Annotated in this window: 51 protein-coding genes and 2 tRNA genes; 26 read left to right on the top strand and 27 right to left on the bottom strand. The window is 70.1% G+C overall.

The features are described from left to right. Positions 1–9 precede the first annotated feature (9 nt). The 6 genes from ACFYXF_RS42515 to pqqA are packed head-to-tail and all read right to left on the bottom strand — an operon-like array spanning position 10 to position 4,424. A complete protein-coding gene (locus ACFYXF_RS42515; protein WP_389357960.1) occupies positions 10–1,248 on the bottom strand; it encodes an amino acid ABC transporter substrate-binding protein in 1,239 nt (412 codons plus the stop codon). After that, entirely contained in the window at positions 1,245–2,387 is a 1,143-nt protein-coding gene (gene pqqE, locus ACFYXF_RS42510; RefSeq protein WP_389357958.1) for a pyrroloquinoline quinone biosynthesis protein PqqE, read from the bottom strand. The genes ACFYXF_RS42515 and pqqE overlap by 4 nt, the downstream gene beginning before the upstream one ends. Next, entirely contained in the window at positions 2,384–2,647 is a 264-nt protein-coding gene (gene pqqD, locus ACFYXF_RS42505; RefSeq protein WP_389357956.1) for a pyrroloquinoline quinone biosynthesis peptide chaperone PqqD, read from the bottom strand. Before pqqD ends, pqqE begins: the two co-directional genes overlap by 4 nt. Positions 2,648–2,667: 20 nt before the next feature. Further along, a complete protein-coding gene (pqqC, locus tag ACFYXF_RS42500; RefSeq protein ID WP_389357954.1) occupies positions 2,668–3,393 on the bottom strand; it encodes a pyrroloquinoline-quinone synthase PqqC in 726 nt (241 codons plus the stop codon). Then, a complete protein-coding gene (pqqB, locus tag ACFYXF_RS42495; protein WP_389357952.1) occupies positions 3,390–4,298 on the bottom strand; it encodes a pyrroloquinoline quinone biosynthesis protein PqqB in 909 nt (302 codons plus the stop codon). The genes pqqC and pqqB overlap by 4 nt, the downstream gene beginning before the upstream one ends. 9 nt (positions 4,299–4,307) lie before the next feature. Continuing rightward, positions 4,308–4,424 carry a pyrroloquinoline quinone precursor peptide PqqA gene (gene pqqA, locus ACFYXF_RS42490; RefSeq protein WP_389357950.1) on the bottom strand — a complete coding sequence of 39 codons (117 nt, stop codon included), beginning with the start codon at positions 4,422–4,424 and terminating at the stop codon, positions 4,308–4,310. Between the two features lie 293 nt (positions 4,425–4,717). On the opposite strand from pqqA, the gene ACFYXF_RS42485 reads away from it, so the two are divergent. The 5 genes from ACFYXF_RS42485 (at position 4,718) to ACFYXF_RS42465 (ending at position 9,632) form a co-directional block, all read left to right on the top strand. Beyond that, the gene (locus ACFYXF_RS42485; RefSeq protein ID WP_389357948.1) at positions 4,718–5,773 is read left to right on the top strand and encodes a PQQ-dependent sugar dehydrogenase; all 1,056 of its coding nucleotides are present in this window, start codon (positions 4,718–4,720) and stop codon (positions 5,771–5,773) included. 99 nt (positions 5,774–5,872) lie between these two features. After that, positions 5,873–7,510, top strand: coding sequence for a serine hydrolase (locus tag ACFYXF_RS42480; RefSeq protein WP_389357946.1), 1,638 nt, complete (start codon positions 5,873–5,875; stop codon positions 7,508–7,510). Between the two features lie 54 nt (positions 7,511–7,564). Then, positions 7,565–8,362, top strand: coding sequence for an SDR family NAD(P)-dependent oxidoreductase (locus ACFYXF_RS42475; protein ID WP_389357944.1), 798 nt, complete (start codon positions 7,565–7,567; stop codon positions 8,360–8,362). A 40-nt stretch (positions 8,363–8,402) separates the two neighbouring features. After that, positions 8,403–8,942 carry a GNAT family N-acetyltransferase gene (locus ACFYXF_RS42470; RefSeq protein WP_389357942.1) on the top strand — a complete coding sequence of 180 codons (540 nt, stop codon included), beginning with the start codon at positions 8,403–8,405 and terminating at the stop codon, positions 8,940–8,942. Positions 8,943–9,143: 201 nt separating this feature from the next. Beyond that, the gene (locus tag ACFYXF_RS42465; RefSeq protein WP_389357940.1) at positions 9,144–9,632 is read left to right on the top strand and encodes a hypothetical protein; all 489 of its coding nucleotides are present in this window, start codon (positions 9,144–9,146) and stop codon (positions 9,630–9,632) included. A 54-nt stretch (positions 9,633–9,686) separates the two neighbouring features. Here the strand turns inward: ACFYXF_RS42465 and ACFYXF_RS42460 are convergent, their stop codons facing one another. Continuing rightward, positions 9,687–10,700: a hypothetical protein gene (locus ACFYXF_RS42460; RefSeq protein ID WP_389357938.1), complete on the bottom strand. Its 1,014-nt coding sequence runs from the start codon at positions 10,698–10,700 to the stop codon at positions 9,687–9,689. 128 nt (positions 10,701–10,828) lie between these two features. Next, the gene (locus tag ACFYXF_RS42455) at positions 10,829–12,304 is read right to left on the bottom strand and encodes a beta-1,6-galactanase (RefSeq protein WP_389357936.1); all 1,476 of its coding nucleotides are present in this window, start codon (positions 12,302–12,304) and stop codon (positions 10,829–10,831) included. Positions 12,305–12,537: 233 nt separating this feature from the next. Here ACFYXF_RS42455 and ACFYXF_RS42450 point away from each other — a divergent pair, with 233 nt between their 5' ends. Continuing rightward, positions 12,538–13,299, top strand: coding sequence for a class E sortase (locus ACFYXF_RS42450; protein WP_389357934.1), 762 nt, complete (start codon positions 12,538–12,540; stop codon positions 13,297–13,299). 27 nt (positions 13,300–13,326) lie between these two features. On the opposite strand, the gene ACFYXF_RS42445 is transcribed toward ACFYXF_RS42450, so the two are convergent. Then, entirely contained in the window at positions 13,327–14,739 is a 1,413-nt protein-coding gene (locus tag ACFYXF_RS42445) for an MFS transporter (RefSeq protein WP_389357932.1), read from the bottom strand. A 69-nt stretch (positions 14,740–14,808) separates the two neighbouring features. Between ACFYXF_RS42445 and ACFYXF_RS42440 the strand changes: the two genes are divergently transcribed. The 4 genes from ACFYXF_RS42440 (at position 14,809) to ACFYXF_RS42425 (ending at position 17,515) form a co-directional block, all read left to right on the top strand. Continuing rightward, a complete protein-coding gene (locus ACFYXF_RS42440; RefSeq protein ID WP_389357930.1) occupies positions 14,809–15,336 on the top strand; it encodes a winged helix-turn-helix transcriptional regulator in 528 nt (175 codons plus the stop codon). Between the two features lie 54 nt (positions 15,337–15,390). After that, positions 15,391–15,708, top strand: coding sequence for a DUF6412 domain-containing protein (locus ACFYXF_RS42435; protein WP_389357928.1), 318 nt, complete (start codon positions 15,391–15,393; stop codon positions 15,706–15,708). Positions 15,709–15,821: 113 nt separating this feature from the next. Next, positions 15,822–16,577: a YidC/Oxa1 family membrane protein insertase gene (locus ACFYXF_RS42430; RefSeq protein ID WP_389358276.1), complete on the top strand. Its 756-nt coding sequence runs from the start codon at positions 15,822–15,824 to the stop codon at positions 16,575–16,577. An 80-nt stretch (positions 16,578–16,657) separates the two neighbouring features. Beyond that, entirely contained in the window at positions 16,658–17,515 is an 858-nt protein-coding gene (locus ACFYXF_RS42425; RefSeq protein ID WP_389357926.1) for a fumarylacetoacetate hydrolase family protein, read from the top strand. On the opposite strand, the gene ACFYXF_RS42420 is transcribed toward ACFYXF_RS42425, so the two are convergent. From ACFYXF_RS42420 to ACFYXF_RS42405, 4 genes are all read right to left on the bottom strand, one after another. Then, positions 17,502–19,001, bottom strand: coding sequence for a condensation domain-containing protein (locus tag ACFYXF_RS42420; RefSeq protein WP_389357924.1), 1,500 nt, complete (start codon positions 18,999–19,001; stop codon positions 17,502–17,504). The genes ACFYXF_RS42425 and ACFYXF_RS42420 overlap by 14 nt on opposite strands. 155 nt (positions 19,002–19,156) lie before the next feature. Then, positions 19,157–20,020 (bottom strand): LLM class F420-dependent oxidoreductase, encoded by an 864-nt coding sequence (locus tag ACFYXF_RS42415; RefSeq protein WP_389357922.1) that lies wholly within the window; start codon positions 20,018–20,020, stop codon positions 19,157–19,159. A 64-nt stretch (positions 20,021–20,084) separates the two neighbouring features. Continuing rightward, positions 20,085–20,630, bottom strand: a complete 546-nt coding sequence (locus ACFYXF_RS42410) for a heme-degrading domain-containing protein (protein ID WP_389357920.1) — start codon at positions 20,628–20,630, stop codon at positions 20,085–20,087. Next, positions 20,627–21,718, bottom strand: a complete 1,092-nt coding sequence (locus ACFYXF_RS42405) for a Gfo/Idh/MocA family oxidoreductase (protein ID WP_389357918.1) — start codon at positions 21,716–21,718, stop codon at positions 20,627–20,629. The genes ACFYXF_RS42410 and ACFYXF_RS42405 overlap by 4 nt, the downstream gene beginning before the upstream one ends. A gap of 48 nt (positions 21,719–21,766) precedes the next feature. Here ACFYXF_RS42405 and ACFYXF_RS42400 point away from each other — a divergent pair, with 48 nt between their 5' ends. The 6 genes from ACFYXF_RS42400 to ACFYXF_RS42375 all read left to right on the top strand — a co-directional run bounded on the left by ACFYXF_RS42400 (position 21,767) and on the right by ACFYXF_RS42375 (position 28,014). Continuing rightward, positions 21,767–22,912: an ROK family protein gene (locus ACFYXF_RS42400; protein WP_389357916.1), complete on the top strand. Its 1,146-nt coding sequence runs from the start codon at positions 21,767–21,769 to the stop codon at positions 22,910–22,912. 617 nt (positions 22,913–23,529) lie between these two features. Beyond that, complete coding sequence (locus tag ACFYXF_RS42395) at positions 23,530–24,267, top strand: hypothetical protein (RefSeq protein WP_389357914.1); 738 nt, start codon at positions 23,530–23,532, stop codon at positions 24,265–24,267. Between the two features lie 105 nt (positions 24,268–24,372). After that, complete coding sequence (locus tag ACFYXF_RS42390) at positions 24,373–25,152, top strand: HAD-IIA family hydrolase (RefSeq protein ID WP_389357912.1); 780 nt, start codon at positions 24,373–24,375, stop codon at positions 25,150–25,152. 114 nt (positions 25,153–25,266) lie between these two features. Further along, entirely contained in the window at positions 25,267–25,854 is a 588-nt protein-coding gene (locus tag ACFYXF_RS42385; RefSeq protein ID WP_389357910.1) for a hypothetical protein, read from the top strand. Between the two features lie 6 nt (positions 25,855–25,860). Next, positions 25,861–26,529 (top strand): class F sortase, encoded by a 669-nt coding sequence (locus ACFYXF_RS42380; protein WP_389357908.1) that lies wholly within the window; start codon positions 25,861–25,863, stop codon positions 26,527–26,529. Between the two features lie 453 nt (positions 26,530–26,982). Continuing rightward, positions 26,983–28,014 carry a glycoside hydrolase family 6 protein gene (locus tag ACFYXF_RS42375; RefSeq protein ID WP_389357906.1) on the top strand — a complete coding sequence of 344 codons (1,032 nt, stop codon included), beginning with the start codon at positions 26,983–26,985 and terminating at the stop codon, positions 28,012–28,014. 111 nt (positions 28,015–28,125) lie between these two features. Here ACFYXF_RS42375 and ACFYXF_RS42370 read toward each other — a convergent pair whose 3' ends face one another. The 3 genes from ACFYXF_RS42370 to ACFYXF_RS42360 form a co-directional block, all read right to left on the bottom strand. After that, positions 28,126–31,521, bottom strand: coding sequence for a S8 family serine peptidase (locus ACFYXF_RS42370; RefSeq protein ID WP_389357904.1), 3,396 nt, complete (start codon positions 31,519–31,521; stop codon positions 28,126–28,128). Between the two features lie 75 nt (positions 31,522–31,596). After that, a complete protein-coding gene (locus ACFYXF_RS42365) occupies positions 31,597–32,436 on the bottom strand; it encodes a L,D-transpeptidase family protein (protein WP_389358274.1) in 840 nt (279 codons plus the stop codon). Then, positions 32,433–33,677, bottom strand: coding sequence for an Ig-like domain-containing protein (locus tag ACFYXF_RS42360; protein WP_389357902.1), 1,245 nt, complete (start codon positions 33,675–33,677; stop codon positions 32,433–32,435). The genes ACFYXF_RS42365 and ACFYXF_RS42360 overlap by 4 nt, the downstream gene beginning before the upstream one ends. Positions 33,678–33,785: 108 nt before the next feature. On the opposite strand from ACFYXF_RS42360, the gene ACFYXF_RS42355 reads away from it, so the two are divergent. Both ACFYXF_RS42355 and ACFYXF_RS42350 read left to right on the top strand, forming a co-directional pair. Then, the gene (locus tag ACFYXF_RS42355) at positions 33,786–34,484 is read left to right on the top strand and encodes a response regulator (RefSeq protein WP_389357900.1); all 699 of its coding nucleotides are present in this window, start codon (positions 33,786–33,788) and stop codon (positions 34,482–34,484) included. Beyond that, a complete protein-coding gene (locus ACFYXF_RS42350) occupies positions 34,481–36,301 on the top strand; it encodes a sensor histidine kinase (RefSeq protein ID WP_389357898.1) in 1,821 nt (606 codons plus the stop codon). The genes ACFYXF_RS42355 and ACFYXF_RS42350 overlap by 4 nt, the downstream gene beginning before the upstream one ends. Positions 36,302–36,604: 303 nt before the next feature. On the opposite strand, the gene ACFYXF_RS42345 is transcribed toward ACFYXF_RS42350, so the two are convergent. The 3 genes from ACFYXF_RS42345 to ACFYXF_RS42335 form a co-directional block, all read right to left on the bottom strand. After that, positions 36,605–38,542 (bottom strand): galactose oxidase-like domain-containing protein, encoded by a 1,938-nt coding sequence (locus ACFYXF_RS42345; protein WP_389357896.1) that lies wholly within the window; start codon positions 38,540–38,542, stop codon positions 36,605–36,607. Then, positions 38,539–40,566 carry a glycosyltransferase family 2 protein gene (locus ACFYXF_RS42340; RefSeq protein WP_389357894.1) on the bottom strand — a complete coding sequence of 676 codons (2,028 nt, stop codon included), beginning with the start codon at positions 40,564–40,566 and terminating at the stop codon, positions 38,539–38,541. Before ACFYXF_RS42340 ends, ACFYXF_RS42345 begins: the two co-directional genes overlap by 4 nt. Positions 40,567–41,025: 459 nt before the next feature. Further along, positions 41,026–41,099, bottom strand: a tRNA-Lys gene (locus ACFYXF_RS42335). A gap of 172 nt (positions 41,100–41,271) precedes the next feature. Here ACFYXF_RS42335 and ACFYXF_RS42330 point away from each other — a divergent pair. The 5 genes from ACFYXF_RS42330 to ACFYXF_RS42310 all read left to right on the top strand — a co-directional run bounded on the left by ACFYXF_RS42330 (position 41,272) and on the right by ACFYXF_RS42310 (position 47,028). Beyond that, on the top strand, positions 41,272–42,780 hold the full coding sequence (locus tag ACFYXF_RS42330; protein WP_389357892.1) for a peptidoglycan-binding protein: 1,509 nt from the start codon (positions 41,272–41,274) through the stop codon (positions 42,778–42,780). A gap of 94 nt (positions 42,781–42,874) precedes the next feature. After that, the gene (locus tag ACFYXF_RS42325; RefSeq protein WP_389357890.1) at positions 42,875–44,011 is read left to right on the top strand and encodes an SPFH domain-containing protein; all 1,137 of its coding nucleotides are present in this window, start codon (positions 42,875–42,877) and stop codon (positions 44,009–44,011) included. Between the two features lie 98 nt (positions 44,012–44,109). Beyond that, the gene (locus tag ACFYXF_RS42320) at positions 44,110–44,733 is read left to right on the top strand and encodes a lytic polysaccharide monooxygenase (protein WP_389357888.1); all 624 of its coding nucleotides are present in this window, start codon (positions 44,110–44,112) and stop codon (positions 44,731–44,733) included. Between the two features lie 104 nt (positions 44,734–44,837). Beyond that, complete coding sequence (locus tag ACFYXF_RS42315) at positions 44,838–45,338, top strand: hypothetical protein (protein ID WP_389357886.1); 501 nt, start codon at positions 44,838–44,840, stop codon at positions 45,336–45,338. A 40-nt stretch (positions 45,339–45,378) separates the two neighbouring features. Beyond that, the gene (locus ACFYXF_RS42310) at positions 45,379–47,028 is read left to right on the top strand and encodes an AMP-binding protein (protein WP_389357884.1); all 1,650 of its coding nucleotides are present in this window, start codon (positions 45,379–45,381) and stop codon (positions 47,026–47,028) included. Between the two features lie 307 nt (positions 47,029–47,335). Here the strand turns inward: ACFYXF_RS42310 and ACFYXF_RS42305 are convergent. The 6 genes from ACFYXF_RS42305 to ehuB all read right to left on the bottom strand — a co-directional run bounded on the left by ACFYXF_RS42305 (position 47,336) and on the right by ehuB (position 51,439). After that, positions 47,336–47,409: transfer RNA gene (locus ACFYXF_RS42305), tRNA-Lys, on the bottom strand. Between the two features lie 97 nt (positions 47,410–47,506). Next, positions 47,507–48,265: an IclR family transcriptional regulator gene (locus tag ACFYXF_RS42300; protein WP_389357882.1), complete on the bottom strand. Its 759-nt coding sequence runs from the start codon at positions 48,263–48,265 to the stop codon at positions 47,507–47,509. Between the two features lie 181 nt (positions 48,266–48,446). Then, a complete protein-coding gene (gene ehuA / locus ACFYXF_RS42295; protein ID WP_389357880.1) occupies positions 48,447–49,226 on the bottom strand; it encodes an ectoine/hydroxyectoine ABC transporter ATP-binding protein EhuA in 780 nt (259 codons plus the stop codon). Next, positions 49,216–49,866 carry an ectoine/hydroxyectoine ABC transporter permease subunit EhuD gene (gene ehuD / locus ACFYXF_RS42290; protein ID WP_389357878.1) on the bottom strand — a complete coding sequence of 217 codons (651 nt, stop codon included), beginning with the start codon at positions 49,864–49,866 and terminating at the stop codon, positions 49,216–49,218. The genes ehuA and ehuD overlap by 11 nt, the downstream gene beginning before the upstream one ends. Continuing rightward, the gene (ehuC, locus tag ACFYXF_RS42285) at positions 49,863–50,531 is read right to left on the bottom strand and encodes an ectoine/hydroxyectoine ABC transporter permease subunit EhuC (protein WP_389357876.1); all 669 of its coding nucleotides are present in this window, start codon (positions 50,529–50,531) and stop codon (positions 49,863–49,865) included. The genes ehuD and ehuC overlap by 4 nt, the downstream gene beginning before the upstream one ends. Beyond that, the gene (ehuB, locus tag ACFYXF_RS42280) at positions 50,528–51,439 is read right to left on the bottom strand and encodes an ectoine/hydroxyectoine ABC transporter substrate-binding protein EhuB (protein WP_389357874.1); all 912 of its coding nucleotides are present in this window, start codon (positions 51,437–51,439) and stop codon (positions 50,528–50,530) included. The genes ehuC and ehuB overlap by 4 nt, the downstream gene beginning before the upstream one ends. Before the next feature lie 91 nt (positions 51,440–51,530). Here ehuB and ACFYXF_RS42275 point away from each other — a divergent pair, with 91 nt between their 5' ends. Beyond that, positions 51,531–52,043, top strand: coding sequence for a DUF3830 family protein (locus tag ACFYXF_RS42275; RefSeq protein ID WP_389357872.1), 513 nt, complete (start codon positions 51,531–51,533; stop codon positions 52,041–52,043). Here ACFYXF_RS42275 and ACFYXF_RS42270 read toward each other — a convergent pair. Then, positions 52,024–53,454, bottom strand: coding sequence for an amidase (locus ACFYXF_RS42270; protein WP_389357870.1), 1,431 nt, complete (start codon positions 53,452–53,454; stop codon positions 52,024–52,026). The two genes, ACFYXF_RS42275 and ACFYXF_RS42270, sit on opposite strands and share 20 nt — an antisense overlap. A gap of 25 nt (positions 53,455–53,479) precedes the next feature. Then, positions 53,480–54,430: a D-2-hydroxyacid dehydrogenase gene (locus ACFYXF_RS42265; protein WP_389357867.1), complete on the bottom strand. Its 951-nt coding sequence runs from the start codon at positions 54,428–54,430 to the stop codon at positions 53,480–53,482. A gap of 155 nt (positions 54,431–54,585) precedes the next feature. On the opposite strand from ACFYXF_RS42265, the gene ACFYXF_RS42260 reads away from it, so the two are divergent. Both ACFYXF_RS42260 and ACFYXF_RS42255 read left to right on the top strand, forming a co-directional pair. Next, positions 54,586–55,395: a decarboxylase gene (locus ACFYXF_RS42260; RefSeq protein ID WP_389357865.1), complete on the top strand. Its 810-nt coding sequence runs from the start codon at positions 54,586–54,588 to the stop codon at positions 55,393–55,395. After that, on the top strand, positions 55,392–56,123 hold the full coding sequence (locus tag ACFYXF_RS42255; protein WP_389357863.1) for a decarboxylase: 732 nt from the start codon (positions 55,392–55,394) through the stop codon (positions 56,121–56,123). Before ACFYXF_RS42260 ends, ACFYXF_RS42255 begins: the two co-directional genes overlap by 4 nt. The last annotated feature ends 101 nt before the right edge of the window (positions 56,124–56,224 follow it).

Raw genomic sequence — 56,224 nt, 5'->3', positions numbered from 1 at the left:
CCGGCCTCCTCACCACGCCGGTTTCGGATAGATCAGGTCGGCTTCCTTCTGTGCCTCGGGGAGCACGATCTGGATCTCGCCGCCGACCCACTGCTGGATCATGTGCGCGCTCTGCGGCCGGCCCTTGTCGTCCCACTTCAACGGGCCCACGACGGTGTCCACTTGATTGCCGCGGAGCCACTCCACCAGCTTGCTCTGGCAGTCCGGGTCCTGGGAGGCGCACTGGGCGGCCTCGACGGCGGCGGCCACCACCTGACCGGTCGTGTAGGCGTTGGCCTCGTCCTCCTCCGGCGCCTTGCCGAACTGCGCGGTGTACTTCTCGACGAACTCCTTGTTGGACGGGTAGGCGGCCTTCTGGGTGTAGCCGGTGGGCGCGAGGATGCCCTCGGTCCTGTCGCCGATGGCCTTGGCGAACTCCGGCTCGGTCGGCGCGGTGGAGAAGGCGGCCAGCTTCGGCTGGTAGTCGAGCTGTTGGAGGGCGACGATCAGGTTGACGCCGTCCTGGTACTGGCTGCCGCCCACCACGATGTCGGCCTTCGAGTCGGCGATCTGGGCGGCGATGCTGCCGAAATCGGTGGTGTTGGGCGGGTAGACCTCGTCGGCGACAGTCTTGACGCCGCCCTTCTCCAGCTTCTCCTTCAGCCCGTACGCGGTTCCCTGGGCGAAGGGGTCGTCCATGGCGGCGTACGCGGCTGTCTTCGGACGCTCGCTCTCCGGCATGGCCAGGATGTGGTCGGCCAGGAGGTTGTAGTGGTCGTCGGCGACGGCCGGAGCGGCGTAGAAGAGGTTCTTGAAGCCCTGCTCGAAGACCTCCGGGGCCGCGCCCGCCGGTTCGACGAAGAGCATCCCGTACTCCTCGGCCAGCCGCGCGGACGGGACGACGAGCCGGGTGGAGAACGGCCCGAAGAGCAGGTCGACCTCGTCCCTGCCGATCAGCTGCTCGTAGTCGGAGACGACGCGGTCGGCGTTGGACTGGTCGTCGAGGATCTTCAACTCGACCTCGCGGCCCAGCAGTCCGCCCTTGTCGTTGACGATCTTCGCCCAGGCCTTGTAGCCCCGTTCGACGCCCTTGCCGGGTTCGGAGAAGTCGCCGGTGAGCGGTAAGGAGACACCGATGACGATGGGGTCGTCGGCCGAGTCCTGGGAACCGGAGCCCGAGCCGCAGGCACTGGCGGCGAGTAACAGGGCGAGGGTGCCGGCGGCGGTCCGTACTCGTCCGCGGTCTGGTCTGTGGTGCGTTCTGGTCATCGCTTGACACCCCTCGTGACTTCCGTGTGGTGGCGATCGGGCCCGCGGTAGACGTAGTGCGAGGCGTCGGTACTGCTCGACGCTCGCGACAGGGTGCGTACGAGAGCGTGGTCGGGGGAGAGCGCGCAGGCGGGGTCGGTGCGGGCGGCGTCACCGGTGAGCGCGTGGGCCTGACAGCGGCAGCCGCCGAAGTCGATCTCGCGGCGGGGACAGCCACCGCAGGGTCCGGTCACCGTCCACTCGGTGCCGCGATAGCGCTCGAAGGCCGGGGAACTGTTCCAGATCCACTCCAGGGACCGGTCGCGTACGTTCGGTACGTCGTCCGGGCCCAGCAGGTCCCGGGACGCGGGGCACGGCAGGACGGCGCCGTCCGGGGCGACCGTCAGCGACACCGCGCCCCACCCGCCCATGCACGGCTTCGGCACCCCGTCGAAGTAGTCCGGCATGACCCACACCAGCTCGGTGGTGCCCGCCAGTTGCTCCCGCCGGCGCTCGACCGCCTCCCGGGCGCGGGACAGCTGGTCGCGGGTGGGCAGCAGCGCGGTGCGGTTGAGCAGGGCCCACCCGTGGAACTGGACGTTGGCCAGCTCGATCCGCTCGGCGCCCCAGGCCACACCCAGGTCCACGATGTCGTCGACGGCGTCGAGGTTGTCGCGGTGCAGGACGACGTTGAGGCCCAGCGGCAGACCCGCGTCCCGTACGAGAGCGGCGGCCTGTTCCTTCGCTCCGAACGACCGGTGACCGCCGATCCGGTCCGACGCCACCGCGTCCGCGTGCTGCACCGACAGCTGCACGCTGCGCAGTCCGGCGGACACGAGCGCGGACATCCTCGCCGCGCTCAACCCGACGCCGCTGGTGACCAGTTGGGTGTAGATCCCGGCTCCCTCGGCGGCGGCGACGACAGCCGTGAGATCGCGGCGGAGCAGCGGTTCGCCACCGGAGATGTGGGTGTGCACGACGCCGAGGTCCGCCGCCTGCCGGAACACGTCGGCCCATTCCTCGGCGGAGAGTTCGTGTGAACGGCGCGTGAGTTCCAGGGGGTTGGAGCAGTAGGGGCAGTGCAGCGGGCAGGCGTGGGTGAGTTCGGCGAGCAGGGCCCAGGGAGGCGGCGGAGCCGTACCCGGCGGCGCGCTTGTCATCGCAGCCAGCCCTCCTCGCGTACCCGGTCCAGGAACCGGGGGACCTCGGCCGCCACGGGGGCGCCGGGGAAGCGGGCCGCCAGCTCCTCGACGATCTCGTCCACGTGCCGTCGGCCGTCGCACAGCCGCAGAATGTCCGCCGCCCGGCCGCCGAGGACCACCACCCGCTCCGGCAGGACCAGCAGGTCTGCCCGGCGCACCCGGTCGTGGCGGAGCACCACCGAGCGCGCCAGCGCCGGCCGCCACCCGGTCCCAGCCACAGTCCCAGTCACCGTCACCGTCATTCGCGTTCCTTCCGCTCGCCGTGGTCGATCGCGTCGAGCAGCGACCACAGCACGTCGCACTTGAAGGCGAGGGCCGCCACGGCACGCTCCTGGTCGGCCTCCGTGCGGGCCCAGTCGAGGACGAGGCCCAGCGCCTCGCCGCTGTCCTGCCGGCCCTGGGTCTCGCGAGTACGGAAGTACGCGAGCCCGTCGGCGTCGATCCACCGGTAGTGACGCTCGAACGCGGCGATGCGCGTGCGCATGATGCCCGGCGCGGACAACTCGGTGAGGGAGGCCGCGACGGCCTCCAACGGGGAGCGGAGCCGGCAGAAGTTGACGTATCCGTCCACCGCCAGCCGTACGCCGGGCAGCACTCCCGCACCGGACAGCAGCTCGGCCCGGTCGAGCCCGGCGGCCTCGCCCAGCCGCAGCCACCGCTCGATCCCGCCCTCTCCCTCGGCCCGGCCGTCGTGCTCCTCGATCCGCCGCAGCCACATCCGGCGCAGTCGCGGGGTGCCCAGCTTGGCCAGGACCAGGGCGTCCTTGACGGGGATGTGCCGCTGGTAGTGGAACCGGTTGAGGATCCAGCGGCGCAGCTCGTCGGGGGTCAACTCCCCTTGGTGCATACGTACGTTGAAGGGGTGGCGGTCGTGGTAGTGGTCGCGGGCCACGGCCCTGAGCCGTTCCTCGAAGTGCCGTTCCTCGAAGGCCGTACCGGTACTCGTGTCGACACCTGTGCTCACAGTTGGATCACCATTCCGTCTCCGGCCACCTCGATGCCCCGGTCGGCCAGCTGCTTGTACTGCGGTGCGCTCGGATCGACGAGAGGATTGGTGTTGTTGAGATGGGTGTAGAGACAGCGGGCGCGCAGCGGCGCCAGGCGCTCGGCGGTGCCGCCCGGCCCGTCGATCGGGAGGTGCCCCATACCGGTCGCGGTGCGGGTGGAGATGCCCGTGCGCCGGGGTTCCTCGTCGTCCCAGAACGTGCCGTCGACGATCACGCAGTCGGCTTGCTCGGCAGCGTCCTGGAGAGCGTCGGGCCAGACGGCCAGCGCGGGGGCGTAGACGATCGTCGCCCCGCCGGCGCGATCGGTGAGAAGCAGGGCCACGACCCAGGAATCCCCGTCGGGCACGGGTAACTCCGCCGCGTAACGGGGGCGTTTGGCGGAGACGGGGATCGCGCTGATCGTGAGGGGCGAGTCCTCGGTGAGCGGTACGGGCCGCTCCGGGGACAGTTCGCGCCAGGTGAGGGGGGTGTACGGGCCGAGAACGGCCTCCAGGCGCAGCCCGGTGAGCAGTGCCTCGCGTACGGGGTCGGTGGCGAGCAACTCCAGTCCGCCGGCGCCGGCTTCGCGCAGCCGGGCGATACCGAGGGTGTGGTCGAGTTCGGCGTCGGTCAGGATCAGCCCGGCGATCGGGGTCCGCCGCGAACCGGGACCGGGCCGCAGCGCCGGGCAGTCCTCGATCTGGTCGCCGATGTCGGGGGTGGCGTTGATGAGATACCAGTGGTCGTCGGACGCCTGTACGGCGAGCGAGGCGTGGCGGCGGCGCCAGTGCGGGTGTGCACGTGCCCCGGAGCAACCGGGACACGCACAGTTCCACTGGGGTACGCCACCGCCCGCCGCGCTGCCGAGCACGTGCAGCAGCACGGCGGCGGGCTAACGGTCGCTCAGGAAATACGCGGTGACCTCCAGCGCGGTCTCGACGACCACGTAGTCGGGGGTCTGCCAGCTCTGCGCCTCTTCGTCGACCTGCTGCTGTACGGATTCGGTCATGTGCCGTACCTGCCTTCCGAGGTGGGGGATCTGAGGTGCAGCATCGCCAGCATTCGCCAGCCGGGTCAATGGGTCGGCGGCAAAGTGATCCGATCTCTAGTTGGCCGAAAATGAGAACCTCAAGGTCGGCCGATGTCGGGTCTGTTGGCAAAACTCCTGTTGAGATGAGAATTGCAGGATGGCTCGCCGGGTGAAGGTATGAACCTTTGGCTTTAACCGCACTTGACCCTCGACTGCATACCTCCTACCTTCCGGAGGGCTTCCTGACACCCCCCACAGCTAGGAGTTCGCCCATGCGCGCATTCCGAACCATCGCGACGGCCGCTGCCGTGGCCGCCCTCACCACAGGTCTCCTCGGCGCCGGCAGCGGCACCGCCTCGGTCCCGTCGGCCATCCGAACCGTCTCGTCCGGATGGACCGTTCCCTGGGGTCTGAGCTGGCTGCCCGACGGGTCGGCGCTCGTCACCGAACGGGACTCCTTCAAGCTCTTCAAGCTCACCCAGGCGGGCACGAGGACCGAGATCGGCAAGGTGCCCAATGTCGTGACCACCAGCGGCGAGGGCGGCCTCCTCGGCGTCGCGGTCTCACCGAACTGGAGCAGCGACCACTACGTCTACCTGATGCACTCGGCGGCCTCCGACAACCGCATCGTCCGGATGACGTACGACGGCACCTCGCTCGGCGGCTACACCGTCATCGTCACCGGCATCGCCAAGAGCAAGTACCACAACGGCGGTCGCATCAAGTTCGGCCCGGACGGCCACCTCTACGCCACCACGGGCGACGCGCAGAACAGCGGCCTCGCCCAGGACCGGAACTCCCTCAACGGGAAGATCCTGCGGATGACGAAGGACGGCAAGGCCGCCCCCGGCAACCCGTTCGGCACACTCGTCTTCTCCCTCGGTCACCGCAACCCCCAGGGCCTCACCTGGGACGCCCAAGGCAGGCTCTGGGAAGCCGAGTTCGGCAACAGCCAGTACGACGAGCTCAACCTGATCGAGTCCGGCAAGAACTACGGCTGGCCGACCTGCGAGGGCAGCTGCTCCACCTCCGGCATGACGAACCCCAAGCGGCAGTGGACCGTCAGCGAGGCATCCCCGAGCGCGGTCGCGTACGCCGACGGAGCCCTCTACCTGGCGGCACTGCGCGGCGAGCGGCTGTGGCGCATCCCGGTCAGCGGCACCAGCGCCGGCACCCCCACCGCGTACTACACCACCCAGTACGGCCGGCTGCGCACGGTGGAGAAGCTCCCCGGCAAGAACGCCCTGTGGCTGTCCACCACCAACGCCGACAACAACGGAGGCGAGCCGGACGGTGCGGACAAGGTGTTCCAGATCGATCTGCAGTAGGACGCCGTCCGGCCGTAACCGGGTGGTGCGGTAGGCGGCGGGTCCCCCGAATGGCTCGCCGATGCGACAGGCGTCGGGGCGGGGCCTTCACTGGAGAACATGTCCCGCCTCGACCGGGCGCACGTCCGGCGCCTTCGCTCCGCTGCGGGCCTGGGCCTGATCGCGGCCCTGGCCGGCGGCGGCTGCACGGGCCCCGCCGACACCTCCTCCGCCGCCATCCATGAGGCGGCCGCCACGACGTCGCCGCTGCCCACCGTCCCGCCGGCCCAGCCGCCGCCACGACTCATGCGGGCCAAGGTCGACGCCGCCGTGGACCGGCTCGACGGAGTCGTACAGGACGCCATGCGCAGGACCGGTGTGCCGGGGGTCGCCGTCGGCGTCGTCCATGACGACGAGGTGCTGTATCTGAAGGGCTTCGGCGAACGGAAGGCCGGCGCGGAGGGCAAGGTCGGGCCCGACACCGTCTTCCAGCTCGCCTCGGTCTCCAAGCCGGTCGCCTCGACGGTGGTCGCCGCGGCCGTGGGTGACAAGACCGTCGGCTGGGACGACCCGGTCGTCGAGCACAGTCCCGGCTTCGCCCTCAAGGACCCCTGGGTCACCCGCCACGTCACGCTCGCCGACCTGTTCTCGCACCGCAGCGGGCTGCCCGACCACTCCGGGGACCTCTTGGAGGACCTCGGCTACGACCGCTCGTACATCCTGAAGCGGCTGCGTTACGAACCCCTGACGCCATTCCGTGCCAGTTACGCGTACACCAACTTCGGGCCGACCGAAGCCGCGGTCGCCGTCGCGCGGGCGGCGGGCACCAGCTGGGAGAACCTGTCCGCCGACAAGCTGTACCGGCCGCTGGGCATGGACTCCACCAGCTCCTCCTTCGCCGACTACGAGAAGGCCCGGAACAAGGCCGTCACCCATGTGAAGCAGGGTGACACCTGGCAGGCCGAGTTCGTACGGGACGCCGACGCCCAGAGCCCGGCGGGCGGGGCCAGCTCCACCGTCCGGGACATGACGAAGTGGCTGCGCCTGCAACTCGGCAACGGCGAGTTCGACGGGCGGCGGGTCGTCGACGGCGACGCGCTGGACGAGACCCACCTGCCGCACATCGTCTCCGAGCCGCCGCACGCGCCGGCGGGCAGGACCGGGTTCTACGGGCTCGGCTGGAACGTCGGCTACGACGACCAGGGCAGGCTGAGGCTCGGCCACTCCGGCGCCTTCGCGCTGGGTGCGGCCACCACTGTGACCCTGCTGCCCTCGGAGAGCCTCGGCATCGTCGTCCTCACCAACGGCGCGCCCGTCGGCGTACCCGAGGCGATCGTCCACACCTTCCTCGACACCGCGCAGACCGGCGGGCCCACGGTCGACTGGCTGACGTTCCTCGGCCCGCTCATCCAACAGGCGGCGGCGGGCGACCGCTCCGAGACCGACTACACCAAGCCTCCGCCACGGCCCGCACCGGCCAAGGCGAACGGTGTCTACACCGGAACGTACGCCAACGACTTCTACGGTCCGATGACCGTGAGCGCCCAGGGCGACGACCTCGTCATGCGACTGGGGCCGAAGAAACAGCGGTTCACCCTGCGGCACTACGACGGCAACACCTTCAGCTACCGCACCACGGGCGAGAACGCCGTCGGGCTGTCCGGCGTGACCTTCGGCATCGGGTCCGACGGACGCGCCGACAAGGTCCGGGTCGAGAACCTCGACACGACCGGCCTCGGCACCTTCACCAGGAAATGAGCCCCAGCACGCGGGGCGGTCTCCCCTTTACCTCCGGCAACTACCTTGTCCGCCATGACAAGCACCCCACAAAGCGACGGCCGATCCCCCCACCCCCTCACCGGCAAGGTCGTCGTCATAACCGGCGCCGCCCGGGGCCAGGGCGCCGCCGAAGCCCAAGCCCTCGCCCAGGCCGGAGCCACGGTCGTCGCGACCGACGTACGCCCGGACGGCACCGCCACCGGAACCGGCGACTGCCGGAAGCTCGACGTCTCCAGCGAGGCCGACTGGGCCGGCCTCGCCGCCGAACTCCGGGACACCTACGGCCACATCCACGGCCTCGTCAACAACGCGGGCGTCATTCAGCGCGACCGCCTCGGCGACGTACGTCCGGACGACTTCGCGTACGTCCAGTCGGTGAACACCGTCGGGCCGCTGCTCGGCATCCAGTACCTCGCGCCGTTGATGCCGCCCGGCTCGTCCATCGTGAACGTCGGGTCGTCCGCCTCGCTCACCGCGTACTACCCCGTGGCGTACACCGCGAGCAAGTGGGCCCTGCGCGGGGTGTCGAAGATCGCGGCGACCGAGTTGGGGCCGCGAGGCATCCGCGTCAACACCGTGCACCCGGGCTACATCGAGACCGAGATGACCGCGGCCGCCACCCCCGCCTTCCGGGAGGCGATGTTCCGCGAGACGCCGCTCGGGCGGAGCGGCACCGTCGACGACATCGCGCCCCTCGTCGTCTTCCTGCTCTCCGACGCGTCCTCCTTCATCACCGGAACGGAGATCCCCGTGGACGGCGGCCTCACCGCGCACGGCGGGGTCAAGTCCGTCTCGGACGCGATGAGGTCGAACGTCCCTGACCAGCCGTAGCCGCCGACGCCCCGACAGGCGTGCGATAGGTTCGTCCGCCATGACTGGACTCGGAACCGTCGCCTGGCCACCTGCCCCGATCAAGACCGAACGGCTCGTGCTCCGCGAGTCCGAGGCCCGGGACCGTACGGCGTTCATCGAGCTGTTGGCCTCGCCGGAGGTGCACACCTACCTCGGCGGCCCCCGGTCGCCTGCCGAGCTCGAACGTGAGATGCCCGAGGTGCCCGAGCGGTGGCCCGGGAGCTTTGTCGTGGATCTCGACGGAGCGATGATCGGCCAGATCCTGCTCAGGCGAGCGACGGAGCACCGTCGCCCGGCAGCCGCCGGGAAGGCCGATCTCGGCTATCTGTTCCTGCCGTCGGCGTGGGGATTCGGGTACGCCGCCGAGGCGTGTGCGGCGGCACTCGGCTGGCTCGCCGACGTGCTTCCCGGTGAGCCGGTAGTGCTCACCACCCAGACCGCCAACGTCGGCTCGATGCGGCTCGCGGCGAAGCTGGGGTTCACCGAGGTGGAGCGGTTCGAGGCCTGGGACGCCGAGCAGTGGCTCGGCATGCGGTCCCCGGTCACGCCGTCCGGCTGAGCCAGGCGCCAGGCCAACTCCCTTCCCCGAGCCGCCAGTACGCCGTCCCACCGATGTCCCGCCGGACCGGCGGAAACGCGAGGTCACCCCGCGTCCCGGTGTCCCAGCGTCCCACCGGGCCGCGATCCCTTGCCGGGCGCGGAAGGCCCCTGCCAGCGTCGCCGTCGTTCGCGTCACCGGACTGGAAGGGGAACACCACCCGTGAAACGACTACGCCGTATCTGTCTCGCCCTGGCCCTCGCAGCGGGCCTGTCGCTCACTACCGCCGGCGTCTCGACAGCGGCTCCCGAAGCCGCGGTCGACTGCCCGGACCCGGGGACGCGGTTCAAGACGCCCACCACTGGCGACAGGGTCTTCCTGGTCGGTCCGTCGGAGTTCCTGTACTACATCCCCAACCAGACCGTCTATTTCGACCTGTGGGGGACCTGGGACGACATCGTCACCCTCGACCGGTCGGCCTGCAACAAGCCCGCGTACGAGTTGACCAACGGCCACTTCCGCCAGTTGAGGGGCAGCGACGCCGTCTACATCTGGGACGCGACCTGGGACGACCTCGGTAGGGCGAACCGTTGGCGCCGGATCGCGGACTGGACCACCTTCACCACCAGGTACCACTTCGACCCGACGGCGATCTATGTAGTCGACAAGCAGTCGGACATTTTCCCCATAGCCGATCCAACCTGGACATAGAGGGGAAGGTGGGGTGCTTCCCTGCGGGGGAGGGAAGCACCCCATCAGACCGACCTACAGCCGCCCGTGACACCCCTCATAAGCCGCCCCCGACCCACACCAACAAACAGCCCCCCGCTGAGGAGGCCACCCCACAGCCTTTCCCCGCGCCGCCAGCGTCGTCGCGTACTGCGGCAGCAGCTCCGCCTCCCCCGGAGACGCCCCCTCCGAGGCCGCGAACGCCTCGTAGGAAGGCACCGTCCCTGTCACGATCCCCAGGTTCGCCGTGCCGGAAGCCGCGAGCTCCCTCAGCGAGGCCTCTATCGTCGCGAGGTGTTCCTCGTGCGAGGGGTACTCCTCCGCCAGGGCCGGGTACGCCTCCACCAGCTCCGCCAGTTCGTCCGCCGGCCAGTGCAGTACCGCCACCGGGAAGGGGCGGGACAGCGCCTCCCTGAACGCGCCCAGTTCCGCCCGCAGCCGCGAGATCTCCGCCTCCAGCTCCGCCGGGTTGTCCGAGCCGAGGGACCAGACCCGCTTCGGGTCGTGCAGCTCGTCCAGCGACACCGACGAGGAGTGCAGCGTGTCCGCCAGGGTGTCCCACTCGTCGTGGGGCACGCCCAGCATCCGGCGTACGCGGTGGCGGCCGTACAGCAACGGGTGCGTCGAGTACGGGGGTTCCTGCGCGTCCGAGACCAGCAGTCGGGCCGCTTCCGTGAACGTCTCCTGGGCCGCCTCCAGCTCGTCGTGCGATTCCAGGGACTCCGCGACGATCACCCAGGGCGCCGGGTCGCGCGGGGCCTCGGCGCGGACGCCGTCGATGATCGCCCGGGCCTCCGCCTCGTGGCCGTACTCCCACAGGTTCGAGGCCTTCAGGGCCCGGATCAGGTGAGGGGTGTCGAGGGTGGCGGGGGATTGCAGCAGGCGGTCGTACAAAGCCGTCGCGGCAGGGCGGTCGCCGGCCAGTTCCAAGTGGGCCGAGGCCTGCAGGAGCAGGTGTTCGGCGTCCTCGGGATAGAGACCGGCGGTCCGCTCCAGGCGGGCCGCTTCGGCGATGTGGTCGACGTTTTCCGCAGGCGTGTCGGGGCGCATGAGATCACCGTACTGCCGACGACCGACAAAGAAGAGGGGCAGCCGAGGAGCGGTCACCGTGAGGGAAGGCGCCGGGAACGGCACCTTCCCTCAGCAGTGACTCGGCGCTCGCTCCTACGCGCCGGCCCTCAGATCGTCACCCCGTCCACCTGCAACGTCTGCACCGCCCCCGCCGCGAACGGCACCGCCACCGTCTTACCGCTCAGATACCTGTCCGAGCGGGCCGTGTAGAGGTCGCCTCCGCCTCCCGTCACCGTGTTCCAGCGCGGGACCAGGCCGCCCGAACCGCCCGTCACCGTCGTGAAGTTGGAGAGGTTGAAGGTGAAGGTCTGGGCCGAGGTGGAGGTGTTCACGGCCACTATCACCAGGCGCTTCGCGCTCGCGTCGTACGCCGCCACCGCGTAGCTGACGCCCGTGTCGAGGATCGTCATGCCGGGGCGGATGTGCCGGCTGAACTGGGCCATCACATAGTGCTTCGTCTGGACCGTGGTCGGCTGGAGCGTGCTCGGGTTGTACGCGATCATCGCCCAGCCCGCCGTCGGGTCCATGACCTGCCAGTAGACCCATGCCGTGGGGTGCAGCCAGCGGAAGTCGTAGCAGAGGTTCGACGCCAGGGTCAGACCGGTCGCGTCGCCGTCGCCCGTCTCCGAGTTCCACAGCTTCTTGCCGGACGTCGTCACCACGTCCGAGTAGAGGAGGTCGCGGCGGCCACCGGACCCCTGGTAGCCGTGTACGTTCACCTGGTTCACCAGGGCCTTCGTCGACGATCCGAAGGCGGCCCAGGTCGAGCGGGCCGTGTCGTAGTTCGTCTCGTCCGAGGCCGAGATCTTCACGCCCGTCAGGCCCCGGGCGTTCAACTCGCTTCGCATGTACGGGAGTACGGCCGCCTGCACCGACGCGTCCATGTGGCAGCCCTCCTGCGTACCGGTGGCCGTCCACCAGCTCGCCGAGGGCTCGTTGAACGGGTCCACGGTCGCGAAGTTCACGCCCCAGTTGTTCTTCGCGTAGAGCGCCACGGCCGCCAGGTGCGAGGCGTGCTGGCGGTAGTTCCAGGTCTGGAGGTTGTTGCCGCCGCCCGAGGCGCCCGACGGGTTGTGGTTCGAACACATCCACCACATGGGCGAGTTGGCGAACAGCTCGGTCGTCGCCCCGCGCGCCACCGCCTTCGTCAGCGCCGCGCGCTGGGTCGCGTCCGCCGTCCAGTCCCAGGCCGAGGACGTCGGGTCCTCGTTGTTCCAGTCCTGCCAGTAGCCCTCGATCTGCTTGTACGAGGGGATGTTGGCCGACGCCACCATGCTCTCGCCGTTCACCGAGTTCCAGCTGCACGCGCCGAGGTTGTAGCGGGCGATGTTCAGCCCCAGACCGGGCAGCGAAGTCCCGTTGTACGTCACCGACTTGGTGGTGAAGAAGAGGTCCGCGAAGTCGTCCCGGGCGCCGAACACATTCGCCCACCAGGCGAGCGAGGTGCCCCAGCCCTCCCAAGTCCCGTACGTCGTACCGGGGGTGACCGAGATGGTGGCGTCGGCTCGCGCGGTGCCCGTGGCCAGGGCACTGCCGAGGACCGTGCCCCCTGCCGCGGCCAGCAGGGATCTGCGTCGGATCATGGCTTCTCCGTCCGGAAACTGACCTGTCCCGTTCATGCCATCAGGAAGCATCAGGTGTGGTAGGCGAGGTTGTCGAGAGTTGTGACACCCCTTTCTAAAACCACTGGACAAAGGGGGCTCACAGGGAGCGGACGGACAGCGTCCGGGTGCGGGTGCGCGCGGGCCTGGTGACTTGGCGGGGTCTGCCCTATCGTGCGGGCCGGCGTCCCCATCGTCGCGAAGGAGTCGTACGCATGTGGGCTCGGGCTCGTCGCCGCGTGATGTGGACCTGCGGCGAACTCCTCGTCACCCTCGGTACCGTCCTCGCGCTTCTCGTCGTCCACCAGCTGTGGTGGACCAACCACCAGGCCGAGCAGGGAGCCCAGCGGGAGGTACGGGCACTGGAGCGGGAGTGGGCGGACCCCGGCAGCCCGGAGAGCGGCTCCCCTTCGGCAGACTCCACCAACTCCTCCAATCCGCCCGGTTCTTCAGGGTCCTCCGGTACCGCCCGTCAGGACAGCGGCACCACCCGTGCCAGCAACTCCCGCTCTTCCACTCCCAGTTGGTCCCAGGCGTACGCCATCCTCCGCATCCCCCGCCTCGGCCTCCGCGTCCCCGTCGCCGAAGGCGTCAGCAAGTCGCGCGTCCTCAACAAGGGGTACGTCGGCCACTACCCCGGCACCCAACAGCCGGGCCAGGCAGGGAACTTCGCCCTCGCCGGGCACCGCAACACCCACGGCGAACCCTTCCGGTACATCAACCGCCTGCGGCACGGCGACGCCGTCCAGGTCGAGACGGCCGACGCGGTGTACTCGTACACCGTCGATCGCAAGATCCCGCAGACGTCCGCCCGGGACGACGGGGTGATCCAGAAGATCCCGCACTCCCTCGTGAACCCGGCGAACGGCTACCGCGCCCCCGGCTACTACCTCACCCTCACCACCTGCACCCCGGAGTACACCTCCCGGTACCGCCTGGTCGTCTGGGGCAAGCTCACCCGCATGCGGCCCAAGTGACGTGGGCCCAAGGGCAGTTCGGGCAGGTCACGCCGTGGCGCCCCGCTCCCGGAACGCCACCACGCTCACCGCACCCACCAGCGCCAGCCCCGCCGACACCCCCATCGCCACGTCCGCCCCGTGCGCGAGCCCGCCCGCCGACGTGGCCAGGGCGATGGTCAGCGCGACCCCGGCGCACGAGCCGACGTACCGGAACGTCTGCTGCGCGCCCGACCCCATCGCCGCCCGCGCCGCCGGTACGGACTCCACGGCCAGCAGGGGCAGCGCCGCGTTGAGCAGCCCGTTGCCCACACCGCCGATCACCAGACCCGGCAGCAGCCGTACCCACGAGCCGGCGTCCAGCGCGCCCAGCATCGTCAGGGCCCCGGCCGCGTGCAGGCCGAACCCGATCGACAGCTGCGCCCGCGTGGGGACCCGGCCCGCGAGCCGCCGTGCCTGGAGCGCCACCGCGAACGACAGGCCGGACCAGAGCAGGAACAGCCACGCCGTCTCCATCGCGGACAGGCCGAGCGTCTGCTGGAGCAGCGCCGGCAGGAAGCTGAACAGGCCGATCACCGCGAGCCCCGCGAACAGGCCCCCGGCGGAGGAGGCGAGGAAGCGCGGCCGGCGCAGCAGGCCGAGGTCGATCATGGGGTGAGCGGACCGGCGTTCGACGGCCACGAAGGCGCCGACCAGCAGCACGGCCGCCGCGAGCAGTGCGGCCACCTGCGGCCGCAGCCAGCCGTCCCGGCCCAGCGTGAGCGCGGCCACCAGCGCGACCAGGGCGGCGCCGAAGGTCACCGCTCCGGCCAGATCGGGCCGGCCGCCGCGCGGGGCCCGGGACTCCGACAGGGCCCGCGAGGCGAAGGCCCCGACGATCAGCGCGGCGGCGCCCAGGACGCCGTACCCCATGCGCCAGGACGGCAGTGACCCCGCGACCAGCGGGCCCAGCGCGATGCCCCCGGCCACGAACGCGCCCCACACACCCGTGGCGTGCAGCCGGCCGCGCGGGGTCGGGAACGCGTGCACCAGCAGACCGAGGCTGCTCGCGAGGATCGCCGCGCTCGCCCCGCCCTGGGCGATCCGGGCCAGCGTGAACAGCCAGGTCGAGGAGGCGAGGGCGCCGAGGGCGGTGGTGACACCGAGGGCGAACGCGCCGGTGAGGAAGATCCGGCGGCGGCCGTAGTCGTCGGCGAGGCTGCCGGCGACCAGGAGCAGTGCGGCGAGCCCCAGCGGGGTGCCGTTGAGCAGCCAGGCCTGGGCGGAGAGCGGGGTGTGGAGGGCGGCGGCGGTCTCGGGCAGCGTGACCATCGGCGCGGTGTATGTCATCAGGGCGACGGCGGTGGCCGCGCTGGTGAGCGCGAGGGTGGCCCGGGGGCGCACGGGAGACTCCACCGACCCTTCCACGGGGGCTTCCGTCGGGGACGCGACGGTGACAGTTCGTTCATTGAACCTTGGCATGCCTCGAACCGTAGCATCGTAGGTTCATTCACTGAACCAAGAATCCGAAAAGTGGTTACAGTGGTCCCCATGGCACTGGGCAAGGACTACGCGACACAGGAGTGCTCGGCCGCCCGGGCGCTGGAGGTCGTCGGGGAACGCTGGACACTCCTCGTCATCCGCGACGCGCTCTACGGCGTACGGCGCTACAACGACTTCCTCGTCCACCTCGGCATTCCACGAGCCGTCCTGGCCGCCCGCCTCCAGATGCTCACCGCGGAGGGCATCCTGGAGAAGCGCCGCTACCAGGAGTCGCCGCCCCGCGACGAGTACGTCCTGACCGAACGCGGCATCGCTCTCTGGCCGACCCTGCGCACCCTCTCCGTGTGGGGCCGGGTGCACCTGACGCAGACCCAGCTGCGCTACTTCCGGCACGCGGCCTGCGGCACCGAACTCGGCCCGTACGGCGAATGCCCCGCCTGCGCGCTCGTCGTACCCGTCGAGGACGTCGAGATGACCCCCGGACCCGGACTCGACCAGAACCCCACGGATCCGGTCAGCCGGGCCCTGCTCAAGCCCAGGCGGCTCCTTCAGCCGATCGAAGCGGATCCTGTATAACCGACAGAAGACAGCCGACAGACAGATCTGGGTGTACGAGAGGAGGAGCCGCCGATGATCCGGACCCGGGCGCATGTGAACCCGCGTCCCGTCGCCGTGCTGCTGCTCCTGCTCGTCGAGGTCGCGCTGCTCGACGCCGGCAGCCTCTCCGCCGCCGTCGCCCTCGCGGCGACCGCCGCTGCCGGGTCCGCGTTCGCCGCCTGCTCGCTCATCGTCGCGCGCAGCGCGCCCGCGGCGCCGCCCACCCGGGTCCGTACGGCCATCCGTGACCGTGCCCGCCGTACGGCCTTCCTGCCGCAGCGCGATCCCGACGCCCGCGGCCGCACCCGCCCCCGCGCCCCTGGATCCGCCCTCCCGGCGACCACCGCGTAGGGCACACCACCGACACCGACCACCGGTGACCCCACGCGGGTCGTCATGCCGCCATCTCCTGTTGCCCGGCACGACGAGACCCCCGGAGGGCTCACCTCACCATGTCCGCGTTCCTGTCCGCTTTCGCCAGTCTGGTCGGCCATCTCGCCGACCTGCTCCAGCCCCTCTTCCACGCCTCCTCGGCCGCCGCCGCGATCGTCCTGTTCACCGCGTTCGTACGACTCCTCGTGCACCCCCTGTCCCGTGCGGCGGCGCGCGGACAGAAGGCGCGCGCCGCGTTGCAGCCGAAGGTCGCCGAGCTGCGGAAGCGGCACGCGAAGGACCCCAAGAAGCTCCAGCAGGCCGTCATGGCGCTGCACGCCGAGGAGAAGGTCTCGCCGCTGTCGGGATGCTTCCCGAGCCTGTTCCAGCTGCCCGCGTTCTTCCTGCTCTACCACCTCTTCTCCAACCCGGAGATCGGCGGCGAGGCCAACGGACTCCTCACCCACCGGCTCTTCGCCGCGCCCCTCGGCGACCGGTGGGCCGACGCGCTCGGCGGTGACGGGATCCTCGGGGCCGCCGGGCTCGTCTACGTCGGACTGTTCGTCCTCGTCGCGGCCGTGGCCACCTTCAACTACCGGCGGATGAAGCGCGTGATGGCCGTCAACCCGGTGTCGGTGGACGCCAGTGGCGGTGAGGCGGTGCCCGGGCTCGCCTCCGCCACCAAGTTCATGCCGTTCATGTCCTTCTTCACGCTCTTCTCCGTGGCCGTGATGCCACTGGCCGCCGCGCTGTACATGGTGACCAGTACGACGTGGAGCGCCGTCGAGCGGGCGGTGCTGTACCGCTGGCAGCTCGCGCCGCGGGCCGGTGCGCAGTCCAGTACGTGAACCGGGTATTGCGGACGGCACGCTGACCTTGGAGGATCGACCAGTCCTCCGATGACTGGTGACCGAGGGAGAGAGCGACCATGAAGCTGCTGCGAGTCGGTACGGCGGGGTCGGAGCGGCCCGCGCTGCTCGACGCCGAGGGAACCCTGCGGGACCTGTCGGGGATCGTCCCGGACATCGACGGACCGCTGCTCGCCGACGACGCGGCGCTCGGCCGGATCCGGGCCGCCGCCGACGCCGGTGAGCTGCCCGCGCTGGACGCCACCGGGCTGCGGATCGGGCCGCCGCTGGCCCGTATCGGCAAGGTCGTGTGCATCGGGCTCAACTACCACGACCACGCCCGCGAGACCGGCGCCGAGCCGCCCGCCGAGCCGGTGATCTTCTTCAAGGCGGCGGACACGGTCGTCGGGCCGTACGACACGGTGCTCGTGCCGCGCGCCTCGACGAAGACCGACTGGGAGGTCGAGCTGGCGGTTGTCATCGGACGTACGGCCCGCTACCTCGGCTCGCACGAGGAGGCGCTCGCGCATGTCGCCGGGTACGCGGTCGCGCACGACGTGTCCGAGCGGGAGTTCCAGCTGGAGCGGGGCGGGACGTGGGACAAGGGGAAGAACTGCGAGACGTTCAACCCGTTGGGGCCGTGGCTTGTCACCTCGGACGAGGTGGGGGATCCGCAGGGGCTGGCTCTGCGGTTGTGGGTGAACGGGGAGTTGAAGCAGGACGGGACGACCGCGGAGCAGATTTTCGGCGTTGCCGAAGTCGTGCGGTACGTCAGTCAGTTCATGACCTTGTATCCGGGGGATGTGATCAATACGGGGACGCCGGCGGGGGTTGCGTTGGGGGCGCCCGAGCCCAAGCCGTTCCTGCGGGCGGGGGATGTTGTCGAGTTGGAGATTGAGGGGCTTGGGCGGCAGCGGCAGGAATTCAAGGACGCGTGAGGGTTCTTGTGGGTCGTTCGTCGGCTGCGGGCCGGTGGGGGCTTGTCGCGCAGTTCCCCGCGCCCCTGAAGGATGCCTGCCGCGCCGCCGTTGAGATGATCAGGTCCCTCAGCCGGTCGACATACAACCGCATGTTCTTCTGTGCCACGTCCGTGTCCGGGTAGCGGGCCGCGAACTGGAGGCCCTCGTGGAGGCGGGTGGTCCAGGCGCAGACCTGGTCGCCGTACGACACCCGGATCAGGCCGTACGCGTTCAGGTCCTGCCAGTGCTCCGAGCCCGGGACGTCACGTGTGTCCACGAAGGAGACGATCGAGTACAGGTCCGGTGAGGTGGGCCGGAAGTCGGAGCCCAGGAGCTTCAGTACGCGGGCGATGGGCATCCTCGACAGGGGCCGTTTCGCCCGCAGCGCGGTGCGGACCAGGTCCAGGGCGCCGTCGAAGTCCGACACCTGGCCCACCGGGATCTCGATCGGCGCGCCGCCCACGTACCAGCCCACCGAGTCCGACCACTCGGACCTGGCCCGGGTGTGGAAGGGCACGACCGTGCGGTAGACCTGTACGCCGCTGATCTCGCGCACGATGAGCGCGGTGGCCGCGAGGATGCCGACCATGCTGCCGCCGTACGGACGGCAGTACGCCTCGAACGCCGCCGCGTCCGCGTCGTCCGTGAGCCAGTCCCGCATCAACTTCTGTGTGGGCAGCGGCCCTTCGGGGTCGAGGCCGAGGTCGACGGGGAAGTTGGGCAGCCTGCCGTCGCAGCGGGCGATGAACTTCCGCCAGTCGGCGACGATCGCGTGCGTCTCGTCGATCCCGTCGGCGTGCGTACGTTCGGTCGCGCAGAAGTCGACGTAACTGGCGACCGGCGTCGAGTCCACCGCCCTGCCGGCGAGGCCGGCCGTGTAGAGCTGGTGGATCTCGTGCGGGATGCGGAAGACCGAGTACGAGTCGACGTTGGTATGGTCGAACGCCATGTAGATGCTGGTGCTGTCGTCCCTGACCACCGCGCTGTAGATGAAGTTCGGCCAGGCCAGCGCGTCCGCCGCGATGTCGAACCGGTCCTGCAGATAGCGCGGCAGCGCCGCCCCGTCCTGGAAGTCGCCGACGTCCTCGCGGTGCAGGACGACGGCCTCGGGGGAGAGGGTGAAGCGCCGCAGTTCGTCACCTAGGGGGCTGCACGGGGCCGGGTCGGTCCAGCGGAAGCCGCTGCGCAGGGTCTCGTGGCGCAGCGTCCAGGCCCGCAACGCGCCCTGGAGGACGTCGAGATCGACCCGCCCGGGGATGTCGAAGGCCGTGCCGAGCCAGGTCGGCACGAACAGGCCGTCCTCGCGCACCGACCGCGCGGTCCGGACGTGGGCCTCCTGTACGTACGCGGGTGGCCGGGCATCCTCGGGCAGCCCGGCCACGGTTTCGACGGTCGTCGGATGCAGGGTCCAGGTCACGAGCCGTCCGGGCCGGATCTCGCAACGCTGGATATCGGTGATTCGCACGGGACTTCTCCGTTCGCATGCGTGTCACCGGGCTCCTGGCTCTCGCCCGATGACACGTGCAGACCAACGACCGGATACATCCGGAGGAAACGCCACCGCTTCAGGGTTGGGCAGATCCCCTTCAGTCCCTTACGTCTCGCTCACGTCTCTCCCGGTTACTTCAGGAGGTCGGCCAGACGGCGCCAGCCGTCGCGGGGGAGGGCGTCCCGGGGCCGGTCCTCGACGACCTGGAGGGTGACGTGGTCCGCGCCCGCGGTGAGGAAGGCGTCGATCCGGCCGCGGATCCGGTCGTCGTCGCCCCAGGCGTACACCGCGTCGATCAGGCGGTCGCTGCCGCCGTCCGTGAAGTCGCTCTCCGTGAAGCCGATGCGCAGGAAATTGTTGGTGTAGTTGGGCAGCCCCAGGTACATGGAGAGGTAGTCGCGGGCGGTCGCGCGCGCCCGGTCCGGGTCTGTGTCCAGGACCACCTTCAACTCCGGTGCCAGCAGCGGGAGTTCGCCCAGCGCCTCGCGGGCCTGGGCGGTGTGTTCGGGGGTCACGAGGTACGGGTGCGAGCCGGCCGCGCGGTCCCGGGAGAGCTTCAGCATCTTCGGGCCGAGTGCGGCCAGTACCCGGCGTTCGGCGGGGTGTCCGGCCGCGTCCAGGGCGTCCAGGTACTCGACCATCGTGGCGTACGGGCGACCGTACCGCTCCGTCAGCGGGGCGTGGCTCACTCCGAGGCCGAGCAGAAAGCGGCCAGGGTGGGCCGTCTCCAACTCCGCGGCCTCGGACGCCGTTTCGGTGGCTCCGTACTGCCAGATGCTCTGGATGCCGGTCGCCACGACGAGCCGCGAGGTCGCCTCGACGAGCGGAACCGCGTGCCGTACGCCCGGGCTGCCGCCCAACCAGAGGGCGCCGAAGCCCAGTTCCTCCAGTTCGGCGGTGGCCTCGGCGCGCTCGGTGAGCCCCTCGGGGTCCTCCGAACGCAGCCCGAAGTTCCAGATGCCGTACCGCCCGAGGGTTTCCTTCAATGACGTCATGTGCAGTCCCAACCGGAGGCTCCCTCGGGATAATTCCCGACGCACGGGCCCCGCTGCATGGTGGCTAGACCTTGAGGAAGGTCTCCAGTGCCTCCACCACCATCCGGTGGTCCTGGAGTTGGGGCAGCCCCGACACCGTCACCGACCCGATGACACCCACGCCCTCGACGGTGATCGGGAAGGAGCCGCCATGGGCCGCGTAGACGTCCGGGTCGAGGCGGGAGTCGTCCTCGAACGTCGTGCCCTTGGCGCGGAACCGGGCGCCCACCAGATAGGAGGAGGCGCCGTAGCGCTCCACCACCCGGCGCTTGCGGTCGATCCAGGCGTCGTTGTCGGGGGTCGAGCCGGGGAGGGCGGCGTGGAAGAGCTGCTGACCGGCCCGGTGGATGTCGATCGCCACCGGCGCCTGCCGCTCCCGCGCCAGCTCCACCAGCAGCGAACCCAGCGTCCACGCGTCCTCGTGGCCGAACTGCCGGAACACCAAGTGCCGTTCCTGCGCTTCGAGTTCCTCGATGCTGGGGGTGAGTTCGGGCGCGATGCGCGGTCCGAGGGAAGGCTGGCCGCCCGCCTTGTGTCCGCCGGTCTTCTGGCTGTGGCTGTGGCTGGTCATCGCAGGGTCACCGTCACCTTCTCGTTCGCGGAACGCCGTGCCGCTTCCAGTACGTCGAGCGCGGCAGCCGCCTCCAGGGCGGTCACCGGGTTGGGGCCACCGTCGCGCAGGGCGGCGGCGATCGCCGAGTAGTACTTCTCGTACGAGCCGGGCAGTGTCGGCTCAGGCCGCCCGCCACCGGTCAGCGGGGACTCACCGGATCCGACGCGCCCCCACATGTTCTCGGGTTCGAGCCCCCAACCGGCGTCACCAGGCCCCCCGCCCGCCTTCAGGGCGTCCTCCTGCGGGTCGAGGCCGTACTTCACGTACCCGGCGCGGGAGCCCAACACCCGGAAGCGAGGACCGAGTTGGGCGGTGGTGGCAGACACATACAGATGACTGCGGACGCCACTGGTATGGGTGAGCGCGATGAACGTGTCGTCGTCGGTCTCGGCGCCCTGGCGGCGGATGTCCGTCTCGGCGTACACGGAGGCGACGGGGCCGAAGAGGACGAGGGCCTGGTCGACGACATGGCTGCCGAGGTCGTACAGGAGCCCGCCGATCTCCGCCGGATCGCCGGACTCGCGCCAGCCGCCCTTGGTCTGGGGCCGCCACCGCTCGAACCGCGACTCGAACCGCCATACGTCACCCAGCTCGCCCTCGGCGATCAGCTTGCGGAGCGTCCGGAAGTCGTGATCCCAGCGGCGGTTCTGGAAGACGGAGAGGAGCAGTCCCTGCTGGTCGGCGAGGGCGGCCAGGTCACGCGCCTCGGCGGCCGTGCCCGCGACCGGCTTGTCGACCACGACCGGGAGGCCCGCCTTGAGGGCGGTGGTCGCCAGCGGTACGTGCGTCTTGTTCGGGGAGGCGATGACGACCAGGTCCAGCTCGTCGGCGCGGGCGAACAGGTCGTCGGGCGTCGCGGCGATCCGTACGTCCGGGAAACGGGCGCGGGCCTGGGCCTGCCGCTCGGGGTTCGCGGTGACGACCGTGTCGAGGACGAGGCCCTCGGTGGCGGCGATCAGCGGGGCGTGGAAGACGGAGCCCGCGAGGCCGTAGCCGACGAGGCCGATGCGGAGGGGGGTGCCACTCGGGCCGGGGGTGCCAGTCATGGTGTCCACTTTGGCAACGCTGTTGCCAAAGTGCAAGCAGCGGGGAAAATGGTTCACGTGAACAGGACGAGCGCCGCTACGACCACCACCGGCACCACCGGCACCACCGGCATCGCCACGGCTCCCGGGGCGAATCTGCTCGCTCTGCGCAGTCACAACACCGCGCTGGTGCTCGATCTGCTCCGGACGGCGGGCCCGGACGGCATCAGCCGCCTCGAACTGGCCGAGCGGACCGGTCTCACCCCCCAGGCGGTCAGCAAGATCACCGCCCGGCTGCGCACGGAGGGCCTGGCCGCGGAAGCGGGGCACCGCGCGTCGACGGGTGGCAAGCCGCGCACGGTGTTGCGCCTGGTGCCGGAGGCGGGGCACGCGGTCGGTGTCCACCTGGACCGGGACGAGGTGCGGACGCTGCTGGTCGATCTCACGGGGGCGGTGGTGGGGGAGCGGTTGGCTCCGCTGGACCTGGGGGCGGGGGCGGACGTGGTGGTGGAGGGGGTGGCCGGGGAGGTGGAGGCACTGCTCGGCGGTGGGCCGGAGGATGTCCTGGGGGTCGGTGTCGCGCTCCCGGGCCCGCTGGATCACGCGCGGGGTGTGCTGCACCGGGTGACCGGGTTCCCCGAGTGGGACGGATTCCCGTTGCGCGACGAGTTGGCGCGGCGTCTGGGGGTGCCGGTGGCCGTGGACAAGGACACGAACGCGGCGGCGCTCGGGCTGGCGGTAGGGGGCGAGGGTGGGTCCTTCGTGTACCTGCACCTCGGTACGGGGCTCGGGGCGGGGCTGGTGATCGGCGGGGCGTTGCACCGGGGGGCGCGGACGGGGGCGGGGGAGTTCGGCCACCAGGTCATCCAGCTGGACGGGCCGCTGTGCGGGTGCGGGGACCGGGGGTGCATCGAGGCGCTGTGTCTGGGGGCGGTGGCTCGGGGGGAGCTGGACGAGGCGGCGCGTGTGTTGGGCGCCGGCGCCGCGAATCTGGTGGGGCTGCTTGATATCGACCGGGTGTTGCTGGGCGGGCGTACGGTCGCCGCTGATCCGGAACGGTTTGTGCGGGGGGTTGCGGCGGTTGTCGCCGAGCGGGCTCGGCGGGAGGGGGTGGATGTGGCGGTGCCTGTAGGGGTTGCTTCTGGTGGGGTGCGGGGGGTTGCGGTGGGGGCGGCCCAGTTGCTCCTTGCGCCGGTGTTCGGGCGGGCGGAGTAGGGGGTTGTTGGTTGTCTGCGGCCCGGTGGGGGCTGGTCGCGCAGTTCCCCGCGCCCCTAAAGGCGGCCGGTGGGGGTGATCGTGGAGTTCTGCGCGCCACTGGAAGACGGGCCGGTGGGGGTTTGTCGTGTAGGTGCCGTGCGCCGAAAGGCGGGCGGGTCGAGTCGGGGGTTGTTGGTTGGCTGCGGGCCCGGTGGGGGCTGGTCGCGCAGTTCCCCGCGCCCCTAAAAGCGGCCGGTGGGGGTGGTCGTGGAGTTCCCCGCGGCCCTGAAGGCGGGCCGGTGGGGGCGATCGTGGAGTTCCGCGCGCCCCTGAAAGGCGGCCGGTGGGGTGATCGTGGAGTTCCCCGCACCGTTAGAAGACGGGCCCGGTGGGGCCTGTCGGGTTTGTGTGGTGCAGCGACTGGCGGTGCGTGTGTCCGCGGGTGGGCTGGCGGGGGGTGCCTGTGAACTTCGGGCGGCTGGGGCGCCCCTTTAGGGGCGCGGGGAACTGCGCGACCAGCCCCCACCCGGCCGCAGCCGGACACTCAAGGCCCCTGCGCCGATCAGGCGCATTCGTGTGGTCGTTCGGAGCGGTGTCGTCTGCCGTCCCTGTTGCACCGGCATGGTCATGTGTTCATGCGACTGTGTATCTGTGTGATCGTCACCGCGCTCCTCTCCGCCCCCGGGGGCCTGCCCGGCCCCGCCCACGCGGCCACCTGTGGTGCCGCCGCGGCCACCGACCGGGCCTTTCCCCTCACCACCCGCATTCACGGCGGGCCCGCCGCCTACCAAGCCGGTGGTGAGCCGCGGACCTGGCGGCTCGACCTCACCAACAACACCGCTCACCCCTGCACGGACATCCACCCCGTTCTCGTACTCGTCGACGAGCGCCGTGTCCTGACCGCGGGTCAGGCGCGGCTGGAGTTCTACGACGGGGAGCGCGCCCGCCCCTACCCCGTACGGTTCGAGGCCACCGACGCCGACGAGACCATCGGGGTCTTCGATGGGGACGGGTTCCCCGGGTTCACCGTCGGGCCCGGGCGCACCCTCTCCGTCAAGGTGCGCCTCGCGATCCGTGCCGACGCGGTCGCCAACGACGTCGTCGCCAACGCCGCCGTCGTCCAGCGGCACGCCGACGACGGCGACTGGGTCGGGCAGTCCGACGACTACCGGTTCAGGGTCGTCGTCGCCCCCGGACCGGCGGAGGCGGAGACAGAACCCGGCGTACAGTCCGCCTCGCCGTACGACGGTGAGCTGGCCGGCACCGGGCGCCGCGCCGCCGGTATCCGCCTCGCGGGCGTCGCGCTCGCGCTCCTGCTGACCGGCGGCGGAGTCCTGCTGCTCGCCCGGGTCCGCGGTGCGGGGCGGACGTAAACCGGCCATTCCCCCAAGATCCGGGCTGTGACAGGCTGGGCCCACGCGGCATTCTCGTACGCGTGTACGGCAGCGCAAACGCAGTGCAGGAGCAGGAGACCGGACATGGCAGACCGCAAGCCCATCGACTCGTGGCTCACCGACATGGACGGTGTGCTCATCCACGAGGGCGTGCCGATCCCCGGCGCCGACGCCTTCGTCAAGAAGCTGCGCGAGTCGGGCAAGCCCTTCCTGGTGCTCACCAACAACTCGATCTACACCCCGCGCGACCTGCACGCCCGCCTGCGCCGCATGGGCCTGGACGTGCCCGTCGACAACATCTGGACCTCGGCGCTCGCCACCGCCAAGTTCCTCGACGACCAGCGCCCCGGCGGGACGGCCTACGTCATCGGCGAGGCCGGCCTGACCACCGCCCTGCACGACATCGGGTACATCCTCACCGACCACGAGCCCGACTACGTCGTCCTCGGCGAGACCCGTACGTACTCCTTCGAGGCCATGACCAAGGCCGTACGCCTGATCGAGGGCGGCGCCCGTTTCATCGCCACCAACCCGGACGAGACCGGCCCCTCCGCCGAGGGCCCGCTGCCCGCGACCGGTGCCGTCGCCGCGCTGATCACCAAGGCGACCGGCAAGAAGCCGTACTTCGCGGGCAAGCCGAACCCCCTGATGATGCGCACCGGGCTGAACGCGATCGGCGCCCACTCGGAGACCAGCGCGATGATCGGCGACCGTATGGACACCGACGTCCTGGCCGGCATCGAGGCCGGGATGCGGACCTTCCTGGTCCTCACCGGCCTGACCGGACCCGACCAGGTCGAGAACTTCCCGTACCGCCCGTCCGAGATCGTCGACTCCATCGCGGACCTCGTCGACCGGATTTGAGCCGACCGGTACGGCCGTCCAAACCCTTCGGCACCCGTACGGAGCAGCCGTACCCGCTCCGGAGATGCGAACCGGCGTCCGGAGGAGGAGTCTCCAGGTGTCTGGAGGTTCACGATGGGTTCCATGCGGATCACTCTCTGTGCCGGTGCCGCGGTCGCCGCCGCGCTCACCCCTGCCACCCTGGCGTACGCCGCCGACGGGGGCGTCACGGTGACCCCGGCGTCCCCGGCCCCCGGCAGCGACGTACGGCTGGTCGTGCGCGGCTGTACGGGGAAGACGGGGACCGCGAAGTCCGAGGCGTTCGTCGCCGATGTGCTGCTCGCGGGGGAGGGGCAGGGCGGGGCGCTCGTCGGAGGGTCCCGTATCCGCTCCTCGCTGGTTCCGGGCACGTACAACGTCACCGTCGGCTGCGACGGGCAGAACGGCAAGGTGAAGGGCGTGATCGCCGTCACCGAGAAGTCGTCCCACACGGCTGAGGCGTCCCCGAAGCCCTCCGCGGCTGCCTCCGTTCCCGTTCCCGCTCCCGCCTCGCCCGTCGCCCCCGTGCCCGCCGGTGGCGGCGGTGCGGCCGACGAGCTGGCCGCCGATGCTCGGGGTGAGGGTCCCGGTACCCGGCAGGCCGTCGTCGGACTGGTCCTCGCCGGTGTGGCGGCGGTCGTCGTGGCGGTGCGCGGTGTCCGCCGGGGCCGTGGGACGGACTGAACCGCCATGTCCGACGACCGTGAACGGTCCTCCGGCACCGGGCGCCTGACCACCGGCGTCGCCTGGGCCCTGCTGCTCCTCGGGCTGTGGCTGTGGGGCCGCGAGGTGACCGACGTACGCCATGGCACAGCCGCGCCGACCACCGGTGACATCGCCGCCGTCGGCCGCCCCCCGGACGCCGAACTCCCGCCCGCGCACCAGCCGTTGAGCGGCGCCCTGCCGCAGCGCGTCGACATACCCCAACTGGGCGTACAGGCCCCGGTGGTGGCCCGAGGCCTCGACCGGCGCGGCGCGGTCGACCCGCCGCCCTTCGACCAGGCGGGCGTCGTGGGCTGGTACGGCTCCGGCACCCGGCCCGGGGCCGCCGGTACCGCCCTCCTCGTCGGACACGTCGACACCGAGACCAGGCCCGCCGTCTTCTACAAGGTCAGCACCCTGCGCCCGGGCGCGACGATCCGGGTCACCCGCGCCGACGGCAAGGTCGCCGAGTTCACCGTCGACGACGTACGGGTCCTGCACCGCGACACCTTCGACGCCCGACAGGCGTACGGAACCCGGCAGTCGGGCCGCGCGGAACTCCGGCTCATCACCTGCGGCGGTACGTTCGACCACGCCACCCGCACCTACACGTCGAACGTGATCGTGTCGGCGTATCTCACGGGCGCAGCCGTCTGACCCCGCCCTGCCCGGTCGACGACCCGCTCCCCCCAGAGCCGTCGACCGGGCTGGTCCTCGACCGCGCGCGCACGGGTTGCGGGAGTAACCCGGCGACCGGCGCGGGAGGTTCGGTGCCGCCCCTCAATTGCGGACGGTGAAGCACTGGCCGGGGGCTGGGGCCGTCTGAGACGACTGTAGAACGGATGTGCGCCCAGGCCTAGAGGGAGAATGACGCCAAGTCCCGGTCCGTGGCTCTGTGTTATCCACGCAGGTCGTAGATAGTTCTATGCCCGGTTCCCAGGTCGGTGTTCCGGCCTTCGGCGGTCGTGCTCCGACCCCGACCGAACAGGGTGTAACAGGTAGCCGACAAGGTACTGGTGAACTCGTGGGCCCCGGCCGCGTATGTCAGGATTGAGGCTTACGCCACTGCATCCAGGGGGGACCAGGACAGTGCACCCGAGGGGGAGTTCGATGTTCGGCAGTAAGGGGGCGTCCTGGGGGAGGGCGTCCATGGCGGTGCTGGGGGCGGCACTGCTGCTCACCGGTTGTTCCTCGTCCTCGGACAACGGGGACGGCGACGACCCGGCCAAGAAACCGGAAGCACTGATCACCCAACAGCCCAAGGGCACCAACCCGTTCTGGGTGAACCCGGACGGCAACGCGGCGGAACAGGTCGCCACGTACGTCAAGCAGGACAAGACCACGGACGCCGAGCAGATCCGGAAGATCGCCGAGCAGCCGACCGGAGAGTGGATAAGCCCGGAGAACCCGGAAGCGGAGGCCAGAGGCTTCACGGAGGCCGCGCAGAAGGCGGACCGCTCCGCACTCCTCGTCCTCTACAACATCCCGCACCGCGACTGCGGCCAGTACTCCAGCGGAGGCGCCGCCGACGGCGACACCTACCGCGCCTGGATCGACGGCGTCGCCAAGGGCATCGGCGACCGCGCGGCCACGGTGATCCTCGAACCGGACGCGGTCCTCCACCTCGTGGACGGCTGCACCCAGGACGAGTTCCACGAGGAGCGGTACGACCTGCTCAGCGGGGCCATCGACACCCTGTCCGCGCTGAAGAACACGAAGGTGTATCTGGACGCGGGGAACGCGGGATGGGGACACCCCGACCAGATCTTCGAGCCGCTGAAGTGGGCGGGGATCGAGAAGGCGGACGGCTTCTCGGTGAACGTGTCCAACTTCTACTCGACCGCCGAATCCATCGCGTACGGCAAGGAGTTGTCGGCGAAGGTGAACGGCAAGCACTTCGTGGTGGACACGTCCCGCAACGGGAACGGGCCGTACACCGGGGGCGAGCCGGACGAGAACTGGTGCAATCCGCCCGGACGTTCGCTGGGCGAGACCCCGACCGTGAAGACGGCGGACCCGTTGGTGGACGCCTATCTGTGGGTCAAGCGGCCCGGGGAGTCCGACGGGGAGTGCAAGGGCGGCCCCAAGGCCGGTCAGTGGTGGGCCGATTACGCGCTGAAGCTCGCGAAGGCGAGTGGCTGACCACGACCGGGTGACCAGGGCACGCATGACGTGAACTCGCCCGGGGCGGTGGTCGAACACCGCCCCGGGCGAGACCGGTTACCGAGATCTTTTGAGAGGTCCCGCGTCAGATCACCGGACGGTGAGGTAGGCGCGCTCGATCGTCTGGACCAGGGTGTTGCCCGAGTCGTCGGTCAGCTCGGCCCGCAGGGAGACGGAGCCGGGCTCGGCCGGGTGCTCCAGCGACAGACGGTTGCCGTCGACGGCATCGGCGGACTGCCAGGTGGCGCCTTCGTCGTAGGAGACCTCGAAGGCGAGCTTCGCGGGCTGGCGGCCGGCCGCCGCGCCCTCGATGCTGAAGGGCACCTCGAACCGCTCGCCCGCCTTCGCCGTGCTGGACAGCGTCAGTTCGGGGGAGAAGCGGATCACCGACACCGGCAGTGCGGTCGGCTCGTCCTCGGGGGTCTTGGCGGAGCGGAAGGTCCACTCCGTCCTGACACGGGTGCTGACCGGCGAGAGTCCCGGATCACGGGAGTTGTCCAGGGTCAGCCTGTACGTGCCCGTCTGTTCGGGAACGGTGAATTCGGTGATGCTGTTGGCCGGGGAGGAGCTGTGGGTGATCTCCTCGCCGTCGACCTGGAGCGAGCTCTCCGCCGAGGTGGATCCACTGCCGCTGTCGTGGTGCCCGGCGCCGTCGCCGAACAGCGGCAGATAGGCCGTGATGACATTCCCGGACCGTTCGATACCGGGCTTCCCCGTCACCACGGAGCCCACGGAACCCGCGGAGTCGCCCAGGGCCGGGCCGAAGACGCCGACGTTGAACCGCTCGGTGTGGTTCTGTCCGGCCTGCCAGGTCCTGGGCGTCCCGTTGAGCAGGTACTCGAACTCGCCCTCGTCGCTGCGCTGTTGCACGTCGAAGGACCATTTGACGCCGTTGTCGAGGAAGTAGTCGGTCGTGCGCAGCGGCAGGTCCCCCGACAGCAGGCCGTAGCGGCCGAAGGAGTCCCCGTCGGGCATATGGGCGTTCACCGTCACGTCGACGTCCTTGCCCGTGCCGGGCGAGCCTGCCTGGAAGTCGACCTCGGCGAGCTGATCCTGCTCCACCTTGGCGGCGAAGCCACCCAGGTCGCCGCGGCGGACCCAGGAGAGGTGGTAGGTGACCGGCCTGCCCTCGTCGTCCTGGCTTGTCCAGTCACCGGAGTACTGGGCGAACGCGGCTTCGGCGGGCACCTCGGGGCCGAGTTGCCCGAACCGTATGCCCTCGAAGGTCGGGAGCCAGTACCCGTCCGTGTTCGTGGGCATCCCCGCGGCCCGTGCGTAGCGGTACGCGACGGTGGCCTCGGTGTTCTTGGCCGTCGCGTCGGGCACGGTGATGTCCAACGGCCGTGCCTGCCGGGCGTCGACGGTGACGGTGGTGTTCTTGTCCAGGGTCAGCTTCGGCTGCATCAGCACGGACTGGGGGGAGGACGTGGAGTCGGGGTGGATCACCCCGGTGAGGCCGTAGTCGCCCTTGGGCAGCCGTACCGTGAGCACGCCGTCGTCCTCGTCAGTGTAACGGGTGTAGAAGTCCCTGTCGAGGCCCTGCACGGTGGTGACGGCGTCGCTGGTCGGCTCACCGTTCTCGTCGAGGTGTCTCAACGTCAGGTCGAACGACTCGACCTCGCGCTGCACCCCCACGGCGGTGCGCACCGCGACCTTGTCATCGGCCGAGACGGCCGACACCGAGCCGCCGAACGTGCCGTCGGCGCTGCCGGAACGGGTGTCCGCGGTCACGTCGACACTGGCCTCGCCGCCCGCCGGGACGGTGATCCGCTGCGGGGACACGGAGAACATGCCCTCGGCGGCGGGCTTGCCGTCCACCGAGAAGGCGTCGACCGACAGATCGAGGGTGACCGGCTCCGTACCGAGATTCTCGTAGGTGAGCTGCTTGGTCGTCGGGGTGTCGTCGCCGTGCGGCCACTGCTGCGCGCCGAAGTTGATCGGCTGCTGCTCGGTGACGACCTTCTGCTCCAGCGCCCGCGCCAGATCCGTACGGCCGGTGCCCTGCTGGAAGGAGCTGTACGTGCCCGGCTCGGCGGAAGCGGTGAGGACGGCCTTGATGCGCTCGCCGGTCCAGTCGGGGTGCTGCTGGGCGAGGATCGCGGCGGCGCCCGCGACATGCGGGGTCGCCATGGAGGTGCCGCCGATGGTGAGGTAACCGGGTGCCGGGGACGGCTTCGAGCGCTCCAGCAGGCTGCCCGAGGCCGCGGCGGCCGTGATGGCGGCACCGGGCGCGGTCAGATCGGGTTTGACCCCGCCGTCACCGACCCTCGGACCACGGCTGGAGAAGTCGCCGAGCTGGTCGGCCTTGTCGACGGCGCCGACGGTGAGCGCGGCGTCCGCGCTGCCCGGCGAACCGACGGTCCCTTCGCCGAAATCGCCCTCAAGACCCTCGTTGCCGGCCGCGATGACGAAGAGCGTGTCGGACTCGGCGGAGAGCCGGTTGACCGTCTCCTCCAACGGGTCGATGCCGGGGGAGTCCGTGCTGCCGAGGCTGAGGTTGGCGATGTCGGCGCCCTGCGCCACCGCCCACTCCATGCCCGCGATGATCCCGGAGTCCGAGCCCCAGCCGCCGTCGTCGAGGATCTTGCCGTTCAGGAGCTTCGCGCCGGGGGCGACACCCTTGTACTTCCCGCCGGACTTGGCGCCCGTACCGGCCGTGATGGACGCCACGTGCGTACCGTGCCCGAACCTGTCGGCCGTACCGGACTCGGAACCGGTGAAGTCCTGCTCGGCGACGACCTGGCTCGCGAGATCGGGGTGGGTCGTGTCGATCCCGGTGTCCAGCACGGCGACCTTGACGCCGGTGCCGTCGTACCCGGCGGCCCAGGCGGTCGGCGCGCCGATCTGCGGGACGCTCTTGTCGAGACTGGCCTTGCGCCGCCCGTCCAGCCACACCTTCTCCACGGCGGTCGAGGCGGTGAACGCGTCGGCGCCGGTATCGGTCACGGTGTCCCAGAAGTCGGTGCCGCGCTTCTTGACGGACCGCATCGCCTTGCCGTTGACGACGGGCAGCGCCCGGCCCATCCTCGCCCCGGCCCCGGTGAACGGGGTCATCGAGGGCGCCTTCTTGCCCTTGAACGTGACGATCAGCGGTACGTCGGTACGGCCCGCGTCGTCGTACCCGTCGGCGACCAGCTGGGTCACGTCGAACAGCCGGGCGTCCAACCCGCCCTGCGCCAGCAGCAGTTCGGCGTCACCGGGCACGACCCTGGTGTGTCCGTCGACCACTTGGACGGAGAACGGCACCCGCTCCCGGCCCTCCGCCCGCACCACACCGGTGACCTTCCCGGCACCGTCCACCGTGACCCGGTCACCAGTGATCAGCGTGACCGTCTTCAGCGGACCGGACTGGGAACTCCCGGTGGCCGATGTATCGACCGGGGCTCCCTGGGCGACCTCGCCGGGGAGGGCGGTCAGCAGCAGGGCGGTGGTGGCCAGCCCCGCCGCCGCGACGATCGCGCCTTTTCGTCTAGTGCCTAACTCCACCTGAGATGTCCTCTCGGTTCGTGATGGGGCGTTCGTAACTGCTCGTTCGTGATGGGGCGTTCGCGGTCCTGGCCGTCACCGTTCGAGGGACGTGCGGTCCCCCATCACGACCACCGGGTGCAGCGCGGGGTCGAGCGCGAGCAGCAGCTCCTTCATGTGCTGCTTCGCCAGGCTCACGCAGCCGTGGGTCGGGCCCCCGTGGTCGACGTGCAGCCAGATGCCGCCGCCGCGGTTCGTGCCGAGCGGGCGGGTCCAGTCGAGCGGGGAGGTGCCCGGCTCGCGGTTGTAGTCGATGGCGACCACGTAGTCGAAGGAGCCGGCGAGCGGCTCGCCCTCGAATCCGGTGCCGCCGATGGTGAAGCCGCCGGACCGGTCGTAGGGCAGCTTCGTGCCCGGGTCGGCGAGCAGCCCGCCCGCGTCGCTGAGGGTGAACACACCGATGGGCGAGTGCAGGTCGCCCGCGTAGTGGTCGTCGGTCCAGCCCTTGAGCGCGTTGTGGGCGGCCCAGGTCCGCCCGGCGGTCCAGCCGCTGTCGTCGGTGCGACGCTCGTACAGCACCACCTGCGACTGCGGGGAGTCCTTGTCCTTCCCGGTGACGATCAGGACCTGCCGGGCGTCGTCGGGGATCTGGGCGAGCGTCCGGGGGCCGAGGCCCGGCAACTCGGCCGGGGCGGAAGGGCTCGGGGCCGGAGTACTGGTGGCCGTGCCGATCTCGCCTGCCGGGCTCGGCCCGGATCCGGCGACAGCCCGGATGTCCTGCGCACCGGCGGCTGCGGCCGAGGAGACGCCTCCCGCCACCGTCCCGGTGCCGACACCGGAGCCGCCGCACCCGGCCAGGGTGAGCGCCAGGACCAGGACCGCGGCGGGGACCGGCACACGGGAGCCCGAGCCCGCCGAAGAGAAGACGTGCCTCATCGCGCCGACCCCGCCGTCCACTCGCCCCACGGCATGTTCCAGCCGTTGAGCCCGTTGTCGGGGGCGATCACCTTGTCGTCGGAGTTCTTCACCACGACCACGTCGCCGATGAGCGAGTTGTCGTAGAACCAGGCCGCGTCCTGGCCGGAGTCGCCGCCGCCCTTGGCGTCGTTGAGCCCCACACAGCCGTGGCTGATGTTGGACTTGCCGAAGACGGAGTCGTCCCCCCAGTAGTTGCCGTGGATGAAGGTGCCCGAGGTGGACAGCCGCATGGCGTGCGGGACGTCGGGGATGTCGTACTGGCCGGCGAAACCGACCGTGGCGCCGTTCATCCGCGTCGAGATCAGCTTCTCGGAGATGACCATCCGCCCGTTCCAGGTGGGCGAGGAGGCGGCACCCGCGGTGATCGGTACGGTCCGTACGGTGGTGCCGCCCCGGACGACCTTCATGGTGTGCGCGGCGGCGTCCACGGTGGACACCTGACTGCGCCCGACCTTGAAGCGGAAGGTCTTGTCCTGCTCGCCGTACGCGTCGGCGGCCCCCTTCACCCCGGCGAGGCGGATCCTGACGGTGACCGTGGAGTTCGGCTTCCAGTAGTCCTGTGGACGGAAGTCGAGGCGCTGCGCGCCGAACCAGTGGCCCACGACGGTCTGTCCACTGTCGGAACCGACCTCCACGGCGGACTCGACGGCCTTCTTGTCGGTGATCGCCTTGTCGAAGGTGAACGAGACCGGCATGCCCACGCCCACCGTGGAGCCGTTCTCCGGGGTGTGGGTGCCGGTGAACCGGTCGGCCTCGGCAAGGGTCGTGAACGCCACGGTCCTGGTCGTGCGGTGGCCGCCGGCGTCGGTGGCCGTGGCGCTCAACCGGTAGGCCGTCCCGTGCTTCAGGTCGCCCGTGGGAGCCCAGCTCTTCTTGTCGGGGGACCGTTCGCCGGGCACCGTCCGGCCGTCCGCGGTGGACAGGAACGCCTCGGCGATCGTGCCCCCTTCGACCGTGACCCGGCCGCCGGTGGTGACCGGGACGTGTTCCTGCCCGTCGGTGGCATGCAGGTCCAGCCGGGCCCCCGTCGCCGCCCGGGCTACCTGCGCGGGTGTCTTCGCCGGGCTCGCGGCGGGGTTCTTGGCGTCCGACGACGTCGTCCCCGTGCTGCAGCCGGCCAGCAGGCATACCGAGACGGCCACTAGCGCCAGGGCGGACCGGGCCGGGCCGGTGTGATGGGTGGTTTCTCCGCTGTGCATGGGGCCAGCGTGGAGCGCGGATATCAGGAAGTGGTCAGGGTGTGGCAAGGACCGCATGAGGGTCGTTCACCGTGCTGACGCGGCCTCGGCACACCTAAGGTCACCTGCGTGTGCGCATATATTCTGGTCGCCGAAGACGACGGCATGCAGGCCGAGTTGATCCGCCGGCTCCTCGTCAGGGAAGGCCATACGGCCACCGTCGTCTCCGACGGACGAGCCGCTCTCGACGAGGCCCGCAACCGCCGGCCCGACCTCGTGATCCTCGACGTGATGCTGCCCGGCCTCGACGGGTTCGGCGTCTGCCGCGTCCTGCGCCGGGACGCGGACATCCCGGTGCTGATGCTCACGGCCCGCTCCGCCGAGGACGATCTGCTGCTCGGCCTCGACCTCGGCGCCGACGACTACATGACCAAGCCGTACAGCCCCCGGGAGCTGCTGGCCCGCATCCGCATCGTGCTGCGCCGCACCCTGCGTCCCGTCGAGGAGGAATCCCCCGTACTGCGCGTCGGAGGCGTCACCGTCGACCCCGTACGGCACGAGGTCACCTGCGACGGTACGGAGATCGGCTGCACCCCGGGCGAGTTCGCCATCCTGAACGCCATGGCCGCCGAGCCCGAACGGGTCTTCTCGCGCCGCCAGTTGCTGGAACACACCCGTGGCCACGACCGGGCGTCAACCGAGCGCGCCATCGACATGCACATCCTCAACCTGCGCAAGAAGATCGAGCCCGACCCGCGCGCCCCCGCACGGCTGCTGACGGTGTTCGGGGTCGGCTACAAGCTCGTGGACGGAAAGGGTTCCGCATGACCCGCCCGGACGGCGGGACGCCCGTCGCCCGCATCCCCTGGCACAAGAGTCTGCTGGTACGGCTGCTGCTCACCTCCGTGGCGATCGCCGTACTGTCCGTCGGCGCCACCGCGTGGCTGGCCGTGCAGCTCACCACCCGGGCCATCCAGGAGGAGCGAGGGCAGGTGCTCTCCGACGACTCCGACATCCTTCGCCGGCTCAGCGGCTACGCCGCAGCCCATCCCGACTGGGACGGCATAGGGCCCACCGTGCGCACACTCTCGCGCACGCTGGACCGCCGTATCACCCTGACCACCGCGGGCGGACGGCTCATCGCCGACTCCGCCGCGTCCGGCACCGCGCTGCCCGCCCGCGCCTCGGCCACCGTCGACCCGCTGCGTACGGACACCTACACCCAGCCCGGCGCCCAGCTCGCCGGCATCGACCCACGGGCGGTGGGGCCCTATCGGTTGTCCTCCGGCGCGGTCAGTGAGGTGAACGCGGCGGCGCTACTGCGGGTGAAGTGCCTGACCCGGTACGGCGGCGGTGGCCACACCGAACGGAAGCTCAGCGGCCGTACGGTCGCCATCGCCGACGGCAGTTCGGCGGACGTGGTCTCGCGATGCGCCGACGAGACGGACAACCCGGTGATGCCCAGCGAGCGCACGGCGCTGGTGGCCCTCGGGAAGCTGATGACCGGCTGCCTCCCTGGTGAATTCAAGGAGCTGCCCAAGATGGACCCCACTTTGCAGTCGCTGTTCCGCGACGACGTCGTTCCGGGGATGTCCGACCGGCCGGTCGTCGGCAACGAGCAGACGCAGAACTGTCTCGACACGGCCCGCCGCACCCAACTCGACCCCTACGTCGCCCCACCGGCGGTCCTCTACCTCGGCGACCGCGACCAGCAGCGGACCGGCTTCGACCTCTCACCCGCCAACAAGACGAAGATCGTCGGAGTCTCCGGTCTCGTCCTGGCCGTCACGATCGCCCTGACCGCCCTCGTAGCCGTACGTCTGGTCCGTCCCCTGCGCGCCCTGACCGCCGCCGCCCGGCAGCCGCCCGAGCACCACGCACGGGTCGCCGTCACCACCAAGGACGAGACGGGCTTCCTGGCCACCGCCTTCAACGACCTGACCGCGCGCCGGGAGCAGATGGAGGCCCAGCGCAAGGCCATGGTCAGCGACATCGCCCATGAACTGCGCACCCCGCTGACCAATATCCGCGGCTGGCTGGAGGTCACCCGCGACGGACTGCTCGACCCCGACCCCGACCTGATCGCCTCCCTGCACGACGAGGCGCTGCAACTCCAGCACATCATCGACGACCTGCGCGACCTCTCCGCGGGCGACGCCGGCACCCTGCGACTGCACCGGGAGCCGCTGGCAGTGGACGAGTTGATCGGCCAGGTCGCCACCGCGCATCGCAGCCGCGCCGAAGCGGGGGCCGTGTATCTGCGGGCGGAGGCCGATCCCGGGCTCTGGATCGACGCGGACCCGGTGCGGATGCGGCAGGTCCTGGGCAACCTCGTCTCCAACGCCCTGCGGCACACTCCAGCGGGCGGGACGGTCACGCTCGGCGCGCGGCAGACGGCGTACGAGGCGGTCCTGACCGTGCGGGACACGGGGGTTGGGATTGCCCCCGATGACCTGCCCCATGTCTTCGACCGGTTCTGGCGCGTCGAGAAGTCGCGCAGTAGGCGTACGGGGGGCAGCGGGCTCGGATTGTCCATCGTGCGGCAGTTCGTCGAGGCGCACGGGGGGACTGTCGCGGTCGACAGCACGCCGGGCAGCGGGGCGGTGTTCACGGTGCGGCTGCCTTGTGTGCGTGAGCCGGACTAAGGGTGCGTTGTCGGCTGCGGGCCGGTGGGGGCTGATCGCGCAGTTCCCCGCGCCCCTAAAAGCGATTCGGCGCCCCCCTTTCAACGAGGGGCGCCGACCACCCACCCAGGGGCGCGGGGAACTGCGCGACAAGCCACGACGCACCCGCAGCCGACAACGCGCCCCTAAAAGCAGTCGGCGCCCCTCTGAACAAGGGGCGCCGTTCGCATACCTAGGGGCGCGGGGCTGTATCTAATTTGCGGCTACCGCCGCGTGGGCGCGACAAGCCACGACGCACCCGCAGCCGACAACGCACCCCTCGCGCTAAGGCACCTTGACCCACTGCGCCTTGCTGGGCGTCCCCTGGTCATCAGTGACGAACAGCATGTACCACCCCGACTCCACCAGGTTCCGGTTCTTCGGGACCGTCACCGTGATGCTGTCCTTCGTCTTCTTCAGGTCCAGGGCGATCGACCGCTGGTCCACATCCGTCACGTGCGTCGAGGCGCTCGGCCGGATCAGACGGGCCGTCTTGATCGTGGACGCGTGCTGGGACTTGAACGTCCCGGACGCACCGCGAGCGATCGTCTGCGGACCGCCCGTCAGGGAGGGCTGCGCGTCGCGGTACAGGTACGGCGGCGTGTAGATCTCGATGCGCTGTTCGAACTTGCCCGGCTTGGTGTTGGCCTTGTCCGCGTACAGCGAGTCCGAGCCGAAGAACATGACACGCCCGTCGGGCAGCAGGATCGAGCCCGAGTGGTAGTTCCGGCCCACCAGCGGATCGGCGACCCGCTTCAGCTTGCCGGTCTTCGCGTCGTACATATGGGCCTGGAGGATGTTGGAGTCCCCGCGACCCCGGTAGTCCTCCGAGCCGCCCGAGATCATGACCGTGTCGTCGGGCAGGATCGAGTACTGCGGGTAGCGCGTCCCCTTCTCCAGCTCCGGACCGTCCGTGAAGACCGGGTTGTCCGCCAGGAGATCGATCACGCGGGTCTTCTTGCTGGAGAGCGCCGACTCGCCGACCCCGCCCCCGCCGATCACCATGTACTTCTCGTCCTGCGCCGGCGGCAGCAGGACCGTGCCCGCCGTCTCCAGCAGCTTGGGGTCGCTCAGACCCTTCAGCTTGGTGAACTTGTCGGTCTCCACGTCCCAGATGCCGGGGTCACGGCCGACGTTGTCGGGGCCGTAGCCCGCGTTCGCGCCCGAGTAGAACATCTCCCCGTTCTGCATCAGGGAGATCGCCGGGTACGTCGGGAACTGCCGCGTGTGCTTCGTGTACGTCCACTTCTTGGTCTTCGGGTCGAACACCTCGTTCTTGCCCGGCACCAGCTGGCCGATCTCGTCCAGGCCGGAGAGGCTGAGGATCTTGCCGTCCGACATGGTGGTGAGCGTCGGGTACCAGCGGGCCTCGTTCATCGGGTCGACCTTGATGTACTTCTCGGCGACCGGGTCGAACTCGAAGGCGTCCCGGATGCCCTGGAAGTCCTTCTTGTCCAGGGCGAGCTTCTCGGCGATGCCGTACGTGTTGCGGGAGTCGGCGCCCGACAGGCCCTGTACGCGGTAGTTGTCCTGCGTACCGGTCTCGTACTTGGTGCCCTTCTTCTGCGCCTCGACATAGATCCGGCCGAGCCCGGGGTCGTTGCGCAGGAACTTGCCCGTCGCCTTGTCGAAGACCTTCGTCGCCCGCTCGACGACGACCGGGTCCTTCGACACGAACGTCTTGCCGTTCTCCTTGCCGGTGAACTTGGTGCCCGCGGGCAGGGTGATCGGCTTGTCCGGGTTCTCGTTGTGCACCACCATCAGGCCGCCGGCCTTGGTGACATCACCCTTGAGCTTCTCGTACCGCTTCGTACCGCCCGCGATCAGCAGATTGCCGTTGGCGAGCTGGGTGTGGCCGGTGCAGAACAGGTCCTTGGGCGTGTCGATCTTCTTGATCGTGCCCTTGACCGGGTCCCAGAGGCGGGTGTCGAACTTCTTCGCGTCGAAGTTGTCCGCGTTGTTGCCGGAGCCGGCGACGAGCAGCACCTTGCCGGTGTGCAGCAGGGCCGCGTGGATGGTGTTCTGCCGGTACTCCTCCGGGAAGTTCACCACCTCCCACTTGCCGTTCTCGGCCTTGTACTCCGGTCTGTTGATCTTGTAGTCGTGGTATTTCTCGGTGCTGAAGCGGTACACCCACGGCCCGTTCATCCCCGCCAACGCGAGGACCACCGCCGTGCCTATCGCGAGACGACGGGCGCGGCGGCGGCCTGCACGGTCTTTCATTCCTTACGTCCCCCAAGTCCACCAAGGGCGATCTGCATGGTCTGGTCGTTGCCCTCGCTCCCTACGCTGCCCCCGCCGGTCCCGCCCGATGCGGCCCACGTGGGCTTGTGCTGCGGCGCGTGGGAGGAGTGGGGGGCGTATGGGGCGTGCGATGCCTGCGAGGCGTGTGGTGCGTGCTGGGCGGGCACGATCGGCTGTGGCGCGGCATCCTGCGGCTCGGCCGGGCCGGCGGCGAGCTTCTTCTTCTCCTGACGCAGCATGTGCCGCCAGACGAAGATCGGCGTCGCGGTGATCGTCGTGGCGAACGTCGCCCAGATGATCATCGCGGGGTGCGAGTGCCCGAAGGCGAAACCGGCGCCGATCGAGCCACCGAAGATCAGGATGAAGTACCAGTGGTAGCGGAACGTCCCGAACCAGCGGTCCGGGCTCGCCGAGTCGCCCTTGGGCGTGACCACGAACTTGCTCTTGCGCCGCAGCGCGGAGTCGAGCAGGGCCTTGGCGTAGAGCGGCGCGGACAGCGCCGACATGACCATGCCCGCCACACCGCCGGAGCCCTCGGGCTCGTGCGGGGAGACGTTGTGCCGGCGGTTCCAGATGTACAGGCCGATCTGCAGCGCCGAGGCGTTGCCGTACAGCATCAGCCACACCGTCGGGTCGATGTTCACACCCGAGGCGCCGAGGCCCAGGAACAGCGCACAACTCAGCGCCGCCAGGATCCAGTTGAGGGCGGACATCGGATAGAAGATGATCATCATCGTGTAGTTGAAGAGCTTGCTCGGCGGCAGCGAGTAGAAGCCCTTCCAGTACTGCGTGAGGATCGTCTCGTACGTCCCGCGCGACCAGCGCATCTGCTGGGTGAAGAAGTCCGTCCAGGCACTGGGACCCTCACCGACCGCGAGCACGTCCGGCGTGTAGACCGAGCGCCACTTCTTCCCCGTCGCCGGGTTCTTGTGGCGGTGGATCTCGAAGCCGGTCGCCATGTCCTCGGTGATCGAGTCGTACAGGCCGCCGATCTGCTTCAGCGCCTTGATGCGTACGGCGTTGCTGGTCCCCACGAACATCGGCGAGCCGTAGCGGTTGCCGGCCCGCTGGATCAGCGCGTGGAAGAGGAACTGCTGCGACTCGGCGGCCTTGGTGACGAAGTTGTCGTAGTTCCCGTAGACCTGCGGGCCGATGACGAAGCCGATGTTCGGGTCACGGAAGAAGCCGAGCATCCGCTCCAGGTAGTTGGGCAGCGGCACGTGGTCGGTGTCCACGGAGGCGAAGAAGTCGTAGTCGTCGCCGTGCGCGTCGAGCCAGGCGTTGTAGTTGCCGTGCTTGGTCTTGGCGCGGTGCGGGCCCTTGGGCTGGTTCCACTTCGCGACGCCCTTGCGGGAGAAGTGGTGCACGCCCAGGCGCTCGCAGACCGCCTTCACATCGGCGTCGTCGCCCTCGTCGAGGAGCCAGACATGCATGAGGCCGCGGTGCCGGATCCGCACCGCGGCTTCGAGCGTCTTCGTCACCATCTCCAGCGGCTCCTTGCCGGGCACGAAGGAGGTGAGGAAGGCCACTCTCGTACCGGTCTCGGGCACCACCGGGATCGGGTCGCGGGCGACCAGGGTGGCGTGCGCGTTCGACAGCACGTTCAGGCAGCGGAACAGCTCGATCAGGCCGATCGACACCAGCATCACGATGTCGAGCGCGGGCAGGAAGTCGTAGGCCGGGTAGTCGCGTTCCGTCCAGTGCGCGGGCTGGAGCAGCCAGACGAGCAGGACGACGGAGAGCAGTGGTGCGGCGCCCAGCATCAGCGCTGCCCGTACGCGGTGCGGTTCCTGCGAGAGCAGGGAACGGTACTTGACCGTGTAGGGCTTGTTCGGATCAGGTTGGGTAAGGGGTCCGGCCAGCCGGCTGTAGTGCTCGTAGTCGTACTTCGGCAAGGTCTTCTTGACTCGGCGGAATCCACCGGTCTGATGTGACGGCACCCTGAGCTGGGTCGTCTGTGACGCGTCGAAGTTATGCCGGGCGCCCGTCGGCGTCGACGTCATGAGTCATCCCCCCACACGCAGGTCAACCGCGTGTTTGTCGGTTCCTAACGCCTGCTGGGCCCCCCTCGGCCTTCACAAACGCATCAGCAATGGACCACTGCCGCCACATCGTCCACACTCTATAGACATGGAACAGCGCCCTTCCGGTTGCATGATGCCCCCCTCGGCATCTGTTCATGGACGGGGCCCCATCCCCGTATCCAGTGCAACCGGTCCGCCCCCAACTGCCGCGTATCCGCAGCATCTTGAAACCCAAGGTTCTACGCCGTTCATCAAGATCGCAAGATGCGAAACACGGTGTTTACCGGTCATACGCGCTCATTGTGACGGCTGTTGAGTCCGGTTGGTGCGTTTGGGACCGGATGTGTGCAGATGGTGTCGGAGTGTTTACGTATCGTCTCTTTGTGATTTAGACACGAACAGGCCCTCCGCCGGAGCGGAGGGCCTGTTCGTGTGCTGTGCGCCGCCAGGGACTCGAACCCCGGACCCGCTGATTAAGAGTCAGCTGCTCTAACCAACTGAGCTAGCGGCGCGCGGTGACGTCGACAACTCTACCCGACCCCGGCGAGTGGTCAGGACCGCCCGGGTCCGCGCATCGGGCCTGTACATCATTCGGACCGTCAACATGCGACAGCGGGTGACAGTTGAGAAACTGCGGAGGTGCAGAAGCGCGCAAGTCATCGCCTGGAGTGTGAGGGGAATCGCATGGCGACTCCGGTATTCGAGGAATTCGATCCCGCGAGCGACTGCGAATGCCCCGGATGCGTTCACTGGCGGGGCGTCAGACCCTATTCCGGACCGGTCTCGGGAACGGGTTCCGGACCCGCCCGTACGGTGGTCGGACGGACCCTCGTCGTGGCCGCGGCGGCGTCCGCCGTGCTCGGCGCCGGCCACGCCCTGCCGGCCGCGGCGGCCCCGTACGCCCCCCACCGTCCGGGAGTACCCGCAGGTGACGAGCCCGAGACCCCACAGGGCGGCAAGGCCCCGCTGCACGGCCCGACCGGCAAACCGGCCACGGACAAGCTCCGGGCGACCACCCGCGCGGAGATCGTCAACCGGGCCAGGACCTGGGTCGCCGCGCGGGTCCCGTACAGCATGAGCACGTACTGGCGGGACGGTTACCGCCAGGACTGCTCGGGCTTCGTCTCGATGGCCTGGAATCTCGCCGGGAACGAATGGACCGGCAGCCTCGACAAGTACGGCGTGCGGATTCCCAAGGAGGATCTGCAGCCCGGCGACATTCTTCTGTTCCACAATCCGTCGGACCCCCAGAAGGGCTCGCACGTCGTCATTTTCGGCGGCTGGACGGACTACACGCACACCTATTACATCGCCTACGAGGAGACCCGCCCGCACGCCCGCAGGCAGGCCACTCCGTACGCCTACTGGAGCCACTCGGACGGCTATCAGGCCTATCGCTACAAGGGCCTCGCCGCGAACACGGGCGGCACGGGCGGCACCGAGGACCCGGGCGACTCCGGCGGCACGGAGGCCACCGGCGGTACGGGCGGTACGACGGGTGCGGCCCCCGGAGCCGCCCCGGAAGCGGCGACCAGATTCCCGGGCGCGCGGTACTTCGGCCCCGGCGCAAGCAACACGTACGTCACACAACTCGGCACAATGCTCGTCCGGCGCGGTGGCGCCCGCTTCTACACCTCGGGTCCCGGCCCGCGCTGGTCGGACGCGGACCGCAGGGCGACCCGGGCGTTCCAACAGGCCCAGGGTTGGAAGGGCTCGGCGGCGGACGGCCTGCCGGGTCCGCGCACCTGGGCGCTGCTGGTGAGCGGAACGGGTCGCGACATCGGCGGCGGCACTTCCCAGGCAACCCCGGGAACGGCGCCCGGAACGGCGCCCGGAACGGCGCCTGGAACGGCACCTGGATCAACTCCCGGAGCAGCCCCCGGTACGGCTCCCGAGGCGGTCCCCGGCACGGTCCCCGGGGCGCCCGGCCCGCCCGCCGCGGGCAAGGCGGTCCCCGCGTTCCCCGGACGGGGCGTGTTCCGGCCGGGCTCCAGCAGCCCGTATGTCGCCCAGCTCGGAAAACAGCTGGTGAAGAAGGGGTTCGGCCGGTACTACCCGACCGGGCCCAGTACCCGCTGGAGCGAGGCGGATCGGCGCGCGGTGCAGGCCTTCCAGCGCGCCCAGGGCTGGCGGGGCGGCGCCGCCGACGGCTACCCGGGCCCGGAGACCTGGCGCCGCCTCTTCTTCTCGTAACGCCGGCCCCGGCACCTGCCGGTTGGCCGGTAACCACTGTCGTGACACGGCAACGCACGCATGAACGCATCTGGCGCGGAGGCTGGAGGCACAAATGAGTACGACGACCGAACAGACACCGGAACCCGAGGGACCCCTGGACAACGGCCCCAACGGCCCCCGGCCCGCCCGGCTCATCCAGAACGAGGCCACCACCGAGATCCCCGTCCACCTGCTGTTCCGCGACGAACCCGACCCGGTGTCGATGCCGCTGCGGCCGGCCGTCGTGGGCCGCAGGCAGGGTACGGGCGAGCAGCCGCGCGTCCGCAGACCCGCACCGGCCGGACCGAGCCCGGCGGTTCCAGCGGTCGACCCCGACCTGGTGGAGCGCCCGGCGCGGGTGCTGCCGGGCGCGGTGGGTGTGCTGGCCGGTGTCACCGGGCTGGCCGGGGGCGTGCTCACCTCCTGGTGGGCGGGCGCGCTGCCGCCCCTCGCGGTGGAGGCGCTGCGGCTCCCGGCGACCTACGCGGGCACCGGTCCCGGCCCCGCCCAGTGGGCGGCGTACGCCGGAGCGGGCGCCCTCGGGCTGTTCGGCTTCGGCGGGCTGGCGCGCGGGCGGACCGGGCGGGCCTGGGTGCTGGGCCTGTTCGGCCGCTACCGGGGGACGGTCCGGCGCACCGGCCTGCTGTGGGTCAACCCGCTGCTCCTGCGGAACCGGGTCGACGTACGGCTGCGGCACTGGCGCGGCGAGCCGATGCCGGCGGCCGACGCGAACGGGGTCGCGCTGCGGGTCGTCGTCCTGGTGGTGTGGCGGGTGCGGGACACCGCGCGGGCCACGCTCGGCGTCGAGGACCACGAGACCTACCTGCGCGAGTGTGTCGAGGCGGCGCTCGTACGGGTGCCGGTGGAGATGCCGGGCGCGGGGCGGCGGGCGATGGAGGTGGCCGGGGAGGCGCTGACCCGGGTGGTCGCGGCGGACACGGCGCCGGTCGGCCTGGAGGTGTTCTCCGTACTGCCGGTCCGGGTCGAGTACGCCCCCGAGGTCGCCGCCGCGATGACCCGCCGCCGTATCGCCGCCCTGGACGCCCAGCACCGGGCCGCCGCGCTCACCTCGGTCGTCGACTCGGTGGAGGACACCGTGACCCGGCTGACGATGCGCGGTCTGGTCGAACTGGACGACTACGAACGCAAGGTGCTGGTGAAGGACCTGACGGTCGCGTTCTGCGCGGGGCGGAGCGAGCCGGGTCCGTGATTGGTCTGGACATGCCCAACGGACGGTAATAATCTGATACTTGGTCTAGACCTGCACGCCTCACATGAACCTCCCCCACGTTCAGCAGGAGCGGCAGCATGCGCAAAAAGACCAAGAATCCCAGGAAAACCAAGGTCTACGCCTCGATAGTGGGCCTGGCCACGACCGGCGCCCTCGTCCTCACCACCGGGGGCGCCACCGGCCACGGCTACACCGACCTACCCATCAGCAGGCAGAAGCTCTGTCAGAACGGCACCGTGACGGGCTGCGGCGACATCCAGTGGGAGCCGCAGAGCGTCGAGGGCCCCAAGGGCTTCCCGGCGGCAGGACCCGCCGACGGTCAGATCTGCTCGGCCAACCACACCAACTTCGGCGCGCTCAACCAGCCGAAGACCCCGTCCGGCGGCACCTGGCCGGCGACGAAGGTGACGGGCGGTCAGAGCTACACCTTCCGCTGGCAGTTCACCGCCATGCACGCCACGACCGACTTCAAGTACTACGTCACGAAGTCGGGCTGGAACCAGAACCACGCCCTCGCCCGTTCGGACCTCAACCTGACCCCGTTCCTCACGGTCCCCTACAACGGCCAGCGCCCCCCGTCCACGCTCTCGCACGCGGGCACCCTGCCGTCCGGGCTCAGCGGTCGGCATGTGATCGTCGCGGTGTGGACGATCGCGGACACGGCCAACGCCTTCTACGCCTGCTCGGACGTCACGTTCTGAGCATTCCTTGAGCAAATCCGCGACCCCCCACGGGTACGTTCCCCGTACGCCCACAGGACCAGGTGAGGCGTACGGGGAGCAGTACTGAGAAACGGGGTACGGCCATGGACTTCATGTTCTACGCGGGGCCGACGTTCATCATCGCGATCGCCGTCCTGATGGCGACGTTCGTGATCCGCCGGGTGCTGCGGATGCGCCGCGCCTGGAACAGCGGCCTCACCGCCGAGGCGCGCTGTCTGCGCACGTACACGACGACGAGCGGCGGCTCCGGCGACACCTCGGTGCACACGACACTGCACCACGTCTACGAGTTCGTCGCCCGCGACGGCCGCACGGTCCGCTTCGACGAGCCGCACGGCCCGGGCACGGTCATCGAGGGCGACTACGTCACCGTCTTCTACAGCGAGGGCGAGCAGGTCAACGCCACGGCACACCGCCCGAGCCCGGTCCGGCACGGACTGGCCCTGGCGGGCGTCCTTGGATTCCTGGGCGTGGTCGTGGTGTTCTGCGTCGGCTTCATGGTGACGTACAGCCAGGTCTTCGAGCCGTTCGGCGACCTGTTCTCCGGCACGGACAGCGGCTACAGCAGCACCGACCTGCCATGAGTCTCCACATCTGACGGAACGTCAACTACCGTGCGCCCCCATGGAGTTCATGGAGAGGCGCACGGTCGCGGAACTCGTGGCGGCACGGTGGGGCGACCACCGTCCGGGCCTGTGGTGGGAGGACCGCACGCTCACACACCACGAGGTGGCAGCGGGCGCGGCGGCCAGGGCGGCCCTGCTGACGGACCTCCTCCCACCGGACGCCGAACCGCACGTGGGCGTGTTGTTGGACAACACCCCTGAATATCCCCTCTGGTTGAGCGCGGCGGCCCTCGCCGGTGCCGCCGTCGCAGGCATCAACCCCACCCGCAGGGGCCCCGAGCTGGCCCGCGACATCCTGCACACCGAGTGCCCGCTCCTGATCACCGCGAGCACCCACCTCCCCCTCCTCAGGGACTTCGAACTCCCGGGCGTACGCCTCCTGTTGACCGACACGCAGGAGTACGAGAACCTCCTGGCCCCCTACGCCGAGGCCGAACCGGACCCTTCCCCCGCCACCCCCACCGACCGCCTCCTCCTCTACTTCACCTCGGGCTCGACCGGCGCGCCCAAGGCGGCGATCTGCACGCAGGGCAGACTTGCCGCCGCAGGCCGGACACTGGCCCGGACTTTCGGGGTGGGCCCGGACGACGTGCACTACATCTGCATGCCGATGTTCCACGGCAACGCGGTGATCGCGGACTGGGCCCCGGCTCTTGCGGCGGGCGCCGGGGTGGCCCTGCGCCCCCGCTTCTCGGCCTCCAACTTCCTGGCGGACGTACGCCGCTACCGGGCGACCTACTTCACGTACGTGGGCCGGGCGGTCCAGTACCTGCTGGCGACGCCCGCCCGCCCCGACGACCGGGACAACCCCCTCCGGCTGGGCTTCGGCACGGAGGCCGGGGCGGTGGACGCGGCGGCCTTCGAGCGGCGCTTCGGGGTGCGGCTGGTGGAGGGGTACGGCTCCTCGGAGGGCGGCGCGGCCGTGCGCTGGACGCCCGGAACCCCGCCCGGCGCCGTCGGCCGCGCGGCACCGTCCGACGACCTCGCGGTGGTCGACCCCGAGACACGCACCGAGTGCCCGCCGGCCGCCCTGGACGCCTCGGGCAGACTGCTCAACGGCACCGCCGCGATAGGGGAGTTGGTGAACCGGGGCCCGAACCCCTTCGAGGGCTACTGGCGCAACCCGGAGGCCGAGGCGGCCCGCCGCCGGGACGGCTGGTACTGGACGGGCGATCTCTTCTACCGGGACGAGGACGGCTTCCTCTACTTCGCGGGCCGCGCCGACGACAGGCTCCGCGTCGACAGCGAGAACCTGGCCGCCGCGACGATCGAGAACATCCTCGCCCGGTACGAGGGCGCGGTGGCCGTCGCGGTGTACGCGGTGCCGGACCCGGTGTCCGGCGACCAGGTCATGGCGACCCTGGCCGGCACCTTCGACCCCGCCGACTTCACCGCCTTCCTGGCCGCGCAGCCCGACCTCGGGACGAAGATGGCGCCTCGGTTCGTCCGGGTCGTGCAGCGGATGCCGGTCACGGCGACCAACAAGATCCACCGGGCGGGGCTGAGGCGGGAGGGGTTCCGCTGCCCGGACCCGGTGTGGTGGCACCCGCAGGGGGAGCCGACGTACCGCAGGCTGACGGGGGACGACGTGGCGGGGCTGGTGGAGAGGTACCGGGAGCGGGGGCGGGAGGAGCTGCTCAGCCGGTAGGGCGCCGGGCCAACGAGGGCCCGCTGGAGCAAGGGGGGTGTGGGTGGCGAAGCCCCCACAACGCGCGGCGAAGCCGCGCAAAAACAACGGTGGCGGGTAGGTTCGCGCTTTTTGCGAACATACCCGCCACCGTCACTGTGCGCCGCCAGGGACTCGAACCCCGGACCCGCTGATGCTGCTTCATCCGGGGGATAACCCCCGGACCCCCAGCCGCCCCTGTCGAACCCCCGACCATCCCCGTGCGCCGGAGTGGCTCGTCTCAACGCCGAAGGCCTCCCGCTTCGGCAGGAGGCCTTCGATCGTCGCGTGCGCCGCCAGGGACTCGAACCCCGGACCCGCTGATTAAGAGTCAGCTGCTCTAACCAACTGAGCTAGCGGCGCATGACCCTCGCCGACCGCTCTCGCGGCTGGCGACAGGAAAAATAATACCTGGTCCGGGAGAGTGCTGCGGACCGGGCCGCCCCGCCTCGATCAGGGGCTAGATGGCCAGCGACAGCAGCACCGGCGCCGCACCCCGGTTCAGCCGGTCCGCCGCCTGGCGGAGGCGGTGGGCGTGGCGGACCGGGAGGGACAGTGCGAGGCAGCCGACCGTCGAGCCGGCCGTGATCGGGACCGCCGCGCAGACCGTGCCCACCGCGTACTCCTGGAGGTCCAGGACCGGCACCGTGGGCGGCTGGTTCGCCAGGCGGGAGAGCAGGAGCCGCTCGTTGGTGATCGTGCGCGAGGTGAGGCGGGCCAGCTTGTGGCGGGCGAGATGGTCGCGGCGGCTGTTGTGGTCGAGCTGGCCCAGCAGGCTCTTGCCGATCGCGCTGGCGTGCGCGGCCGTGCGGAAGTCGACCCATTCGTTGACCGCGGGCGTCGCCGCGCTCTCCGCGCACTGGGTGACATGGATCTCGCCGTCGACGTACCGGCTCATGTAGATCGCCGCGCCCACCGAGTCGCGCAGCCGGTCGAGGGTGTGCTGGAGCTGGGTGCGCAGAGCCTGGTCGTGGCCGTGCGTGGCGCCGAGGCGGCTGAGGGAGGTGCCGGAGACATACGAACCGTCGGCGGCCTGTTCGACGTACCCCTCGCGACGCAGCATGCGCAGGAGTGGGGTGAGCCGGTCCGTGCCGAGGCGGGTCTGACGGGCGATTTCGGCGTCGGTGACACCGGCGGAGTGCCGTGCCACCGTGTCCAGGACGCGCAGGGCGTCCTGGGCCGAGTGGTACGGCGCGGTCGGCTCGTGCTTGAGAGCCACGGTGTTCCCCCTGGCTTGCTTCTGGGCCGTGATCCGGACAGCCAATCCCCTCCACGATAGCCGTCAAGGGGCTTACGTGGAGGGGGCGTTGACGAGATTGTTCGCTCGGGGCGTGGCCTCTCAACAGGCGCGTGTTCACTTGGCATATGCCATTGGCATTCTGGGCGCCTCTTCGACGCGGTCAGAGCACCGCGCTGAGAAATTCGCGGGTTCTGTCCTCCGCCGGATCGCTGAAGATCTTTTCCGGCGGGCCCGACTCGATCACATGGCCAGAATCGAACATAAGCACTTGGTCTGAGATGTCCCGGGCGAAACCCATCTCGTGGGTCACACAGAGCATCGTGATGTCGGTGGTGCGGGCGATGTCCCGCAGCACGTCGAGGACGCCCGCGACCAGCTCGGGGTCGAGCGCCGAGGTCACCTCGTCGAGCAGCAGCACCTGCGGGCGCATGGCCAGCGCCCGCGCGATCGCCACCCGCTGCTGCTGTCCGCCCGACAGCCGGGACGGCCGCTCGTCCCACTTGTCCGCGAGGCCCACCAGCTCCAGCAGATCCCGCCCGCGCGCCTCCGCCTCCTCCTTCGAGAGCCCGAGGACGGTGACGGGCGCCTCGGTGATGTTGCGCAGCACGCTCATGTTCGGGAAGAGGTTGAAGTGCTGGAAAACCATCCCGATCTTCTTCCGCACCTCGCGGACCTGCTTCTCGGGCGCCGGGAACAACCGCTCCCCGCCGACGGTGATCGTGCCCTCGTCGGGCTTGGCCAGGGTCATCAGCATCCGCAGGATCGTCGTCTTGCCCGACCCGGACGGACCGATGAGCGTGACATGCCGCCCCGCCTCGACGGAGAGGCTCAGCCGGTCGAGGACGGTCTGCTCACCGAACCGCTTGGTGACCTGGTCGAGCCGGACCAGCTCGGTGGGAGTCTCAGGGGTCTTGTCGATGTCAACGGTGTCAACTGGCAAGGCGTCGCTCCAGAGTTCGTACGAGGAGGGAGGCGGGAAAGGAGATCAGGACGAAGGCGACGCCGATCACGGTCAGCGGCTCGGTGAACTGGAAGTGCTCCTGGGAGAAGAGCCGCGCCTCACCGAGCATCTCCAGCACGGTGATCGTCATCAGCAGCGGTGTGTCCTTGAGCATCGCGATCACGTAGTTGCCGAGCGCCGGTACGACCCGGCGCACCGCCTGCGGCAGGACCACCGACGTCCAGGTGCGCCGCAGGGGCAGGCTGAGCGCGGTGGCCGCCTCCCACTGGCCCGGCGGCACGGCCTCGATGCCGGCGCGGTAGACCTGCATCGTGTACGTCGAGTAGTGCAGCCCGATCGCGAGGACACCGGTGGTCAGCGCGGACGCGGCGATGCCCCACTCGGGGAGCACATAGAAGAGGAAGAACAGCTGCACGAGCAGCGGGGTGTCCCGCACGAACTCCGTGACCACCCCCACCGGCCAGCGCACCCAGCGCGTCGGCGTCCGCATCAGCAGCGCCCAGACCAGCCCGAGCGTGAACGAGATCAGCGACCCGAGGGCCAGCGCCTGGAGGGTGACGAGCAGCCCCTCCCAGAAGTGCGGCATGAAATCGCGTACGGCGCCCCAGTCCCATGTCATGCGGCACCACCCGTCGGCTGCCCGGCCAACTGCCGCTTCAACTGCTTCTCCAGGCCGCGCATGACCCGGGTGAGGAGGAAGGCGATCACGAAGTAGATCAACAGGATGTACGTGTAGATCTCGGCGCTCTCCTGCAGCGCGAGCCGCACCAGGTTGCCGCTGAACGCCAGATCGCCCATGCCCATGACCGACACCAGCGCGGTGCCCTTGAGCAGTTCGATCAGCAGGTTGGAGAAGGAGGGGATCATCTCCGGCACCGCCTGCGGCAGCAGGATCAGCCGCAGCCGCTGCCAGGGCGTGAACCCGAGCGCGATCCCGCCCTCCCGCTGTGCCGGGTCGACGGCGTTCAGCGCGCCGCGCACGATCTCGGAGCCGTACGCGCCATAGGTCAGCCCCAGCGCGAGCGTGCCCGCCCACATCGGCACCAGCTGCCAGCCGAAGGCGGGCGGCAGCACGAAGTACACCCAGAAGATCATCACGAGCGCCGAGGTGCCACGGAAGACCTCGGTGTAGAAACCGGCGAGGAAGCGCACGGAACGCAGCCGGTGGGTGCGCGCGATCCCCACGACGAAGGCGAAGACGGCGCCCAACAGCGCGCTGAACACGAGGAGTTGGATGGTGACCCAGACTCCTCTGAGGACTAGTTCCCAGAGTCCGGAGGTCATCCGCGACACAACTCCTTCGCGGTCAGATCGGTCATCTCGTCCTGGGTGAAGTCGAACGGCCGCAGGATGCGGTACACCTCGCCGCTCTTCTTCAGCTTGTGCAGCTCGACGTTGAAGGCGTCCCGGAGTTTCGTCTCGGTCAGCCGGAACGCGAACGCGCCCCCGTCGCCCCGGGGCTTCCCGTCGATGATCGGCGCGAAGGCGTCGGTGGCCTCCGCCTTGCGGGAGTTCTTCGCGACCAGCCGGACGGTGACCGCCGTGCCGGAGAACACGTCGACGCGCCCGGCCTCCACGGCGTTCAGCCCGGCCACCTGGTCGGGCACGATGAGCAGATCGCTCTCTTTGTAACCGGCTTCGACGGCATGCTGGATCTGCGCATATCCGGTACCGGTGGCGAGCTTGGCTTTCTTCTTCACAATGTCCGAGTAATTGTGAAGATCCTTGGGATTTCCCTTGCGGACAACGAAAGAATCAAGCATCTGGTAGTCGGGGTCGGCGAAGAGAACCTGCTGGCAGCGTTCCGGATTGACGTACATCCCGGCGGCCACGACATCGAACTGCTGGGAATTGAGGCCGGGAATGAGCGACCCGAACTCGGTGGGTACGGGCTGAACCCGGTCCACCCCCAGCCGCTTGAAGATGACCCGCGCCAGCTCGGGCGCCTCGCCGGTCAGTTCACCGTCCTTGTCGATGTACCCGAAGGGAATCTCCCCGGCGATACCGAGCCGTACGACGCCCTGCGCCCGGAGCCGGTCGAGCAGGTCACCGCCCTCGACGCCGGAGTCCGCGGACACACGACTGCACCCGAGGGTGCCGAACGAGCCGACCGTCCCCAGGGTGCCGAGCGCCGCTACCCCCGCGAGCAGCGACCGGCGTCCTATGCGTGGTGGTGCGTTTGATGGAGCCATGGCCGCGCGGCTACCCGAGAGCGCACGAGTTATGCGCGGGGGAATGCGAGAGGCGTGCGAGAGGGCATGCGAGAAGTCCGGCGGGGAAGACATGGAAGGCATGGCTGACGATCGATACATCGAAGTGTCACTGGCCGCCCGGGGAATCCGCTGCACGGCGAAACTCCTGACCGACCGTGCCCCGATCACGTGCGAGACCGTGTGGAATGCCCTGCCGCTGTCGGGTGACGTCTATCACGCCAAGTACGCGCGCAACGAGATTTACGCCCTCTTCCCGCCTCTCACGGAAGCCGAATCGCAACCGCCCCTGGAAAATCCGACAGTTACCCCGATCCCCGGAGATCTCTGCTATTTCGCGTTCGAGGGAGCGGAGCTGGGCACGAAGTCGTACGGCTACGACCGCGAGGTCGGGCCCGACGCGACACTGATCGACCTGGCCCTGTTCTACGAGCGCAACAACCTGCTGCTGAACGGCGATGTGGGCTGGGTGCCGGGCACGGTGTGGGGCGAGGTGGTCGAGGGCCTCCCGGAGATGGCGGCGGCCTGCAACGACCTGTGGCGGACGGGCGCGGCGGGGGAGACGCTCAGCTTCCGCCGGGCCTGATGGCGGAGAGGCCGAGTGCCTCTTCGAGCGCGTGCGCGGCCCGCAGCACCAGATCGTCCCGGTGCCGGGCCGCGACGATCTGCATCCCGACCGGCAGCCCGTCCCCGTCGACCCCCACGGGGAGACTCGCGGCGGGCTGCTGCGTCATGTTGAACGGGTACGTGAACGGAGTCCACCCCGTCCAGCGCCGCAGCCCCGACCCGACGGGCACCTCGACTCCCGCCTCGAAGGCGGCAATTGGCAAGGTAGGGGTGACCAGCAGATCGTACGACTCATGGAACAGCCCCATCCGCCGCCCGAGTTCCATCCGGACGTCGACGGCGGCGAGATAGTCGAGCGCGCTGATACGGGCCCCCACCGCCCGGATCTCCCGCAGTCCGGGATCGAGCAACTCGACCTGCTTCGCCCCGAGTCGCTGGGTGACCCGGGCCGCCCCGCTGAACCACAGGGTGTGGAAGGCGTCCACCGGGTCGGTGAGGTCGGGGTCGGTCTCGGTGACGTACGCGCCGAGTTCCGCGAGCCGCTCCACCGCCCGCCGGACCGCGCCGGCCACCGCCGGACGCACCGCGACCTGACCGCCGAAGGAGGGCGAGTAGGCGACCCGCAGCCCCCGCACCCCGCCGGAGAGGGAGTCGAGGAACGACCCGGAGAACGGCCCGAGGGCCGACCAGTCACGGGAGTCGGGTCGCCCGATCACCTCCATCAGCAGCGCCGCGTCCGCCACGGTCCGGGTCATCGGCCCGACATGCGAGAGCGTCCCGAAGGCGCTGGCCGGGTAGAGGGGGACACGGCCGTACGTCGGCTTCAGCGCGAAGATCCCGCAGAACGCGGCCGGGATACGGACACTGCCCCCGCCGTCCGTCCCGAGCGACAGCGGCCCGGCGCCCAGCGCGACGGCGGCGGCACTCCCGCCGCTCGACCCACCGGCGGTGCGCGAGGTGTCGTACGGATTGCGGGTGACGCCGGACAGCGGCGAATCGGTGACGCCCTTCCAGCCGTACTCCGGGGTGGTCGTCTTGCCGAGAAAGACGGCGCCGTGCTCGCGCAGCCGGGCGACGGAGGGCGCGTCCTCACGCCAACTCCCGTTGGCGTCGACGGACTTGGAACCACGCAGAGTGGGTGCACCACGCAGCAGGATGATGTCCTTCACGGATGTGGGTACGCCGTCCACGAGTCCCGCCGGCTCACCGCGCCGCCACCGCTCGGCGGACTCGCGGGCCTGCGCGAGCGCGCTGTCGGCGTCGATCCGCACGAACGCGTTGACGACGGGCTGGAGTTGCTCGGCCCGCTCCAGCGCGGCCCGGGTGGCGTCGACGGGACTGAACTCGCCCTTGCGATAACCGTCGAGGAGCCGGGTGGCGGTGAGGTCGGCAAGCTCGGTCGGCTCAGTGGCCTCGATCGGCTCGGTCATCGTGCGCCCTCCGGTAGTGCGTGCGTCAGTGCCCCGGTACGTACCCGCGCCGCTTGTCGACCACGTTGGTCAGCGTCTTCCCGGCCTCCCATCGCTCGTACAACTCGATGAACTGCGTGCCGAGTTCATCGCGCCAGCCCACGGTGTCACCGCTCATGTGCGGGGAGACGACGAGCCCGGGCGCGTCCCACAAGGGACTGTCGGACGGCAGCGGTTCACGCTCGAACACGTCCAGCGCGGCCCCCGCGATCCACCGCTTCGACAACGCCTCGGCGAGCGCGACCTCGTCGACGAGCTGTCCCCGTCCGACGTTGATGAAACGCGCCGAGGGCTGCATGACCCCGAAGCGGCGGATGTCGAACATGCGGTGGGTGTCGGCGGTGAGGGGAGCGGCGGATATCACCCAATCGGCCCGTGCCATCAGCCGGTTGAGGTCGTCGGGCCCATGTATCCCGGTACGAGGAGTACGCCCGACGATGGCGGTGGTGACGCCAAGTGCCTTGAGATACTTGGCAATTGCGCGCCCGATGGGCCCGGACCCGACAACGCAGGCCTTCGTCCCGGCAACCCGCTGGGACTCCCGATGCCGCCACTCGTGCCGCTGCTGAAGCTGGAGCGTCCTCGGCAGATCCTTGGCCATGGCGAGGACGAGGGCGGCGACGTACTCGGCGATGGGCTGGTCGAAGATGCCGCGCGCGTTGGTCACCACGGTGTCGGACGCGGCGAGTTCGGCGCACATCAGATGGTCGACGCCGGCACTCGCGGTGTGCACCCAGCGCGGCCGCGCCCCCTCGCCCGGCCAGGCGGCCCGTACGGCCTGCGAGGTGAAGTCCCAGACCAACAGGACATCGGCGTGAGGGAGTTGCCCGGCAAGAGTCGTCTCGTCGGCGTGCACGATCCGGGCCCGTCCGGTGAGCTTGCCGAGGCGGGGCGGCGGGTCGGCGTCGAGGACGAGGAGGGTGGTGGGCGCGGGCATGGTGAGCCGTTTCCGATTGGGGGACGCCGGGGGAGAGGGCCGGACGTCTGACATGCGCGGATTGACCACGCTCGCACCCGAACCTACCTTCGTCAACACGGATGTGCGTACGGTCCGTTGCCCCGTCGTTCCTCACTGTGAGGCCGGTGCCTGTCATGGATGTGTCGTTTCTCGGTGGACCACGCCCGCAGCGCGGCGTAGGCGTGGTGGCCCCCTTCGACTTCGCCCTGGACCGCGAGCTGTGGCGCTGGGTCCCCGACGAGGTGTCCCTCCACCTCACCCGCACCCCGTACGTCCCCGTGGAGGTCAGCCTCGACCTGGCCCGACTGGTCAGCGAGCACGAGACACTCGGCGACGCGGTACGCACCCTCAACGTCATCGCGCCCGAGATAGTCGCCTACGCCTGTACCTCGGGCAGTTTCGTCGGCGGTGTCGCGGGCGAGCGGGCGATGTGCGAGGCGATGACCAGGGCGGGCGAGGTCGCGTCGGTGACGACGTCGGGCGCACTGCTGGAGGCCTTGACGGAACTCTCGGTACGCCGAGTAGCCCTCGTCACCCCCTACACGGTGTCGGTTACGCGGTCCCTGGAGGAGTACGTGGCCGAGGCGGGCGTCACGGTCACGGGCTGCGCGTTCATGGGCCTGACGCGGCACATCTGGAAGGTCCCGTACCGAGCGGTGGCGGACATGGCGAGGAGGGCGGTGGAAGAGGGCCGCCGAGGCCGCCCGGAAGCACTGTTCATCAGCTGCACGAACCTCCCCACGTACGACGTCATCGCACAGCTGGAGGCGGAACTGCGGATCCCGGTGATCTCGGCCAACCAGGTCACGATGTGGGCAGCGCTGCGTCGACTGGGTACCCGGGCGGTGGGGCCGTACCAGGCGCTGCTGGACGAGACGGCACGCGCATGGCCCCAGGAACAGCAGGAGCACCAGGAACACCAGGAACGGGAAGGTTGGACATGACGGCACTCGGATTCCTGTACCCGGGCCACTCCGCCGAGGACGACTACCAGCGCATGGAACACCTGCTCGGCAGCGACATCCGGCTGGACGTGATCCACACGGACATCGGCGAGGACGCGCACCGCGTGGACGCCCTCCTGGAGATGGGCTCGGCGGACCGCCTCGCGGCGGGCGTGGAGGAGCTGCGGCTGTGCGGCGCGGAGGCGGTGGTGTGGGCTTGCACGAGCGGCAGCTTCGTGTACGGCTGGGAGGGCGCCCAGGACCAGATACGCACCCTCGCCCGGACGGCGGGCATGCCGGCGTCGTCCACCTCGCTCGCCTTCGTGCACGCGGTGCGGGAGCTGGGGGTACGGAGGGTGGCGATCGGGGCGACGTATCCGGCGGACGTTGCGGAACTGTTCGCGGAGTTTCTGGGGGCGGCGGGGGTGGAGGTGACGGGGGTCAGGGGCGCCGGGATCGTCACGGCGGCGGAGGTGGGTGAGTGGACGGAGGAGGACGTTCGAGCCCTGGCACAGGAGTCGGACGCCCCAGAAGCGGAGGCCCTCCTCCTGCCGGACACGGCCCTGCACACGGCGTCGCACATAGAAAACCTGGAGAGCCAACTGGCGAAGCCGGTCCTCACGGCGAACCAGGTAACGGTCTGGGAGGCCCTGAGACTGACAACCCGCAAGGTGAACGCCCCGTCCCTGGGCACCCTGTTCACAAGGGAACCGGTCGCACAGGCATAACACCCACTCGCCCCCGCCGCCCCTACCCGTTCCCATCCTTCTGGGGGCTGCGCCCCCAGACCCCCGCTGTCGGCCTGAACGGCCTCGTCCTCAAACGCCGG

Origin of the sequence: Streptomyces sp. NPDC002680, from assembly GCF_042889145.1 — a bacterium.
GTDB lineage: Bacteria > Actinomycetota > Actinomycetes > Streptomycetales > Streptomycetaceae > Streptomyces > Streptomyces adonidis.
Note: the sequence above shows the minus strand (reverse complement) of the source record. Positions and strands in the feature narration are given on the sequence as shown.

Coding starts and splice junctions, on each gene's coding strand:
- ACFYXF_RS42365 (WP_389358274.1), bottom strand. CDS start 32,436: ATGAGGCACGTCTTCTCTTCGGCGGGCTCGGGCTCCCGTGTGCCGGTC.
- ACFYXF_RS42395 (WP_389357914.1), top strand. CDS start 23,530: ATGCGACTGTGTATCTGTGTGATCGTCACCGCGCTCCTCTCCGCCCCC.
- pqqA (WP_389357950.1), bottom strand. CDS start 4,424: ATGACCGAATCCGTACAGCAGCAGGTCGACGAAGAGGCGCAGAGCTGG.
- ACFYXF_RS42400 (WP_389357916.1), top strand. CDS start 21,767: ATGGTTCACGTGAACAGGACGAGCGCCGCTACGACCACCACCGGCACC.
- ACFYXF_RS42315 (WP_389357886.1), top strand. CDS start 44,838: ATGGACTTCATGTTCTACGCGGGGCCGACGTTCATCATCGCGATCGCC.
- ACFYXF_RS42350 (WP_389357898.1), top strand. CDS start 34,481: ATGACCCGCCCGGACGGCGGGACGCCCGTCGCCCGCATCCCCTGGCAC.
- ACFYXF_RS42470 (WP_389357942.1), top strand. CDS start 8,403: ATGACTGGACTCGGAACCGTCGCCTGGCCACCTGCCCCGATCAAGACC.
- ACFYXF_RS42310 (WP_389357884.1), top strand. CDS start 45,379: ATGGAGTTCATGGAGAGGCGCACGGTCGCGGAACTCGTGGCGGCACGG.
- ACFYXF_RS42390 (WP_389357912.1), top strand. CDS start 24,373: ATGGCAGACCGCAAGCCCATCGACTCGTGGCTCACCGACATGGACGGT.
- ACFYXF_RS42425 (WP_389357926.1), top strand. CDS start 16,658: ATGAAGCTGCTGCGAGTCGGTACGGCGGGGTCGGAGCGGCCCGCGCTG.
- ACFYXF_RS42345 (WP_389357896.1), bottom strand. CDS start 38,542: ATGAAAGACCGTGCAGGCCGCCGCCGCGCCCGTCGTCTCGCGATAGGC.
- ACFYXF_RS42460 (WP_389357938.1), bottom strand. CDS start 10,700: ATGCGCCCCGACACGCCTGCGGAAAACGTCGACCACATCGCCGAAGCG.
- ACFYXF_RS42340 (WP_389357894.1), bottom strand. CDS start 40,566: ATGACGTCGACGCCGACGGGCGCCCGGCATAACTTCGACGCGTCACAG.
- ACFYXF_RS42405 (WP_389357918.1), bottom strand. CDS start 21,718: ATGACTGGCACCCCCGGCCCGAGTGGCACCCCCCTCCGCATCGGCCTC.
- ACFYXF_RS42450 (WP_389357934.1), top strand. CDS start 12,538: ATGTGGGCTCGGGCTCGTCGCCGCGTGATGTGGACCTGCGGCGAACTC.
- ACFYXF_RS42485 (WP_389357948.1), top strand. CDS start 4,718: ATGCGCGCATTCCGAACCATCGCGACGGCCGCTGCCGTGGCCGCCCTC.
- ACFYXF_RS42330 (WP_389357892.1), top strand. CDS start 41,272: ATGGCGACTCCGGTATTCGAGGAATTCGATCCCGCGAGCGACTGCGAA.
- ACFYXF_RS42445 (WP_389357932.1), bottom strand. CDS start 14,739: ATGCCAAGGTTCAATGAACGAACTGTCACCGTCGCGTCCCCGACGGAA.
- ehuD (WP_389357878.1), bottom strand. CDS start 49,866: ATGACATGGGACTGGGGCGCCGTACGCGATTTCATGCCGCACTTCTGG.
- ACFYXF_RS42385 (WP_389357910.1), top strand. CDS start 25,267: ATGGGTTCCATGCGGATCACTCTCTGTGCCGGTGCCGCGGTCGCCGCC.
- ACFYXF_RS42480 (WP_389357946.1), top strand. CDS start 5,873: ATGTCCCGCCTCGACCGGGCGCACGTCCGGCGCCTTCGCTCCGCTGCG.
- ACFYXF_RS42270 (WP_389357870.1), bottom strand. CDS start 53,454: ATGACCGAGCCGATCGAGGCCACTGAGCCGACCGAGCTTGCCGACCTC.
- ACFYXF_RS42415 (WP_389357922.1), bottom strand. CDS start 20,020: ATGACGTCATTGAAGGAAACCCTCGGGCGGTACGGCATCTGGAACTTC.
- ACFYXF_RS42475 (WP_389357944.1), top strand. CDS start 7,565: ATGACAAGCACCCCACAAAGCGACGGCCGATCCCCCCACCCCCTCACC.
- ACFYXF_RS42265 (WP_389357867.1), bottom strand. CDS start 54,430: ATGCCCGCGCCCACCACCCTCCTCGTCCTCGACGCCGACCCGCCGCCC.
- ACFYXF_RS42320 (WP_389357888.1), top strand. CDS start 44,110: ATGCGCAAAAAGACCAAGAATCCCAGGAAAACCAAGGTCTACGCCTCG.
- ACFYXF_RS42435 (WP_389357928.1), top strand. CDS start 15,391: ATGATCCGGACCCGGGCGCATGTGAACCCGCGTCCCGTCGCCGTGCTG.
- ACFYXF_RS42275 (WP_389357872.1), top strand. CDS start 51,531: ATGGAAGGCATGGCTGACGATCGATACATCGAAGTGTCACTGGCCGCC.
- pqqE (WP_389357958.1), bottom strand. CDS start 2,387: ATGACAAGCGCGCCGCCGGGTACGGCTCCGCCGCCTCCCTGGGCCCTG.
- ACFYXF_RS42380 (WP_389357908.1), top strand. CDS start 25,861: ATGTCCGACGACCGTGAACGGTCCTCCGGCACCGGGCGCCTGACCACC.
- ACFYXF_RS42455 (WP_389357936.1), bottom strand. CDS start 12,304: ATGATCCGACGCAGATCCCTGCTGGCCGCGGCAGGGGGCACGGTCCTC.
- ACFYXF_RS42375 (WP_389357906.1), top strand. CDS start 26,983: ATGTTCGGCAGTAAGGGGGCGTCCTGGGGGAGGGCGTCCATGGCGGTG.
- ACFYXF_RS42255 (WP_389357863.1), top strand. CDS start 55,392: ATGACGGCACTCGGATTCCTGTACCCGGGCCACTCCGCCGAGGACGAC.
- ACFYXF_RS42260 (WP_389357865.1), top strand. CDS start 54,586: ATGGATGTGTCGTTTCTCGGTGGACCACGCCCGCAGCGCGGCGTAGGC.
- ACFYXF_RS42410 (WP_389357920.1), bottom strand. CDS start 20,630: ATGACCAGCCACAGCCACAGCCAGAAGACCGGCGGACACAAGGCGGGC.
- ACFYXF_RS42515 (WP_389357960.1), bottom strand. CDS start 1,248: ATGACCAGAACGCACCACAGACCAGACCGCGGACGAGTACGGACCGCC.
- ACFYXF_RS42360 (WP_389357902.1), bottom strand. CDS start 33,677: ATGCACAGCGGAGAAACCACCCATCACACCGGCCCGGCCCGGTCCGCC.
- ACFYXF_RS42440 (WP_389357930.1), top strand. CDS start 14,809: ATGGCACTGGGCAAGGACTACGCGACACAGGAGTGCTCGGCCGCCCGG.
- ehuC (WP_389357876.1), bottom strand. CDS start 50,531: ATGACCTCCGGACTCTGGGAACTAGTCCTCAGAGGAGTCTGGGTCACC.
- ehuB (WP_389357874.1), bottom strand. CDS start 51,439: ATGGCTCCATCAAACGCACCACCACGCATAGGACGCCGGTCGCTGCTC.
- ACFYXF_RS42325 (WP_389357890.1), top strand. CDS start 42,875: ATGAGTACGACGACCGAACAGACACCGGAACCCGAGGGACCCCTGGAC.